This is a genomic window from Niabella aquatica (assembly GCF_054779315.1).
The window spans coordinates 222,566-280,236 of the sequence record NZ_BAAGYM010000028.1; the positions used below are offsets into that span (position 1 = coordinate 222,566).

General features: G+C 43.0%; 34 protein-coding genes (2 of these 34 running past the window's edge). 2 read left to right on the forward strand and 32 right to left on the reverse strand.

Annotation, left to right across the window (positions count from 1 at the left end):
• From ACYVBM_RS18790 to ACYVBM_RS18830, 9 genes are all read right to left on the reverse strand, one after another.
• A protein-coding gene (locus ACYVBM_RS18790) for a S41 family peptidase (protein ID WP_460687238.1) crosses the window boundary here: on the reverse strand, positions 1-206 show its beginning. 1,288 nt of this gene lie to the left of the window's left edge; only the first 206 of its 1,494 coding nucleotides appear in the window; the start codon lies at positions 204-206; its stop codon lies beyond the left edge, outside the window.
• 23 nt (positions 207-229) lie between these two features.
• Positions 230-1,102, reverse strand: a complete 873-nt coding sequence (locus ACYVBM_RS18795) for a ChaN family lipoprotein (RefSeq protein ID WP_460687239.1) — start codon at positions 1,100-1,102, stop codon at positions 230-232.
• 16 nt (positions 1,103-1,118) lie between these two features.
• Positions 1,119-1,448: a hypothetical protein gene (locus ACYVBM_RS18800; RefSeq protein WP_460687240.1), complete on the reverse strand. Its 330-nt coding sequence runs from the start codon at positions 1,446-1,448 to the stop codon at positions 1,119-1,121.
• Positions 1,449-1,512: 64 nt separating this feature from the next.
• Complete coding sequence (locus tag ACYVBM_RS18805) at positions 1,513-3,594, reverse strand: TonB-dependent receptor plug domain-containing protein (RefSeq protein ID WP_460687241.1); 2,082 nt, start codon at positions 3,592-3,594, stop codon at positions 1,513-1,515.
• Between the two features lie 100 nt (positions 3,595-3,694).
• Positions 3,695-4,984, reverse strand: a complete 1,290-nt coding sequence (locus ACYVBM_RS18810; protein WP_460687242.1) for a hypothetical protein — start codon at positions 4,982-4,984, stop codon at positions 3,695-3,697.
• A 62-nt stretch (positions 4,985-5,046) separates the two neighbouring features.
• Positions 5,047-6,759: a hypothetical protein gene (locus ACYVBM_RS18815; RefSeq protein WP_460687243.1), complete on the reverse strand. Its 1,713-nt coding sequence runs from the start codon at positions 6,757-6,759 to the stop codon at positions 5,047-5,049.
• A gap of 327 nt (positions 6,760-7,086) precedes the next feature.
• On the reverse strand, positions 7,087-9,816 hold the full coding sequence (locus ACYVBM_RS18820; RefSeq protein ID WP_460687244.1) for a TonB-dependent receptor domain-containing protein: 2,730 nt from the start codon (positions 9,814-9,816) through the stop codon (positions 7,087-7,089).
• A 131-nt stretch (positions 9,817-9,947) separates the two neighbouring features.
• On the reverse strand, positions 9,948-10,925 hold the full coding sequence (locus ACYVBM_RS18825) for a FecR family protein (protein WP_460687245.1): 978 nt from the start codon (positions 10,923-10,925) through the stop codon (positions 9,948-9,950).
• Positions 10,926-11,029: 104 nt separating this feature from the next.
• Positions 11,030-11,548, reverse strand: coding sequence for an RNA polymerase sigma factor (locus ACYVBM_RS18830; protein ID WP_460687246.1), 519 nt, complete (start codon positions 11,546-11,548; stop codon positions 11,030-11,032).
• 441 nt (positions 11,549-11,989) lie between these two features.
• On the opposite strand from ACYVBM_RS18830, the gene ACYVBM_RS18835 reads away from it, so the two are divergent.
• Together ACYVBM_RS18835 and ACYVBM_RS18840 are read left to right on the forward strand one after the other, a co-directional pair.
• Complete coding sequence (locus ACYVBM_RS18835) at positions 11,990-12,658, forward strand: methyltransferase (RefSeq protein WP_460687247.1); 669 nt, start codon at positions 11,990-11,992, stop codon at positions 12,656-12,658.
• Between the two features lie 480 nt (positions 12,659-13,138).
• Positions 13,139-13,612 carry a 23S rRNA (pseudouridine(1915)-N(3))-methyltransferase RlmH gene (locus ACYVBM_RS18840; protein WP_460687248.1) on the forward strand — a complete coding sequence of 158 codons (474 nt, stop codon included), beginning with the start codon at positions 13,139-13,141 and terminating at the stop codon, positions 13,610-13,612.
• Between the two features lie 257 nt (positions 13,613-13,869).
• Here ACYVBM_RS18840 and ACYVBM_RS18845 read toward each other — a convergent pair whose 3' ends face one another.
• The 23 genes from ACYVBM_RS18845 to ACYVBM_RS18955 form a co-directional block, all read right to left on the reverse strand.
• Complete coding sequence (locus ACYVBM_RS18845) at positions 13,870-16,356, reverse strand: glycoside hydrolase family 95 protein (protein WP_460687249.1); 2,487 nt, start codon at positions 16,354-16,356, stop codon at positions 13,870-13,872.
• 36 nt (positions 16,357-16,392) lie between these two features.
• Complete coding sequence (locus ACYVBM_RS18850; protein WP_460687250.1) at positions 16,393-17,367, reverse strand: transketolase family protein; 975 nt, start codon at positions 17,365-17,367, stop codon at positions 16,393-16,395.
• Positions 17,368-17,377: 10 nt separating this feature from the next.
• Positions 17,378-18,229: a transketolase gene (locus ACYVBM_RS18855; RefSeq protein WP_460687251.1), complete on the reverse strand. Its 852-nt coding sequence runs from the start codon at positions 18,227-18,229 to the stop codon at positions 17,378-17,380.
• Positions 18,230-18,266: 37 nt separating this feature from the next.
• Positions 18,267-19,880, reverse strand: coding sequence for a glycoside hydrolase family 43 protein (locus tag ACYVBM_RS18860; RefSeq protein ID WP_460687252.1), 1,614 nt, complete (start codon positions 19,878-19,880; stop codon positions 18,267-18,269).
• A 30-nt stretch (positions 19,881-19,910) separates the two neighbouring features.
• The gene (locus ACYVBM_RS18865) at positions 19,911-21,692 is read right to left on the reverse strand and encodes a glycoside hydrolase family 43 protein (RefSeq protein WP_460687253.1); all 1,782 of its coding nucleotides are present in this window, start codon (positions 21,690-21,692) and stop codon (positions 19,911-19,913) included.
• Positions 21,693-21,722: 30 nt separating this feature from the next.
• Positions 21,723-22,973, reverse strand: coding sequence for a glycosyl hydrolase family 8 (locus tag ACYVBM_RS18870; RefSeq protein ID WP_460687254.1), 1,251 nt, complete (start codon positions 22,971-22,973; stop codon positions 21,723-21,725).
• Between the two features lie 34 nt (positions 22,974-23,007).
• Entirely contained in the window at positions 23,008-24,243 is a 1,236-nt protein-coding gene (locus ACYVBM_RS18875; RefSeq protein WP_460687255.1) for an SGNH/GDSL hydrolase family protein, read from the reverse strand.
• Positions 24,244-24,246: 3 nt separating this feature from the next.
• Entirely contained in the window at positions 24,247-25,101 is an 855-nt protein-coding gene (locus ACYVBM_RS18880; RefSeq protein ID WP_460687256.1) for a sialate O-acetylesterase, read from the reverse strand.
• A 140-nt stretch (positions 25,102-25,241) separates the two neighbouring features.
• On the reverse strand, positions 25,242-27,224 hold the full coding sequence (locus ACYVBM_RS18885; RefSeq protein WP_460687257.1) for an alpha/beta hydrolase-fold protein: 1,983 nt from the start codon (positions 27,222-27,224) through the stop codon (positions 25,242-25,244).
• Between the two features lie 75 nt (positions 27,225-27,299).
• Positions 27,300-29,666: a hypothetical protein gene (locus tag ACYVBM_RS18890; RefSeq protein ID WP_460687258.1), complete on the reverse strand. Its 2,367-nt coding sequence runs from the start codon at positions 29,664-29,666 to the stop codon at positions 27,300-27,302.
• A gap of 19 nt (positions 29,667-29,685) precedes the next feature.
• The gene (locus ACYVBM_RS18895) at positions 29,686-30,855 is read right to left on the reverse strand and encodes a DUF4249 domain-containing protein (RefSeq protein ID WP_460687259.1); all 1,170 of its coding nucleotides are present in this window, start codon (positions 30,853-30,855) and stop codon (positions 29,686-29,688) included.
• Positions 30,856-30,874: 19 nt separating this feature from the next.
• Positions 30,875-32,020 carry a DUF4249 domain-containing protein gene (locus tag ACYVBM_RS18900; protein ID WP_460687260.1) on the reverse strand — a complete coding sequence of 382 codons (1,146 nt, stop codon included), beginning with the start codon at positions 32,018-32,020 and terminating at the stop codon, positions 30,875-30,877.
• Between the two features lie 61 nt (positions 32,021-32,081).
• Positions 32,082-34,838: a TonB-dependent receptor gene (locus tag ACYVBM_RS18905; RefSeq protein ID WP_460687261.1), complete on the reverse strand. Its 2,757-nt coding sequence runs from the start codon at positions 34,836-34,838 to the stop codon at positions 32,082-32,084.
• A gap of 25 nt (positions 34,839-34,863) precedes the next feature.
• The gene (locus tag ACYVBM_RS18910) at positions 34,864-35,562 is read right to left on the reverse strand and encodes a hypothetical protein (RefSeq protein WP_460687262.1); all 699 of its coding nucleotides are present in this window, start codon (positions 35,560-35,562) and stop codon (positions 34,864-34,866) included.
• Positions 35,563-35,760: 198 nt separating this feature from the next.
• Positions 35,761-37,914, reverse strand: coding sequence for an endo-1,4-beta-xylanase (locus ACYVBM_RS18915; RefSeq protein ID WP_460687263.1), 2,154 nt, complete (start codon positions 37,912-37,914; stop codon positions 35,761-35,763).
• A gap of 25 nt (positions 37,915-37,939) precedes the next feature.
• Positions 37,940-38,926 (reverse strand): DUF5627 domain-containing protein, encoded by a 987-nt coding sequence (locus ACYVBM_RS18920; RefSeq protein ID WP_460687264.1) that lies wholly within the window; start codon positions 38,924-38,926, stop codon positions 37,940-37,942.
• A gap of 29 nt (positions 38,927-38,955) precedes the next feature.
• Positions 38,956-40,734 carry a RagB/SusD family nutrient uptake outer membrane protein gene (locus tag ACYVBM_RS18925; protein ID WP_460687265.1) on the reverse strand — a complete coding sequence of 593 codons (1,779 nt, stop codon included), beginning with the start codon at positions 40,732-40,734 and terminating at the stop codon, positions 38,956-38,958.
• Between the two features lie 34 nt (positions 40,735-40,768).
• Positions 40,769-43,792 (reverse strand): SusC/RagA family TonB-linked outer membrane protein, encoded by a 3,024-nt coding sequence (locus ACYVBM_RS18930; protein ID WP_460687266.1) that lies wholly within the window; start codon positions 43,790-43,792, stop codon positions 40,769-40,771.
• Between the two features lie 47 nt (positions 43,793-43,839).
• Positions 43,840-45,771 carry a RagB/SusD family nutrient uptake outer membrane protein gene (locus tag ACYVBM_RS18935; protein WP_460687267.1) on the reverse strand — a complete coding sequence of 644 codons (1,932 nt, stop codon included), beginning with the start codon at positions 45,769-45,771 and terminating at the stop codon, positions 43,840-43,842.
• A gap of 11 nt (positions 45,772-45,782) precedes the next feature.
• Positions 45,783-48,953 carry a SusC/RagA family TonB-linked outer membrane protein gene (locus ACYVBM_RS18940; protein WP_460687268.1) on the reverse strand — a complete coding sequence of 1,057 codons (3,171 nt, stop codon included), beginning with the start codon at positions 48,951-48,953 and terminating at the stop codon, positions 45,783-45,785.
• A gap of 820 nt (positions 48,954-49,773) precedes the next feature.
• Positions 49,774-52,452: a hypothetical protein gene (locus ACYVBM_RS18945; RefSeq protein ID WP_460687269.1), complete on the reverse strand. Its 2,679-nt coding sequence runs from the start codon at positions 52,450-52,452 to the stop codon at positions 49,774-49,776.
• Between the two features lie 125 nt (positions 52,453-52,577).
• Complete coding sequence (locus ACYVBM_RS18950; protein ID WP_460687270.1) at positions 52,578-53,384, reverse strand: BRCT domain-containing protein; 807 nt, start codon at positions 53,382-53,384, stop codon at positions 52,578-52,580.
• A 585-nt stretch (positions 53,385-53,969) separates the two neighbouring features.
• Positions 53,970-57,671: the 3' portion of a hybrid sensor histidine kinase/response regulator transcription factor gene (locus ACYVBM_RS18955; protein WP_460687271.1), read on the reverse strand. It continues 186 nt past the right edge of the window; only the last 3,702 of its 3,888 coding nucleotides appear in the window; its start codon lies beyond the right edge, outside the window; the stop codon is at positions 53,970-53,972.

Below are 57,671 nucleotides of genomic sequence, written 5' to 3' on the forward strand. Positions count from 1 at the left end.
GCATACCCTTGCGGATGGAAGCTGTTATAATCCGGTAAGGCCTGGTACCAAAGGTAGGTTTCCCGCGCATACAGGTACAAGGAGTCCAGGCTCTGCTCCAGCCGGGTACCGGAAGCAGATATATCAGGAGTATCGACAGTATCATTTTTTTCACAGGAAATAAAAATGACACTCAGCATGGTTACCCAAAAAAATCTTACGTTCATTTGTTTTTATCCATTATCAATTATTAAAATGATTTTGGCACTGCCGGATCCGTAATAATAATATAGTCGCCTAAATGTGCCCACTGATCCCAGTCCGGGTTATTAAAATTCTCAGGACTGAAACAGGAGATGTTCATCAGCTTCAATTTTGGAGCGTACCGTTGCAGCTGCGCATAAGTGCCCAGCTTTTCATCGCTGTGGAAGCGGCCGTTCAGATGTAATACCCGGCTTTTTTTATGCTTTTTTAATATACGGGCAATCTTCCAGGCCATAGTAGCATCCCAAACATTTTGAGATTGATAAATCTTCATATTGCCCATACCTTCATGCCCACCCATTAAACCTGCAAATTTTTCGTAATACCTGCCGGTTAGTGTGTCGATAGGTAGCGGAGCCAGTAATTGTTTGGCTTCCCTGGAAAGCTCCTTCAGGCTTCCAATACCGTTTTTGGTAACACGGTTGGTATAGCGGTAAGGTGCGTTGGCAGCCAGCACGGGGATGTTGTTTTCTTTTGCATACTCCACCAGGGGACGATAATCTTTGTAATTGTTCCATAGCCGCCCGTCCTTTTGTAAGTTGGTTTCCCGTACCAGCCCGGCCAGGTACTCGTCCAGTACGAGTTGTACGTCGGTCTGGAACATTTCCAGGGACAGAGACAGTTTTTCTTTCTGCTGCTGGTGCAATGCTTTGAATATTTCCAGTTCTAACATATGCCCTACGGAGTCATTATGCTCTTCGCCGAAAAATATTACATCTGCATTATAAAGCCCGCTTACCATCTGCGTCAGCGAAACTTCTTTATTGTCCGCAACGCTGTAAATTTTGTAAGAAGCATTTTCCTGTGCTGTTGCTGCTACCGCTGGTAGCAGGAAAAAAAATAAGATCCAATGTTTCATTTTCTATCGTTGTTTTTTATTTATACTGTTTTTCCCGGCAGTGCTGATAATCTTTTCCATGAATACCGGAACAGATCGTGAAGAATAACTCCCCGTATGCATTACAGATCAGTTGCACCTGCCAGCCTTCGCTACACAAACAATCCATAACAGGGTTAAAAACAGGATCGTATTCTATCACGTATTCAAGCCCCGGCTCATTATACCTAAAATACCGGTACAGGCTTGTCCGGAAAGCCCTTTCGGCTTCACGCGGTATATGAAGTATATCCGGTTCTTTATCAGAGCGCTCCCGGAACAATTGCCCGCACCTAAGCATTTTAAAAAAAGAGATTAACTGTTTCATCTGTTTGTTTTTAACTTTTTGCAGATCTGTGAGGTTTTTGAAACCTCACAGATCTGGACGCTTCCTACATCTGGTACCCCAGCCGCAATACCCATCCCCGGCCATACCCTATATTCAATGTTCTTAAATCACCGGTATAATGCTCCTGCCCGTCCGTAGCGCTGAAATTTATTTCTTTTACATTCAGTAAGTTTTGTCCGCCGATACTCAATTCCAGCCGGTTTTTGAAAAAGGATCTGCCGGCATTCAGATTCAGCAAATGGAAGGCCGGCGCCCGGTTGTGCACCCTTACCAGCTCCGAAGAAACCGTTGGCCTTTCCAGCGTATATATGGGGCGGCTGCCTACATAATGATAATTGGCCCGCAACCATATACCGGCACAGAAATTATAATCAGCTACTGCATTGGCTTCTGTATGAAAAAGAAATTGATCGTACTGGCCGGCATCCACATTATCCGTGCCTTTTAACCCGGTTACGGAAAAAGCCGCCTGCACATTCAGCTTTTCCTCATGCCAATGCAAACCCGCGGTATTCTGCCAGGAAGCATATTTATTTACATTAGCGTATCGATACAGTTCCTGTATGCCCACAATTTTATCCGCGGCTATAACGATCCTGTCTTTTAGTTCCCGGTAAGCTGTTTGCAAAGTTAGTTGCAGGCGGGCATCCGGTATTTGCAGCAAATCATTCTGCCAGTAAAGCAATACCGCTGTTCCCGTTTCCGGTTTCAGCTTTTCATTGCCGCGCAGCATATTAAATTCATTCTCTAAATAAGTGAACAGCTCACGATGGCTGGGAAAGCGCTGTACCTGTTCCAGCACCAGTTTCAGATCGTTGCGATCATTGGGCCGGTAATTAGTAGCCAGAGAAAACGAAGGCCGCGCTTTGGACAATCCGTTGCCCGCCATTCGTATGCCGGGCTGAAATGCCCATTTATTATTGACGCGCCATTGCAGCCAGCTAAAACCAGCTATGGAAAATACGGCTTTGTCCAGGTCGGTGGTTTGGTAGGTACCATCCGCAGCCGCGATAAAGCCGGCAGTACGGTCGGCCTCCATTCCTGCACCCCATTGTAAACGGTGTGAAAAGGGCTTTACAAGGGTAGCCCGGCCATATCCTGTTTTTGTTTGGTATAAGGTTTGCAACGGCACATTTTCGATCAGCTCATTGTTTTGGGTATTTACCGGCGCTATCCGTCTTTTGGTAACGGCCTGTTGCCAGGAAAGATCCGCGGTGAATTCCGCGTTTTTCCAGAAACGGTATTGAAGGTTTCCGTGGTGCCGCGCCCGGGTATTCACATAGCGAAAATCGATAGCATAAAAAGCGGCGCCGGCTCCGTCCCACTCCTTTACCAATGGATTGTAATAAGTAAGATCAGCATGGTAATAGCTGCCCGTATAAAACGCGGACAGTTTTTTTGTTTTGTAAGCCAGATACCCGTCACCATTGTAAGCAGTATAAGGCGACCACTTAAACCCGCGGCCATAGCTGTACGTGCTTACCGGTTCAGTTCCGTTAAACGAGCCGCGGCAACCTTCAAAAGCGTTCCGCATGCCGCTGAGGCCTACAGTAAATTTGGGCGACAGGCGATGGGAAAACGAAAGGCTTTGTATATGCAGGCCTTTGGCGGCATCGCCGCCACGCAGGCTGTACTCCTTACCGGCGGATGTTTCCTGCACAAAAGCATGCAGGCTGGTGTTGCCGTTTTCCGGAGCTTTGGCGGTGATAATATTGACCACGCCGGCCAACGTGCCGCTGCCGTATATAACGCCCTGCGGGGTGTTGGATAAAACAATACTGTCCACATTGTTGAGCGCGATGCCGCTGATGTCTACATTGCCGCCAAACATATCGCTGCCGCCCACGGGAATACCATTTATTAATATTTTATAATAGCGGCTGCTGAGGTCAAGCATCCTCAGCCTTGCCCCGCCATCGGCCGGGTAGCGCTCTATATCCATGTTCAGTTCATATTGCAGCAGCTCGGAAAGATTAACAAAGTTTGTCTTAGCAATGTCATTTTTATCGATTATTTTTAGCAGTTGAAAAATGGTATCGGTACCGGTTACAGTTTGCCCCTTAACAAAAAAGGGGCAGAGAATAGCAGCAACCAGTATAAGTGAGAGGGTATAATAAAATCGCATGATTGCGGAGGGTTTATTTTTACTTTTTTAGTAAGGATAAATCCCGGGCCGCGTGCTGGCGGCCCGGAATAATTATCCACTCAAAGGAACATGGAAACGATTAAGGAATGGTAGCTATTTTTTTGAACCGGTACCTGATACCATAATCTACGCCATTTTTATTATCTGCGCTATTATAATAGGGAGCATCAAGGTTATCAAATTTCAGCTTATATACAGCATTGCCTGTTTTAATAAGGAAGAACCGATCCAGGAATATCTGGTATTTACCCATATCTAAATAACGCCAGTACTGGCCTATTTCTTCCTGCGTTGCGCCGCTGAAAGGAGGATTATTAGTTGTCAGACTATCCACATTATAATTGATAAAACGGCTTTCGTTGGAAGTGCTGATAGCAGGATCGGTACTGGGGCCTGCCGGATGAATAGGATCGTAAGGCCCGGGGGCACCGCCGCTGGTATTTTTAACGGTGTACACTTCTACGCCGGAATTATTGTTGAGCACCACACCTTTGATGGAATAGGCATAAGAGTCGTAGCCAATTGACGGAACAAAAGCAGGGTTGAAATAACGCTTCAGCGTTACCGCGCTTAAACCTAAGTTCCATAAAGAATTGACAGGCTGGAAGTCTAGCGACCCCGCAGTTCCAAATTTTAAGCCGCTGTACTGGTAGCTGCTGCTTTTCGAAATGCTTTCTGAAATAGCGGAGCCTGTAAAAACCCAACTACTGCCGCTTTTTACAACAGGACGATATTCAATATCGTAGGTAGAACCACCGGTATTCCATTTTACAGCCACCAGCCAGAGGTCTACATTCACCGGCGGTGTACCCAGCGTATCAGGGTGCACCTGTATAACAGGAGTTTTTACCAGGTACACGCTATCGGTAACATCGGGCGTGCCTATTACAAACTCGCCTTCGTGGTGATAATCGTAAGTGCTTACCGCGCCGGTGCCTATGGCGCCGCCGGTAAGGGAATCATACGCGATGTCCATCTCTGTAGTATTAAGTCTCGCATCATTCAGGTCTGTTTCCCCGGGTATGCTTTTAGCATTAACAGCGGCGGAGTAGTTCAGGATAACCCGGTTAAACCCGGCCCCGTTCCAGAAACCTAAATGCCAGCTATCTCTGTCTGATTTAAACCCCTTAGCACTGCTGTCTATGGTATGAAAATTGAACCAGGCCTGGTGGCTATTGGGATCGAAGCTAGTAATGGTACCGTTGTTTACATAGCCGGTATGCCAGGTGTCATTAATATGGGTGTAAGCTGTGGTGCGCTGGTTAAGCGACAGCTTTTCGTTTTGCAGGTCGTTGTTTTTATTACAACCCGCGCCCAGCACCAGGGCCGCGAGCCCCAGTATGGGTATTTGTTTAAAATTTAATCTCATGATGTAAATTTTTAAATGGTTTAGAAAAAATTGTGTATATGATAGGTTGTTCCTGTGAGCCATTAATCTTTAAATTCGACCGTAATACCAGTTGTTACCCTGCCGGTTATCTCGCCATTCTCTCCTAAGTTATACAGGCGCCAGTTAGACTGTACTGCCTTATTCAATATCAGCTTATCCAATATCTGCCCCGAGGAAGTGGTAACAGGAATATACACCCTGTTCAGTTTTTTAAACCGGCTGAAATCCGCGGTTTTATTGGGATAAGAGCCAATGGGTAAAGTCAGATCTGTCAAAGCCTCCGGGTTCAGCTTCTGCCACAAACTATTATAATCTTCAAAGCTGCCCGGGCTGGCAACCTTGCTTTGTATACTGATTGCCTTTATATTTCTCAACTGGTCGACTGTAAGGTTATCAAAATTGGGCTTCTCTGTTATGTCGCTATATCCAAAAGAAATGTTGGTTGTCACTTCACTTACCAGGCTGCTGATGTCCGGAATTTTGTCCAGCTTCAAACCGCCTAAGCCAACACTGGTAAAGCCCTTTCCATTACCCGACAGGTTCAGTTTATTTATTTTTACCTTTTCTGTCGTTCCCGGAGTTACTCCTACACCACAACTACCCGGTGTTCCTGACAAGCTCCCCAAACCGGATACGGATATTTCATCCAGCTCGAGGTTAGAGGCGGAACCTACATTTAAACTCAGCGCATTTATTCCATTACCCTCTATTACTATTTTTTTGATGTTTGGCAGTTGGTTAAAATCCTGACCATTGGGACCCTGAAAAGTAATATTAGTTAAATGCTGCTTACCGGGCAGCAACAGTGTAACCAGGTTCTGGCATATAGTGGCCGGCAGACTCAGGGTTTCCAGCAGGGGGAATTTGTCCGTAAAGTCCCATGTTTTGCCGTTATTTGATAGAAACGTAGCCGCGCCAATAGTGGCATAATTGCCACCGGAAAGGGCCTCTTTATTACTAACCGGCGCAAGATGCATTGTTTTCAGCCGCTGGCAGGAGTCTATATTCAACGTAGCTTTATTGTTTAAAGATTGAATCTTCAAATGCTCCAGTGTGTTTTTCATGAAATTCAGGTTCAGCGTATCATCGCTGGAAAGGAGCATCTCCAGCGATCGCAGGCCCTTAAAGGTTTTAAGGGAGGCATAAGGAAGATTCTTGTCCTGAGAGGTCCAAAACAGGCTGTCCACGCTTTCAATATCCCGGCGCAGGTAGCGGGTGGGCTTACCTTCTATGGGGCGCACATTAAAATTATCCGCCAGGAAAGAGGCAAGAGAGAATCTGATAAAATTCTTAGTGTCTTGTAGATGGGTTAATACATCCTGAGGATATTCATATTCTTCCGTATTATAATTGCTCAGAGCTGTTGCCAGGCCGCTTTTCAGCACTGCTTTGCGGGGCAGGGCATCCGTAACCTGGTTCAGGCTGGCTTCCAGCGTGGCATATAGCTGCTGAAAATTAGCATCAGGGTCGGTAGTCATTATTTCAAACCGCGGTATAAAATCTTTAATAATTTTTACCCCGTTCAGCAGGGTGGTGAGCCGCTGTTTAGTAGTATCTGCGGTTACTTTACCCAGCAGGGTTTCTAGGTCGGTGATGTCGTTATCGCTGATGGTCTTTTGCTCAGACACCTGCATTATACGCTGCTCGGTAAGCGCGCTGTAATCAATGCTTTCGCCTTCCGGCTTGTCTTTACTGCAGGAAAAGAATACGGTTGCCGCGAGAAAAAAGAATAAGTAAAATTTAATTGTGTTCATATTTATTGATTTGTGTATGTGATTTAGAAATAAAAAAGCTTTTACTTGAAATGACGGAAAGTTCTTTTTCCACTTTTTTGCCTGCCCAAAAAAGTGGAGCAAAAAAGGGCAGCCGGAAATTGTTGCGGGCTATTTCCGGCAGGAATTGCTATGAGCGATGTGCGTGGCAAATCATCTGTGAGCATTTGCTTACGCCCGATTTTATAAAGAACTTATCATTATATTTATTTGCGCGACGTTCCAACGCCGCGCACGCTACCGGGAGAGGATACCTTGCAGTGAAAAATGCATATTTCATTGTTTTCATATTATGATTTGTTTATGTGATTAATTAAAAAGATTAAAAGTGAGCTTGGCAAACCAGCTCCTCCCGTAAAAGAGGCGCAGGAATGCAGGGGCCGCGCCATAGTCGCCCAATTGCAATCCGGGGGTAAGCTGTAAGTATTTAATATCCCGTACATCAAAAATGTTTCTTACACCTACCCGCAGGTCAACTCTTTTTTTGAGAAAAGAGCGGGCTATATTGGCGTCCATATTATGATAGGCCTCGGTTTTAAAAAGCATTCTCTCCTCTCCCATCATCACATACTTTGGTTCCCGGCCCACATAGCGGTAAAAAGCAGACAGGCGGATATCTAACGGTAAAACATAAGCGGCCTGTACGCTTCCCTGCAATACAGTAAGAAAGCCTTTGTACTCTGTAACGGTAGCATCGTCATCGCCCCGGTAGCCCAGCGCGGAGCCCGCGATAGCAAAGTTGAATTTATCGGATACCAGGTTTACATTGAGCTGGTTGAGCAGGCCGTTATATTTATTCTCGTTAGTCCATGTATTACGGCCGGTAATGGAAGGTTCTTCAGGTACCCGGTAGGTAATGGGCACTATGCGGTCTTTAATATGCTGGAACATGGTACTGAGGCTGGTTTCAAGATGCAGCTTATCATTAAGCTCCTGCTTTCTTGCCCATTGCAGCTCTATAGACTTACCGTATTCCGGCCGCAGATCGGGGTTGCCCCGGTAGTCATGTACCGGCAGGTTTACAAACCAGGTGTACATTTCTTCGTAATTGGGAAAGCGGGTGGACGTGCCGGCTATTAAACGCATATCGTTACGCTCGTTTATGCGGAAACGGGTGGTAACGGATTCATTGGTGCGCATATTGACCTTGTTGCTGTAATTGAGGCGAAAGCCGGGGCGGATCATGATTCTTTTAGATACTTTCCATTCCGCAGAGGTATAGGCAGCCCCGGTAAAAAGGGTGCGCTCTACAGGATTATTTAAGGATACATCGCCAAACCAACTGGTATTACCTTCGTTACCGGTGGTATTGTCCATTTCAAAGCCGAGGTTGTATTCCAGTTTTTCTTTTACAATGGGTTTTACCAGGGAACCTTTGGCGTAAAAACCCTGCGACTGGTAGTATTTTTCCCAGTCAATAGCGGGCTTGCCATCGGGGGTACCGTTTATAGGATCCAGTACCGAATTATCCTGCAGGTTCACAGCATACCTGCGATGCTCCAGCCCATTCTTCTGGAAAGAAGCATCTAACGTGTAATAAGCATTTTTCCAAAAGCTGCCCCTGGCGCTGAGGTGATGATTGAATCTCGTGGTTTTATAGTCATCGTTGGTGGAAGCGTTGATCCCAATCCTTTCTAACTTCAGGTAATAATAGGCCGCATCCCGGGCATAATTGGTTAGCACAGAGTTGAAGTAATTGAACTTGTAAAACAGGTTGAGCCGGCTGCGCGTATAGGAAATATATACATTACCGTTCCAGGATTCTTTGGGGCTCCATTCGTAGCCGCGCGTGTGAATAGGTGTATATTCTGTACGCGGTCCCGATTCATCTACATAGGTGTACCACAGCGGCTTGGTAATAATACCGTGCCCGTCGTACTCGCCCCGGTAACCATTGAATTTATCGCGTGACACGGAGCCGCCAACAGAAAGCCCGCTGGCGATACGCTGGCTAAGGCTAAGCTTTTGTATATGCCGCCCTTTGGCCTCGTAGGTTTTATCGCTGTTAAGATTGTATTCTTCTCTTACGGTTTCTTCCTGCAGCTCCAGGGAAACGTCTGTTTTTTTCCCGGATGTTTTTTTGGTAATGATGTTTACCAGGCCTCCAATGCTATTGGCGCCGTATTCTACGCCCATAGCGCCTTTTACGATCTCTACCCGCTCTACATCATCGAGGCTGATAGTGGTAAGGTCTACATCGCTGCCCATGTTCTGATCTCCGGCAATGGGTATATTGTCCATCAGTATTTTTACGTACTGGCTGTTAAGCCCCAGCAACCGTATCTTAGAGCGCCCCATGCCGGACTCGTTTACAATATCTATATTGATCTGCTGCTTGAGCAGCTCACCAATATTGCTGACCGCCATATTTTGTATCTGTTCTTTGGTAATGACCTCTACCCTGTAAATAGATTTATCTAATGACTGCGGACGATACTGGCCGGTTACTATTACGGGGTTTAAGTTTTGTTTTTTTTCACCACCGGCATGGAGCGTAAACCGCAGATGAGCCGTTTTGCCACCCGTAACGGTTATGGACTGGCGCTGAGCTTCATAGCTTACATGTGTTATTTCTAAAGTGTACCGGCCTGCTTTTACATCTTTAAAGGAAAAGCGGCCCTGCTCATCTGTGAGAGCTGCCCTGCCGTTTTCTTTTAATAATATTGTGGCACCCAGTACAGGTGCACGGCCGGCATCTGTAATACTGCCGGTAATGGCGCCGTTCACCTTCTTTGCAAGCCGGATAGCTACCGTATTGCCCGACATGCTGAACTCCAGATCCGCCTGGGCATTTATTTGTTTCAGAATATCGCTTACAGGCGCCGTGGACGGAGAAAGCGATACCCGCTGCGACAGTTCTTTGCGGAGACCGCTGTATATAAAATTCAGCCCGGCTTTTTCCTGCAGCTGCTTTAATACCTGCGCCACTTCAAGTGTTTGTGGTGTAATATGCACAACGGGTTGCTGTGCGTTAATACTACATAAAAACAACAGGCTGCATAAAATTAGCGTGCCTGTAACCCTCGTTATTAGTTTCATTCCTCTGATCTTTTACGGTTTTGTTTATGCAAGGCCGTGTATTACGCGCATTGCAGATCCCCAAAGCATTTCCCCGAAGGGAACTTTGCACTTTTGGAAGTGTGCAATAGCTATAATACCTACTCTATTATTTATTTGCTGCTTACCTGTATAATGCTGTCCACGGCGCCAAACCGGAGGTGGGTACTAAACGCCATCATAGTCAGTACCTGCTTTAGCGGCAAATTGTCGATAGTTGCCGTAAGCGGAACGTTGAGGTTTACTTTATCTTTTATTATGAAATGCACACCATAATAATCTTCCAGCCTGCTCAGGGCATTGTGCAGGGGCTCCTCTTTAAAATGCAGCTTTCCTTCTGTCCAACCGGCTACCCGGTCTTTTTCCCTGATGGTTTTTACGCCTGTTATTAATTGCTTCAGCTTATCATATTGCAGCTGCTCGCCGGGCTTTAATAACTGTGAGCTGGCGGCGGATGTGAACCGTATGCTGCCTTCGGTAAGTGTTACGGTTACTACAGGGTCTTTATCCCTGTTACGCACATTGAACTTTGTGCCTAATACTTTTATTTCTGAGCCGGCACTGCGCAAAACAAAGGGCCATTGGGGGTTGTGGGCTACTTCAAGGAAAACCTCGCCTTTTTCAAGAACAACCTCGCGCTTTGCTGAAGCAAATGTTTCGGGGTAGGCAATCACGCTTCCTCCCATCAGGTGAATAACCGTACTGTCGGGCAGTACCAGGCGGGAACGCGCTCCTTTTGGAACGATATATCTTTTGAAAGGGATGGATGCGGACTGCTCCGTTATATCGCCGGGCCTTGTTTTAAACAGGAACCAACCGGCAGCTATAAAGCCAATAAGGCACGCAGCCGCGACCAGCCTGGGCCACAACGTTCTTACCGGTGCCGGCCGTGCCTGGTGTTTAACCGCAATCTGCTGCTGCACTTTTTCCCAGATCTCCTGTTCGAGCTGCTTATCGTTAACAGCCTGTATAGTGTCATCTGAGAAAAAATTGGTTTCTTCCTTCAGCCAGCTTGCTACTGCTTTTTTCTCCTCAGGGGTACAATTACCTTCCGTATAACGCCTCAGCAATTCGGGGTCTATATGTTCCATACAACTATATATACCCTTTAGCGGGTAATACCCTTGCGGGGAAATAAATTTTTCCCGATATCGTAAATCAATGCCCGGAATATTTTCCCGATCTCGAAAGTAGCCTACCCGATATTTGCCCTGATGATTTTTTTCGCCCTGGTAAGATGGTACTCTACTGTTTTTACAGCTATGCCCATGCGGGCGGCAATTTCTTTATAGCTGAGCGCATCATAATGGCTTAACATAAATATGGTTTTGGCAGGCTCGTTCAAAAGGGCTATTTGCTGATCCAGCTTTACAGCCAGCTCACGGTAAATATAACGCTGATGCGGATCATTATCCTCTAAGCCGCTTACCTCGTCGTATCTGCCATCCAGCGCATCCACAAGGTCGCTTCTGCTATCACGGTTCTTTTTAAAAACCTGGTACTTGGCTGCGCGTGAAAGATATTTCTCAAGGCTCTCTTCATCCTGCAAGACCTGTCCGCGCTCCCACAACGTAATAAAAATATTCTGCACCATATCTTTTGCCACATCCGCATCTCGGGTATACTGATAACAGATGGCATATACCTTACCCCAGTATTTCTTAAAAATACCGGCAAACGCTTCTGCACTATATGTCTGGGCCCTCTTGTTCAAAATAGTAATAAAAAACAATCGCCTGCTATGCACCGCTTAAATCTATGTACCGGGTTAGCCCTCCCGCAGCCCTCCCTATTCCTCTACCTGGAAGGAGTATAAGCCAGAGAAAAGTAAAGCCCGGACAGGAAGAAGTGTATTGCACTTTTTATCCGGCGAAATGTATAACGATCCATGCAAAAGTAATTACACAAAAATTAGTCAACCTAAAATTGACGTTAGTATGACTAAACTATTGTCTAACCAGATAACCACATGGAAATTCGCGGTCCCCTCTTCAGAAAAGCCTGCAAAGAGCAAAATCAAAAAGCATTCATTAGCCAAGAACGGCTTACATGCAGTTTACAACGAAGCTCTATCTTTGAGCGGGTGTATGAGGATGAGCATAACCCCTACCGTAAAGACTTCAATAAGAGCAATGGCATAAAAAATTCAATTTAAATGAGCAAGGTAGAAATATTTGAAAATGAAAGAGCCACAGGCTACAACCAGTTCGTAGAAACGTGGATTGCAAACTATCACTATTTTTTAGAGTGTTTGCCCAAGCTATTAATAAAAACGCATAACAAAGACCTGTTGGTTGTAGGTTGCGGAACAGGTAACGAAATAGAGCCGTTTATACAATCCCCTGAACATTGGAAGATAACCGGAATAGACCCCTCGCCGGAAATGATTCTTCAGGCACGGGAAAAGCTAAAAAGCCATGAGCATGTAACGCTGATAGAAGGTTTGATAACAGATCTTCCCATTGAGAAAAAATATAGTGCGGCTACGCTCCTGCTTGTCCTGCATTTTCTCGAAGATAACGGCAGCAAACTCAACCTCCTCAAAGATATAGCCGGAAGATTGGTACCGGGAGCAGCGTTTGTAATGCTTGACATAACCGTGGCTAAAAGCCAAATCAGGCAAAGCCTTGACATATACAGATTACTTTTGCCAAACAACCTGGATGCAGCAGAAATTGGCAAACGCATGCACAGGATGGAAAATGAGCTTTACCTCGTTTCTGAAGAAAGAATAACGGAATTATGTATAGAAGCCGGATTTGAAAAACCACATCGATTTTTTCAATCTTCGATATACATGGGATGGCTGACGAAGAAGAAATAAAAGGTGAACGATATACCAACAGCCTTTAACGTATGATTGAAGCAGCTTTTAGTTAAGCCAGCAAAAGTTAAAACAGGGTTTCGGGAGATCTTAGATACTCCTGTTTTCGGCAATCTTAGCGAGGTGGGATTCAGGAAGTTAAACGAATGTTTATTGTAGAAAAAATGTGTGGCTGAAGCAGCATCTGAAAGCAGCTATGAATATGTGCAGCATTTTATTACTGCTTTCAAAAAATCAGGGTATAATACCAGACTATTCTGCAGCCTGAGGAAAGGAGGAAGGGAATTGTATTTAAAGTTTTTTGAGCTGATGCTGAAATAATCATTTTGATTTAAGGGAACAGATGTATTTCAGTTTTATTCATAACTTCAACCCGTTAAAAAATAACCTGGGAATCTGTAACTTTGAAGTCCCACAAAAAAGTTGTATCTGCCCGATGCAGCTCTTTTAATGAGCCAATAAAATTTCTTACAAAGAAAGATGAAAATTGCATTCTGGTCTATTGGTAAAGCACACGAAGCCTATGTAAAAATCGGTGTGGAAGATTTTTCGAGGCGCATTAACAATTACTTTAAACTGGAGTGGGAAATTATTCCGCCGCTTAAAAATGCAGCTAAAATGACCATCCAGGATATTAAAAAAAATGAGGCAGATGTTATACTTGCCAAAACACAAAAGGATGATTTTTTGATTGCGCTTGATGAAAGAGGTACTTCACTAAGTTCAGAAGCGCTTGCACAGCAAATACAACACTGTGCCAACAGTTCCACAAAAAGGATTGTCTTTCTTATAGGAGGCGCTTTTGGTATGCATGAAACCCTTTTAAAAAGAGCCGACTTTCAATGGAGCCTTTCAAAACTGGTATTTCCACATCAGCTGGTGAGGCTAATACTGGCAGAACAGGTGTACAGGGCCTGTACCATCCTGAAAAATGAAAAATATCACCACCAGTAATACAGTACCTTTATCGCGGCTATCTGATCTTCTTCCATTTCATCTGCCCTGGTGTTGGGACTAAATCCTATAGGAATTATCATTATTTTTAAAATAAGGCGGAGAATGGGAACATTCTCCACCTGAACAATAGACCTGTTCTTTTTTGATTGCCATACATCAATGAGTTCGGGATATACTATCTTTTTATTTTCATGTTACGCACTCCATTTCTTTTCACTTTATTTTTTAGAACAAGTGATCGCATAAAAATTATGCTAATACTTTTCACCTCCAATAAACTCATACACACCGTTCTTTACAGTAGGTATATCGTACAAGTATGTCTTTTTCAGGTTCAATAACTGAACATTCGCTCTGGACGATATAACGGGTGTCTTTGTTTCTTCCACATAAAAAAACGGATTGGAATTTTCACCTCCGGCCGGTTTTAAGGCAACACCTTTTGCCACGCTGATTGCGTTGGGAACGCGTAACCGCAGATTGCCGCCCAGATCAGATCTTATGATCAGCTTAACCAACTTATGATTTTTCCATTGCATATCTACAATTTCAAAACCTCCACGGGCCCGGATACCGCTGATGCTGCCCGACTTCCACTCTGCGGGTAATGCAGGCAAAATATGTACAGAACCGTCTGCTGTTTGCATCAGCATTTCAGTAATACCGGATGTACAGCCAAAGTTCCCATCTATCTGGAACGGGGGATGCGCGTCAAACAAATTACTATACGTACCGCCGCCTCCTTTGTTAATACCCAATGGTGTCAACTGGTTTTTGATCAGCATGTAGGCATGATCCCCATCCTGCATCCTCGCCCACCAGTTTATTTTCCACCCCATACTCCAACCCGTTGACACATCACCACGATGCAGTAAGGTAGTCTTTGAAGCGCTGAATAGTTCCGGTGTGCGATAGGCCGATATCTGGCCCGAGGGAAATAACCCGTATAAATGCGAAATATGCCGGTGTTTATCACCAGGGCTGTCAATGTCATCCAGCCACTCCTGTAACTGGCCATATTGACCTATATGCATCGGTGGCAACTGTTTTCGCTTTTGCAGCAGTGTGTCAACAAAGGCAGCATCTTTTTTTAGAATCCTTGCTGCCCGAATGGCGGTAGAAAGCACATCAAAAACGATCTGGTTATCCATTGTAGTTCCCGCATCCAGAGAAGATCCTTCATGCGCCGGTGGTGCATTTTCCGGAGATGTGCCCGGGTTCACCACCAGCCATTTATACCTGGGGTGTTCTACTAAAAAGTCGACATAAAAACTGGCAACGCCTTTCAAAATATTATATGAGTCTTCTAAGAATTTTTTATCGCCACTGTACAAATAATGTTCCCAGAGATGCTGGCTTAACCAGGCGCCACCAGCATTCCATATCCCCCATGTGGCCCCATCTACCGGGCCTGTAGCACGCCAGATATCTGTATTATGATGGGCCATCCAGCCTCTTGCACCATACATGGTTCTGGCAGTAACAGCCCCGGTCTCAGACATCTCCCTGATCATCTGAAATAAAGGCTGATGCATTTCTGCCAGGTTAGTACGCTCTGCCGGCCAGTAATTCATTTCTGTATTGATGTTGATCGTGTACTTACTGTCCCATGCCGGGTATAAACTTCCATTCCAAAGGCCCTGCAGCGTTGCTGGCTGTCCGCCGGGTTGAGAGGAAGATATCAGCAGGTAGCGGCCAAACTGGTAATATAATGTAATAAACTGAGGATCGTATGTATCTCTGAAATTGCGCAAACGCTCGTCAGTAGGCAGTTTTACCGCATCCGTTGTACCAAGGTCAAATTTCACCCTGTTAAAGTATCGCTGATAAGCCGATATATGTGCTGCCTTAATAGCAGCAAATGATTGCTCATAAGCCCTGTTTAAATAATCATAAGCTTTCCGGTTCTCATTACCGCTGATGTCTTTATAATTGATATAATTAGTAGCAATAGAAATATAAATAGTTACCGCGTTTGCCCCTTTAACAGTTAAAGTTGAGTCCGTGGCTGACATCTTGCCTCCCTCTAATTTAAATCTGCTGATGTTTTTATACTTTACCATACCGGTTACCCCTTCATGATCGCTGGTAATACCTGCTATTGAAATCTCCCCTGTGGGTGAGGCCACTATTTTTGCAGTTTTATGTGGTGTGGTATAAAATGCCGTAAAGAAAAGACTGCCAGGTTTGCTTGCAGTCAGCCGCACTGCTATTACCTTATCGGGAAATGAAGCTAATGCCTCTCGGGTATAAGTTATATTACCCACTTTATAAGATGTTTTAGCAATGGCTTTTTCGATATCCAGCTCGCGATAATAATCGGTAAAATTTTCGTGACCAACAAAATCAAGATTCAAAGTTCCAGCAGGCTGGAACATTTGCCCTGATGACTTTTTATGGAACATCACCTTATTGGCCAGCCTTTCGGCTTCTTTATGCTTTCCATTAAAGATCAGCCTGCGGATCTCACCTAGCGAATCCAGTGCCTGCGGGTAATTATTATTATAAGGGCTTCCGCTCCAGACAGTACCCTCATTCAACTGTACCTGTTCTCTTTCCACATTACCATAAACCATTGCTGCCAAAAAACCGTTACCTATCGGCAGTGCATTTTCCCAGGTGGTACCGGAGGGCTGGTTATACCAGAGTTTAAGACTTTTGTCATACTGAGCCTGTAAAGAAGCGGCGGATATCAACAGTATGATTAGTGAGGCGCATCCCGCAAAAATTGTTCTATTCATGATAAGCATATTTAAAACCAGTTCTCTTAGTATATTTTATATCTTTTCATTTATAAAGGGCTTTCTGCTCATCACTTTCTTCGCTTTTATAATGATATTATCAGCGTCAAGTCCATACTTGGTCATTAACGCTGCAGGCTTACCACTTTCTCCAAAAGAATCATTTACGGCCACAAATTCCTGGGGCACCAATTCCGTAGTGGTAAGCAACCGGGCAACACTTTCACCTAAGCCGCCGATTTTGTTATGCTCTTCCGCAGTTACAATACAACCTGTTTTTCGCACAGACCTCAATATAGCATCCTCATCCAGGGGTTTAATGGTATGTATATTAATAATTTCGGCATTAATACCTTCTGCTTCTAATTTTTCAGCAGCCTGTATGGCTTCCCATACCAAATGGCCCGTAGCTACTATAGTTACATCCTTTCCCTGCTTTACCAGCCATGCCTTACCTATCTCGAACTTTTGATCGGGATCGGTAAATACGGGCACTACAGGGCGCCCAAATCTCAAATAGACCGGTCCTTCATATTCTGCTATCGCAATGGTTGCCGCCCTGGTTTGGTTATAATCGCAGGGATTGATTACCGTCATACCAGGCAGCATTTTCATGAGCCCGATATCTTCGAGGATCTGGTGGGTAGCACCGTCTTCGCCCAGGGTAAGACCGGCATGGGAGGCACAGATCTTTACATTTTTGTTACTGTAGGCGATACTTTGCCGTATCTGGTCATAAACACGGCCAGTTGAAAAATTGGCAAATGTTCCAGTGAAAGGAATAGCTCCGCCAATGGTCATACCTGCTGCGATACCCATCATATTTGCTTCAGCAATACCAGTCTGGATAAATCTTTCAGGAAACTCTTTAATAAAAGCTTCCATCTTTAAAGAGCCTACCAGGTCTGCACACAAAGCCACTACGTTTTCATTTTTTTTCCCTGCTTCAAGTAAACCGGCGCCAAAACCAGACCGGGTATCTTTCTTTTCTGTATAAGTATATTTAGTCATCTTTCTGTATTTAATAGTCGTTCATATTGGTTTGTAATTCAGATAAAGCAACATTTAATTGCTCATCGTTCGGCGCGATACCATGCCATTTATGTGAGCCTGTCATGAAGCTTACTCCATGCCCCATATTTGTCTGCATCAATATGCAGATAGGTTTCTTTTTAAAGGCTTTTCTTTTAGCTAACTGCAGCGTTGCTATTACGTCCTCCATATCATTCCCATTCATATATAACACATTCCATCCAAAGGCTTTCCATTTGGCATCCAAATCTCCCAGAGAAAGCACCTGCTCTGTCGGTCCGTCTATTTGCTGGCCATTTACATCTATAACCATAATCAAATTGTTTACTTTCTTTGCAGGCGCAAATAAAGCAGCTTCCCAAATCTGGCCTTCCTGAAGCTCCCCGTCACCATGTAAAGAAAAAACAAGGCTATTATCTTTCTTTAGCCGTTTGGTTAATGCGGCACCAATGGCTACAGAGAGTCCCTGGCCTAAGGAGCCGGACGACATACGAACACCTGGCAGTCCTTCATGCGTGGTAGGGTGCCCCTGTAACCTGGAATTTAATTGCCGGAAAGTCTTCAGCTCTTTAATATCAAAATAACCGCTGCGGGCCAGTACCGAATAAAATATGGGTGATATATGTCCATTAGATAAAAAGAAAAGATCTTCTCCTATCCCATCCATATTAAACTTAGGATTGTGGTTCATTATTTTAAAATACAAAGCCGTCATAAGGTCCGCACACCCCAGTGAACCGCCTGGATGACCTGACTGGCAGCCATGCACCATTCTTACCACATCACGCCTGCACTGGGTAGCTATATACTTTAGTTGCTCGATTGAATACTCTTTCTTCATTCTTAGATTTTTATTTTTAGTTGAGGGTACATTTTATTTATTTTTCGCTTACAGTAAATTTGAAATAATCCACATCCACATACCCGCCTAAAGATTTTGTAGCATAGTTGAATATGGCGAACCTGGTGCCCATGAACAGCTTACGATAGTCAAAGATCATCTTATACTCCGGACCTACTTTTGTCCAGGTGCTACCATCCAGGCTATAATAAAAGGCGGCTAAATCCTTATTCAGGTTAAAGTCTCCATCTATACGGAGATACACCGTATCCTGATTCAATACGATACGCTCTTTCTCTTCCGCCTGCACATTGATGACCGCTTTTTCTTTTTCTGTCAGCTCCACAACATTTGTACTCATGGTAAGCACCTTGCCGTTGCCCTCTTTTGTGATAGCGAGTATGCCCGAGTGCCCATTAAAAGCACTGAAGCCGGCTACATCCCCGTCTTTCATTTCAGAGACATCTATTGCTATAATGCCACTGCATGTTGGCCCCATCATGCGCTGGGTAATAGTATTAGGAGCAAGATACAGGTTGGGCACCACGCGGCTTGTCTTTAACCTTAAGAAACCAGGGCGCTCTGTAAGCGACCAGGCACTATTAACCGGATTATGATTCCACTGCCAGTTTGTTTTTAAGCTTTTACCGGAGAAGTCATCGCTTTCAACGATCTGCTTTCCCGTATCAAAAGGCTTAAAGCGCGTGGTACCGGTAAGCGGTACTTTTCCATTTTCATCACCCAACATCGGCCAGCCGCTTATCCAACGTACGGGCATCAGTAAGGGAACACGACCTACACCATTCCTGTCCTGGAACATCAGGCCATACCAGTTTCCTTTTTCATCATCAATAATAGTTCCCTGCGCTGCATAAGGAAAGCCCGCAAAGCTATCTTCCAGTATCACTTTCTTTTCGTAGGGTCCGGTGATATTATCAGCACGATAGCAAAGCTGCCGGCGGGGTTTATCTCTGGGCCAGGAGATCATTAACAGGTAATATTTTCCATCTTTTTTTACTACCTGGCTTCCTTCTAATAATCCATTTTCATCTTTATCTCTTTGAAAAATTTTCATTTTCACGCCATCTGGTTTTATACCCGATAAATCGGGCTTCAGCTCCTGCAAATCGCCGGTGCCATAAAACACATACACCCTGCCATCGTCATCAAAAAACAGCGAAGCATCGTGAAAGTGCGGTGTTCTTGAAATTAATTTCCATCTGTCCGTTGAAGGATCTTTGCTTGTATAGATATAAGCCCGATATGGTTCATCATTAGGCGAAAACAGTACATAATAGTTTCCTTTATGATAACGGATTGAGGAGGCCCATTGCCCCCGTCCATATACGGTGCCGTTGATAAGATTGTATTTGGAATTATCTGAAAGACTATCAAAAACATAGCTCACCGTTTCCCAGTGTACTAAATCCCGCGATCTCATCACAGGTGCGCCGGGCATCAGGTGCATCGTAGTGCTTATTAAATAATAGTCCCCGCCATTCCTGGTAACCGACATGTCCGGCACATCGGCCCATATCACCGGATTTTTATAAAAAGTGACATTTTCTGTTGTATTTGAAACCGTTTTTGAAGGAGCATTACAGCCTGCCATCAATGCTGCAACGAATAACCAACCAAGTATTTTATACATCCTATATATTTTATTACAGTATTACAGAAATCAGGGTTGAATATCGTTGCCGGAAGTAGCATACAGGCCGATCAATGCACCGGTAAAACCACCTGCTACATTGGTTGATAAAATATCGCCCGATACGGGCCCTCCCAGATTTTGAAAGCTGCTGCCATTAGTAGAATAGTTGAACGAATATTCATCTTGCTGCGATGCCACCACCTGCAGTTGTATGGGTTTCGTTACATCAATTTTTGTGCTGCCTATAATGGTTGTTATTGCAGCAGCACCCGGACGCGGAGGGCCGGCCTGCCGCTCCCTTTCTGTTCTTGCCAATACCAGGTAACAGTCATTACCTTTTCTGGTAACGCCAAATACATAATTAAACGCTTCGCTCTGGTAGCAGGTAATTCCTGCAAAATCTTTTTCAGTGGCCGGCATGTACTTCATAGTAACAGCAGCTTCAAAACTGGCATGCTGCTGCCTGTGGAATAATGCCGAAACCGGGGATTGCGCTTTAATATTCTCTGCAAATGGTTTTATACTTACACCGCCTTTCGCAGCGCTGGAAATAAATGCTTCCCTGGGCCCGCGCATGGCGATCCACCTGTAATCTAAAACAGGTGCTGCAAAATTATCGGTAAAAGTAAAATTGCCGTTGGGAAAGAAGCCGTTCTGACCTGTTTGGTTAGTAACCCCTTCCGGCAATTTCAGTTGAGGTTTCATAGGCACTAATCCATTTTCAAAAACAGGGTAAGTACCGCTCCAGTCCACAGGAAGGATAAAAGTTTCACGCCCTGTGTTTACACGGTCTTTTGCATTAGGACGAATACCCAGGAACACTGCGTAATACTTACCATCTTTTCCTTCCACCATATCAGCATGGCCGGTCCAGTCTATTTTATTTTTCCTGTCTTTGGGAAAATACCTTTGAGTAAGTATGGGATTGCTGGGCGCCGGAACAAAAGGGCCTTTGGGACTATCGCTCATAAAAATAACTTCGCTATGCATGTCGCCGGTTCCTCCCTCTGCGCACATTAAATAATATTTCCCATTTTTCTTATAGATATGCGGGCCTTCGATCCAGATAGGTTTTTGTGCAATATCCACACCACCGTCAACCAGTATTTTATCCGTTCCCGGGATCACTTCATCTTTCTCTACATCATATTCCCATAGCTTAATAACTCTATGACCGTTGTATAATTCTTTTCCTTTATCAGGTGCATCGTTGTGCACCACGTAAGCTTTACCATCGTCATCAAAAAATAACGACGGATCGATACCATCAAATTTTAATTTGATCACTTCGCCCCAGCCTTTAAAAGGATCTTTTGTTTTCACTACCATATTACCGATACCACTGGCAATTTGCGTGGTGATCATATAAAAGGTTTCGTTGTTCTTATTATACTTTATAGAGGGCGCATAAATACCTGCCGAAACACCTGCCTTTTCTACTTTTAGCTGCGATGGCCTGTCCAGCACATGACCAATCTGCTTCCAGTTTACCAGGTCTGTAGAATGAAATACAGGCACACCCGGGAACATAGAGAAAGAAGAGTTTACCAAAAAGTAATCCTCACCCCGGCGCACAATACTGGGATCGGGGTAACACCCCTGAAGAATGGGATTGTAAAACTCATTTTTCTTCAGAGGATGGTTATTATACACCGCATCATTTCCCTTATAGGAGAACTGCGTAAATACAGGAACATTATTTTCTGTTTTTGTATTTTTTTTCTTTTGTGCCAGTGCTGCATCGGGGAACATCAGTAATAATGCCAACGCTGCATTTGCTAATTGTTTTACATTAAATTTCATCATCATACAATTTTTACATTTTAATATATAATATATTTATAACCCCGGATGAATAACCTGATACTTACCGCTGAGGTGCATTAAAGCGAACAAGTATAGTAATCCGTCATAATAGGGATCGATATAGCCATCTTCGTAAGGCTGCAGCTTTGCATTCCATAGCTTGTGCACAAAATCGAAGCTTTGCTTTCCGGGGTTCATTAAAGATGTCGTAGCAGCGGTGGCTATTAGCCCCAGAGAATGCCTTAATTTCTTTACCGCACCTGCTTTCAGAATAAAATCCGGCTTACTGCCATCTATTTCAAACTGATCATCAAAACTGTTGATGCCTTTCGATCTTAAAAAATTCTGAAAGCGCCGGCCATAATCTTTTTGCCATACTTTGTCTTTACCACACCATACATAATCCATAGCAATATTCATAGGCACACGCCATGAGTCATACCTGAAAGCAGCAGGCATCCACCTGGTTGAATGAGGCGCACCGCTAAACTCCGCGTAATCGGGATTGAGCGCTGTAACAGGATGTGTAGTTCTTTTTAAAAATGCTCTTGAGGTATCGGCGCAGGCTTTGTAAAAATCTTCGTGCCCGTCTTTGGCATATAAAGCCCACACTTCGTAAAACGCAGGCAAATGGTAAGAAGGGTCTGTCCAGGTAGCACCGTCACCTTCCGGCACAAATGTTATTTGTTTGTGCGTGGTGTCGATGAGGTTTACAATACCACCGGTTCCATCCTTCTTCCACATTTCATCCAAAATAAAGCGGGCATCTTTATAATAATCAATCCCCGTATTATTTCCCCATTTATTGGAGGCAAATAATAATGCTGTAACAAAATATAATTCACCATCGGATGCTGAACCACTGGAGTTAGGCTTATTAGTTACCGGGTTAATGCTCCATGAAAAATAACCTTTTCGCGGCCCTTCCTGGTGTTGTGCATACTTTTTAGACCAACGCCAGATACGGTCAAAAACATCTTTCTTATCCAATTGTACTGCTACCATCATACCATAAGAAAGCCCCTCTGTTCGTACATCTTTATTTTTAATATCGGAAACATAGGCCATCGAGTCGCCCACTTCAAAATAAATACCGGCGGCACTTTCAAACAGGTATTTATAGGCGCTTTCTATTTTAGCATTAATATCTTTTTGCTTGTAACCCGCTTCCCTAAACAAATTCTGATACTTACCCGTAATAATGGCCGCATCTTTTTCAGGCGCACTGCCTGATTGAGCCAGTAAAACTGCCGGCATCACTACCGCGACTATTATAAGTGACATTAAGACCTTCTTTATACGCATCTTTGTATCTGCTTTATTTTACGAACAGGTTCAGGTCAATTTCTTCTCCCATTTTCCGATAACCGGCTTCATTAGGATGCAGCCAGTCGTTATCGTGCAGATCGGGCAATATTTTCTTTACGTTGCCAGGATCACGCATCCATTTATCAAAATCGATTACGGCATCAAACTTGTCGGTAGTGCGGATCCATGTATTTACTACATCCCGCGCCTGCTGCCTGAAAGGCTTGTCATAAAAAGATGTTTCAAAAGGAAGTATAGTACAACCATACACTTTTATACCTTTTGCATGCGCTTTATCAGCCATTAAAGAATAAGCCGCTATCAGCTCCTGCGTTATTTCAGGGACATCTTCTGCATTTTTAATACCGCCAATATCATTGATTCCTTCCAATATAATCAGCCATTTCACATTGCTTTGAGAAAGTATATCCCTGTCGAAGCGTGCTACGGCTGTGGGCCCCAAACCACCACGCAATACACAATTGCCTCCTATTCCCAAATTCAAAACAGCCGTATTTTTTGTTGCCGGATTTTTTAATAACCGCTCAGATAAGATGTCAGTCCACCGATTTTGCTTATTGGTTCCAGAGCCCCTGCCGTCAGTAATAGAATTACCGAGGGCAGCTATGGCAAAGGCATTGGAAGGTGCCATCACATCAATACCATTGATCACATACCAGTGGTCGGTTTTAACCGCACCTTTAAAACCGGTTGAAGCAATTTGATTCCCTTCCAAAATATAAGATGTAGTGCGAGAGCCGGGATGACCTGTGATAGTGGCGGATGTTTCGCCAAAATAAATGGTAACAGCCAGCAACGAACCAGGCGCAAGTTTATAACTAACAGGATCTGAAGACACTTGTCCTTCCGGCGGTATGGTTACCGATTCACTTCCTTGAAACTGTAACAATTTTTGTGTAGAGGGCTCTATACTACCTCCTTCTGTGGCTACTGCAACAGATACACGCTTCATGGTAACCGGCTGCGTGCTGAATATGTTGGAGAAATGTAAACGCAACTGTTCACCTCCTATGGATACACGCACTACCTGGCGGATCGTATTATTACTCAGGCCGGGCGGTGGCGGCATATTACCCGGCTCTACCAATTGCGGCGCCGTAGCCCAGGTACCTACCCAGTTTACAGGCTTGCCGGCACCTGTTGTTTTACTGCTGTTGCAGGAAAATAACATAGCCAGCACCCATATACTGCCTGTTTTAATTATATTGCTAAAGGAGTTGATCATTCTTTATTCTGCTGTAATATTTTTACCCATTAATTCCAGCATCACAGCCGCATATCGTTTACCTAATTTTCTGTACCCCGCAGCGCTAAAATGTAACCGGTCCTTAACACCTTCACATCCTGCCGAAGGCACTACATACGCGTTAGGAATTGTTTGAGGAAGTGTGCGAATAATCGGATTCATACCCGCGCAAGCGCCGTTCTGATCCTCAGGCACCAGTTCACCCGCCAGTAAAGGAACAGCCTTTGCATCGAGGTTCAGGTCTTTTAACAGGTTTTCATATACTTTCTTTACCTTTTGGGGCCATAAGGTATCGCCGGTATTCGATTCACCCTGGTGTAATAAAACCCCTTTGATCACACCATCTTTCTGTGCCAATCTTGCCATTTCCACTAATCGCCGGTAAGGATTACCACCATATTCTTTAATCATATTTTTCATCCAGTCTGGCTGTCTTTCTGTGTACGATGCGCAGCTATCCTCGTCGAATAACTCAATTTTGCATCCACCCACAGAAACATTGATAATGCCTACTTTTATTTTTTCGGGAAGATTTTCCACCATGGTCCGTCCAAAATAATCTGCAGGACCGAGCCCCGTATAGCACCTGGTAAGCGGCGGCACAGCCTTGTACCAGTGACCCATTTTTCGCCCACGGTTATCACAGTCCACAGCAGCCAACATCTGGAACCGCTCACTGATGCCTGCACTATCCTGTGCCTCCGGCTTTGCAGCGCCCTCCATATTAGACTGGCCGAGGCATAAGTAGATATGGAAATTTTTGTTCTGGGCTTTGCTATAACCGGCAAAAGCAATGGTTATTCCCATCATCAGAAAAAAAGAAAACAGCCTTCTCATATTTATTATTTTTATTGACAATTTATTACTTTATATACCTGTACCAACCCACAAGATTTTTTTCATTTTCTGCTGAAAAGATCTACCAGCGAAATGGCCTGTTGCTGAATAATGATAATAATGGTGGATGCATATTATCGTTATCGAAAAAGTAATGGCGCCAGCTCTTTGAGGCTCCTTCTCCAGGTTAAAAACTCATGCCCTGTATTGGGCGACACATAAGATACCGCGTTGAAGCCGGCGGCTTTCAGATCTTCTACAGATTTCCTTACACCATCGGGATTTTCTTTACTGCCACAACTTATAAACACCAGCCCTGGCTTTTGCTTATCTGTTTTTAAATCGGAAGGTGCAAAAGTACCTCCGCTTAAAAGCGCGTAGTGAGAAAACACATCAGGATTGGCTGTTGTAATCATTTTTGTTTCCATGCCACCCATTGAAAGCCCCGCCATTGCCCGGTTTGGTTGGTCGGGCAATGTGCGGAAATGGCTATCTATATAAGGGATCAGTTCTTTCACCAGCACTGTCTGAAAAGAGTCGATTTTAAAATCGCGTATCCTGCCCCATCTGATTTCATTGGTCATACCATAAGTCATTACAATAATAAACGGCTTTGCCTTCCCTGCTGCAATAAGGTTATCCATGATAAGATTGGCCAAGCCCTGGTTACTCCAGGCGGTTTCGTCTTCGCCCCAACCATGCTGCAGGTACAACACAGGATAACGTTTTTTTATATCCTTTTCATAACCCGGTGGAGTGTAAACGAATGCCCTTCTAGAAGTACCAGTGCTTTTTGAGGGGAACAGTATTTGCGATATGTGACCGTGCGGCACATCCTTCAACGCATAAAAATCCTGATCCGCGGCGGGTATTTCTATACCGCTTTCCCAACGGGTGGAACCATAAAAATTAAGCGCCCCCGGATCGTTGAACTTTCCCCCATCTACTATCACATGGTAATAATGAAACCCTTCATCCATTGGGCCCGCCGTGGTGCCGGTAAAAAAGCCATCAGCTCCTTTGACAAGGAGAGTACCATCACTGCCACCCAACCCCAAACTTACCTTTACGCTATCGGCCTGTGGAGCGTATATTTTGAACCGTGCATATCCCTGGGAGTTTACCTGCGGGTACAATTGCCCCGGCTGGTTTAACACCGACGGTTTAAAATCTTCTTTTACATTGGACAGATTTTCTTTTTCCCCGCCAGGGCCGCCAAAACCAATGCCTGTATTTACTTTCGGCTCAACTGACATTTTGCGATATTCAGAAAATGTAGCCGGATCTACAGGTTTGAACAATAGCTGGGCATACATGTACAAAGCATTTTTCCAATGCTTAAAATCGTGGTTACCGGGTTCCACATAATAAATATGGGGAACCTTATGCTCTTCCAGGTAATTGTGCGTACGCTGGCTGAAGCTTATCAGCCGATCGCTGGCACCACAGGATATAAATAAAAGTTTCAGTTTATTTTTAGTTGCTTCGGGATCGGGAACCAACTCCTGCGGCAACCTGGTGTTGGGAGCGGAAGAAAAACCGCCTACCCATGCGAACAGGTCTAAATTGCCTAAACCAAAGTTTAATGCCTGACCGCCTCCCATCGAAAGACCGGCAATAGCTCTGCTTTCGCGATTAGCTTTAACCGGGTAAGTTTTTTCTATAAAAGGGATAAGGTCATCTATTAAGTCCCGTTCAAAAGTTGCAAATGCCTGCACTTTTTCCGGCGCCATTATATTGCCGCCAGCGCCATCTTCCTTCATAGCACGACCATTGGGCATTACAATGATCATGGGTACTGCTTTTTTATCAGCATACAAATTATTCATAATATTCTGGGGCGTGCCGCCATTGAGCCATTCTTTTTCGTCGCCACCAATACCATGCAAGAGGTATAAAACAGGATAGCTTTTATCTTTTGAAAATCCCGGAGGTGTATAAATCGTCACCCTCCTGTCGTTACCAACAGTTTTAGACGGATAGGAAATGGTTTCTATTTTTCCTTTTGAAACTTCAGAACGAACAACATCAAAGTCCTGAGGTGCGGGTTGCACAGCTTTTTGAGAAAAAGAGGGGACTATTACAGCAGACTGTAACAAAAGTGAAAGTATAATCTTCTTCATTGTTTATATTTTAATGATTTAATTCTCAAACATCTTTATTCATCCAATCATGATTTCATTTAAAACAGTTTCCTATTATTCAACTTTAAATAATAACTGAGCACTACCGGTAGCACCGTTTGAAGCTATCCCTTGCACAATAACTACGTACTGTCCGGGAATATCTCCAGTATAAAAACCCAGATTTTTTGTTTCATTTTTCAAAACAATATCCGGCTCCCAAAGCAACACATTCCTGTAATCGGGCATGTGGCTTTGTCTTTTATCTTCTGTATCGTAAGCAGGACTGTAAAATTCACGCACCAATAAAAGCCCTTCATAATTTATTATAACAGCTCCGGAGTCTAACTGATAATTACTAACAGACGGTTTATAGCTTTTCCAGTTAAGAATTCCATCAAATATGCCGGTACCCGAAACGTATTGTTGTGTTACAACATCAAGGCTGCGAAGCTTTAAGGGATCCAGCTCAAAAAACTTTGTAAAATTGAAAACCGGAACGCCATCCAGCAGGTTGAGGGGCGGGTTGGGGAAATATTCCTTTTTTAATACATTGGTCATAAAAAGGTTGACTTCTTTATTCCGCAAACGTACATCTACCAGTACCACATACTCACGGATTATTTCTTCTATTGATGTAAAGCGTGTATAATTCTCCAAATTATAATAGTTATCGGGCTTACTATAAAAAGCACTTGTATCAGCAAAGGCAGGTAATGAAAAATTGTATAGTTTTTCACTATTGTAAAGGTTTTGAATTAACATACTTTGCTGCTGCTGCAATAGCGTATTAGGAAATGCCGTATACCTGAAAAGCGGAGGCATTTTAACCTTTTTATATATTTCCGAAAAAGGATTGTCTATCGATATCCTATATCCGCTTTTTTTCGTTTGCCCTATCAGCTCGTTGCCTCCAAAAAAATTATTGAAGTTGGCTTTTATTTTTCCTTCCGCATTGCTTACCGTGGCCTTAAAAAGAGTGATCACAGAAGGAGCGGAAAGATACGCTTCTACATTAGGGGCTGGCTCCCCCGTAACATTACTTGTTATTTTTCCTGTTACCAAATGGCCCTGCAATTCAGGCTGATAACGAATAGTATCTGTTACACCCGATAATATTTCATCCCAATTGAACCGGCGCCAGCCTTTGGTCATCAGCAATAGATCCCGTGCCAGGCTATTATTTTTTTCAAGATAGTAAGCAGCATTTTCGACATAGCTGCCCAGTTCGGAAGTAAGCAGCAGGTAGCTTGTTATATCGGTTGCAGGCACCTGCTGTAAAGAATCTGACCGGTACACCGAAACCGATAACCTGGCGCTGTCTGTGCTACCCATACCTACCAGGGCTGTCAGATCCATTTTTACCTCTGCACGGGGTTTGTAAGCAGTAAGATCAGTTTTGACCTGTAAATCTATTTTATGATCAGGATATACGAAAACCAGGCGCTCGCATACGGGTTTACCGGCCTCGTTAAAAATAGTAATGATAGATACCCCCGCTTCCAGATCGGATTTCTTCACAAAAAAAGAGGCTGTCCCGTTCTGCAAACGGGCAGTTGCTGCTGCTTTTACAATGCCTTTGGAGTGAGCGATCATGTGCAAGGCCTTATCAGATGTATTTGCATTGGTTTTGATAGCAAAATTTTCAGCATCATCCGTAACATGCATTACAATACCACGGCTGTGCACTTGCGGCAGGCTTACAGCAATCGTTTTCCCGCTTTCCGAAACGATAAGCACTTCATAATTTTTCCCATCGGCAGGTATAAACTTCAAAGAACCCATTCCAGCGAACTGTGGCGCAAACCGGAGCACCGTGTCTCTTCCTGTAATTAAATAACCTTTGAATAAATTTTTACCGCTATTGCCAGCAATTGAAAAGGCAACAATATTTTCCATCCCGCTAACCAGGTTTCCACCTTCGGGAAAAAACTTAACAGATAATGAATCGCCGTTGACTTTCTGTGTATTGGTATAGCCGGGCAGTTTATTAAGGTTCATAATCGTAATGCGTTTTTCAAAAAAAGCATCAACCCCGGCATTGCGCATCCAGCGCGTATAAGCTCTTAATGTATAAACGCCCGAATTAAACGATTGAGGAATGGTCACAGATCCATTACCCGTTGTTTTGTTTAAGGCTATTTTTAATTGCAGCACCGGAGTATTGGCAGTATCTATTATTTCTACATAAGCTACTTTGCTAAAGTCAATGGGGTTATTTGTAACAGCATCTACATCGTACACTTTCAGCCAAATAATTTCTCCCGCCAGGTAGTAGTCTTTATCTGTATGTACATACAGCTTTTCCATTACCGTTTGCTGTATATGGTTATTTAATTTTTTCGATACAGCAGCTATATCTATATCCTGACCCATGCAATGGGTTATTATGCCCAATACATATACGATGGTGAAAATTGATATGCGTTTAAAATAATTCATTGTACAATACATCATTTTACTAGGGCCAAAACGAAGGTTTTACATTAGAGGCACCACTCAGTCTGCAATCTATACAGGATGGAGTTGTAGCTGTAAAAGCTGTTATCACACCGGTTATTTCATTCTGTTGAAATACTGTGGAAGGCATCAGACTATTGCTATATTTCACAATACTGTCAGGATGGTTGGCTATTATGGCTATTTCGCATCCATTCCTGTAACTCCAGATATCCAAATCCTTTCGCTTTATAAATATTCTTTTTGCTTTTTCCTCTGACACTTCTATAAAACCAATTGCCATTTCCTGAGGATCAGTTATACAGCTAATATTACCGGCAAGTTGCGAGGGTTGTGGATCGAACACCGAACCCAACTGCTCTGAATTTTTTTTCATCATTACCATAAAATTGTAAGCCTGCTCGCTAAGGCTGTACTGTTTCAGCAAAATGCTGTATTCAACAGCCATCTTTACAGAACCGGCACCTACAAAATAAAATGGCTGAAAAATGACACTTTGGGATAGTTTTTCAGTAGAGCCGATCATAAGCGTTTTTGAGTCGGCAGTAGTCCAGCACCGCTGGATAGTAGTATCGGCCCGGCCATCGGGATACCGGTATTTTACGCCTGTTAGGGTATTATCTGGCCCCCTATCGTATTGAAGAGTGGTAACAAATGGAGCATTCGTTTCCCAGGTTTCTTCAAATTTCCACCGAAAGTAGCGGCTGCTGTTAGTATCATCGTGCGCATGAACATAAAAATGAACCCCATCATTCTCCTGCTCCCAGCTAATACTGTCAATGTCGGGGGTAGCACGGGATGCAGTATACTCCGACACATACTCTTTTCCTTTAGCAGTAATGTGTACGCGATATCTGGAAGAAGCGGATATAGGAAAGGATGCGGATGTGTACACCCCTGGAGATGTTTCAAAAACAGGAAACTTTTCGTTATCTGAACTTTCTATAAACACAGATGCACCCTGTTCCATAATTTCGGCAGGGCTCTCGAATAACTTATTACTGCGCGAAAGCCTTATAACAGAAGGATTGCCCCTGGCATTGATAAAACCATTCACTATCAAAAATCCAGATTCAGGCATTATATAATCGTGATAGTACCTTTCCCTGCAACCCCAAAGGAGAGCGATCAACACAACATATATTATAATTTGACATATTGTCTTCATCATTCTTATTTACATTTTTAGCTTATGGCCAAAAAGAAGGCTTATTATCAGTCCCCCCGTTCAGCCGGCAATCTACGCACGAAGGCTGCGTAGCCACGAATGTTACTATTTCGGCGTAAACCGGTGGTGGTAACAGAATAACCTCCTGCGGAATCGCAGGTACCAGTCCCGCTGCCATGCTTGCAATACTATCAGGATTATTACGTACAATTACGGTTTGGCATCCCGAAGACGGGGTGTAGGGCCACCCTCCAACATCGAAATTGTTTAAGAAAAAACGTTTGCTTTTCTCCTGCGTTACCTCTACATAACCAATCACCTTTTCATCAGTATTGGTAAGGCAGGTAATATTGCCCAACAACTGCGCCGGTTGCGGATCAAACACAGATCCTAACTGCTCCGTATTTTTTTTCATCTGCAACAGAAAATTATACGCTGCTTTACTAATACTATATTGCTTTAGCAATATGCTGTAAACGGCATTTAACTTTTGCGACCCGGCTGGTATAAAGCAAACCGGCTGGTATACGATATTTTGAGAAAGCTTTTCTGTGGTGCCAATTAAAATATTTCGAGAGCGATCGTTCTGCCAGCAGGTAACACCGGGCTTATCAACTGCGTCGTCAAAAGCCACCCCGGTTATTTTTCCGGTTGAGTTATAGACATATCTGATAGTAGGAGGAATTGCCGCCCGGTACTCCCAGGTTTCGTTATATTTCCATTGAAAATACTGCTCTTCGCCAGCTTCAGCACCAGCCTGTACATACAGTTGTACGCCACCATTACTTTTTTCCCAACTAATGCTATCGATCGCAGGGGTTTTATGTGCGACGGAGTATACAGATACGTATTCTTTTCCCTGTATATTAATGTAGAGGCGATACTTGTTTTCCTGTTTTAAAAGACCATTTTCCAATTTATACACGCCTGACTCAACTTCCTGTAAAGCAATACGGTCTCCTACATCGCTTTCAATTTGCACCGTGGCGCCGGCAACAGGTTTTTGCGCGGGGTCATCATTTAGTTTTATACTCCTTGAAAGCTCAATAACCGTAGGTGTTTCGCCGGTATTGATAAAACCATTCACCACCAGATATGAAGTACCCTGTTCTTCAAAAGCTGAATAATATCTTTCGCGGCAACCTGTAAAAGCAGTTAACGAAGCCATCCAAATGAATAGGAGAGCCTGCCCGCAATACAAATATTTTTTCTCGTTAACCATTGCTTTGCTAAAACCGGATATTGAAATTGATAAATGGAATAGCACTTCCAAAAATGGATAGTTTATAACCGTTGATCACCCCATTTTGAGAAACATAATATACCGAATAGGGGTTTCTGCGCCCGGTGAGATTATATACACCAATAGTCCATGAATTATGAAACTTTTGATTAATCTTATGATTGCCGTCTATGTTCATAGAAAAATCCGTACGAAAATAATCGGGAATACGGTGGCCATTCCGGTCGTCGTATAAGGTACGCATGCCTCCATCGTAATAAAAACGCCCGATTGGAAGCGTAATAGGGCGGCCGGTACTGTAGGTACTGTTTAATGAAATACTGAAACGGTGCGATATGCGGTAATTACCAATAAGCGTTACATCATGCGGCTTATCATAATTGGCAGGATACCAGTTGCCCTTGTTAATGATTTCACCGGCAGAAGGGTTATCGGCTTTTAGCAGGATGCGGCTATATGTATAACTTAGCCACCCGTTAAGCTTGCCGGTTGATTTTTTGATAAGAAGCTCCACGCCATAGGCTTTCCCTTTTGTGGGCAATACATCCGTTTCTATATGTGTATTAAGCACCAGCACTGCCCCGCTCTTAAAATCGAGGTAATCTTTAATTCGTTTGTAATATCCCTCTAACGAAATTTCGATGGTATTTGATTTTAAATTTTTATATAGCCCCAGTGAAAACTGGTCACCAAATTGCGGCCTGATGTTAGGATCGCTCAACTTCCATATATCGGTAGGTGCCATAGCCGCCGTATTGGAAAGCATGTGAATATATTGGCGCAAACTGTTATACCCGGCTTTAACAGAAAAAGTATTAGACAGCATCTGCCTGAGCCCAACCCTGATTTCCGGTCCCTGGTAAGTATTTATGATCTTGTTGGCAGTATACAAAACAGTGCCTGTAATATTATCCTCGCGCAATGGGACACCTGCCGGATACTGGTTCACAGTACCCGGGCCCAGATAACCATAGAGCGTATACCGCAAACCGCCATCAATAGTGAGGCCCGGCGTAATTTTATAGATATCGCTAACATAAAGGGCTGTTTCCGCAGCCTGCTCTGCGGGCATGGCAACAGGCTCCACAAGCGACTGGTTTCCCAACGGATAATAATTGCCTGAATGAAGTTTGTGGTAAGTAGCGTTAAGACCAAACTCCAGCGTATGCTTATTATTGATCATATAGCTGTAATGATTCCTAAAGTACGCCTGGGCTATATCAAACCCGAGTTCGTAAGCATTAACCGGGTTTTTATCACTGTTAATATTATATTCATACCTGTCGTAACCCACCGAAAAACCAGTATTAAACCTTGGATTAAAATTATGCTTCCATTTTAGCGCAATATTTTGATTTCTATAATGAAAAAAGGTATCGGTATTAAGGTTGAACCTGTCTCGGCTCATATAGGCAGTAAAGTGGATACTGTTTTTTTCGCTGAATTCATAATTAACAACAGCATTTACATCATAAAAAGAAGCCTTGCTGTTTTTATATTCTGCCGGTAACTGCTTCAAAAGCCAATCAGTATAGGTAGTACGCCCTGCCAGTATGAACGAAGATTTATCCTTCACAATGGGCCCTTCGATTTGCAGGCGACTGGTGAGCAGGCCAATACCAGCCGAACCGGCAAATTCTTTTTTGTTCCCTTCACGGCTGTTGATATTTACAACTGACGACAGCCTGCCTCCATAACGTGCAGGAATGCTACCCTTGAACAGTTCAACATCTTTCACCACTTCGGGATTGAATGCTGAAAACATACCAAAGAAATGGGAAGGATTGTACACATTTGCTTCGTTAAATAAAATGAGATTTTGATCAGCTGCCCCACCTCTTACGTTAAGTCCTGTACTGGCTTCGCCTACCGTTTTTACGCCGGGCGTAGTAAGCAGTACCCGCATAATATCCGCTTCTCCAAAAACAACCGGCACCTGCTTTATAGTTTTTATATCCAGCTTTTGCACGCCCAGCTGCGCTGTACGAATATTATTCATTTTTTGAGCAGATATTACTACGTTTTTCAATGACATAATACGGGTTTGCATATTCACCTGCATATTACCTGCACCCTGCACCAGCAATTCGAGCCGCTCGTCTTCCATACCAATGCTTTGCACACTTAATATATTTTTGCCCTTTGGGACCAGTAATGTAAAAAACCCATACCTGTCAGTAACCGTACCTATCCCTGTATTTTCAATTTGAAGAGAGGCTCCTGCAACCGGTTCGCCGTTTTTTATTTCCCTTACGTAGCCCGAAACGATAACACTTCCCGCGCCCTCTTCTTTTTTACCTATGAGCAGCAAGGGTTGTGTAGTGGCTTTAAATTCCCCCGAAACATTACTTGGAGCCGGCTGGCCGGCCGGTGTTTTAACGGACGGGGTATTGCTATAAAACCAATCAGGGAGCTGCGCAGGCAATACCTGTCCGTGGGTAATAAAAACGTTCTTTTCGCCCACCAGGGAAAAATAAATGCTTTTGCCGTTTGTAAGTGTTTGCAATACATGATCGAATGGCTGTGCATCGAACGAAATACTTATATCAGCAGTATCGAGCTTACTGATATCATAGAAAAAACGATAACCGGTTTTCTTTTCAAGTGTATTAAAAACATCCCAAAGTTTCTGATTTCGAAACTGTGCCGACACAATCGGATATTGGTGGTTTTGTCCAGCCACCCAAGAACCTGCTACCAGAAGCAGCATTAACCCGATCGTGTTTTTAAAATTAAACTTCAAATCAAAATTGATTTTATACAACTGCTTAAATAACCTCGTAAAAGGCTGCCAGTTCTTTTAGCATATGATACATATTTTTTTTAGCATTCAGACCGTGATCCTTTATATACTTTTTCATCTCGTCTTGTTTATCGTTGTACTGTTTTAATATTGCCCTTGCAGAATTCACTCTGTTAAACATGCCTTGTTTTTCTATAAAATACTGAACCCTATCGGTTAAAATTCTCCTGGTGGAAGTGCTGCCAAGATCTTCGCTATATTCTTTGCCGTACTTAACCCAAACATTCGACTTCCCGCCCTTAAAAAGAACTTCATAAAAACCAGGAGCAGCATTTGGATAAGAGGCAGTATTTAAATGAACAAACTCACGTTCTCCAAGATGAAACAGAGATATCCTGCTTTTTTCAATCTCGTAAAGCAGGTTATCACCATACTTAAATCCTAGCAGAACATCTTTGTACACATCATACATTAAGGGCAGGTTCCTGTACCAAATCCCATTATACACCACATCTCCTAGCGTATTCTGGGCAACAGATAATAAGGGTGAACCGCTAAATAAGGAGCTCCGATAATCGTTGTATACGCGCCCGTTAAAAATTTCTGCATCGACGCCCAAATAATTGATGTAAGTATCCCACGCATGGGCAACAGATGGTGATTTTTGTTGCTCATAAGCAGCAAGACTCTGACCCTGGGAAACGGCAGTAATATGCAAAGTCATTATTAGCGTACAGATCTTTATTCCCATGTTAAATTCTTTCAATCACCGTAGCAGCTATAACCGCTATGATATTTATAAACTAATCGTTTGAAAGCCATTCCCTGCATCTCATTAAAACAAAGTATTTAAAAAATCCCCGGCGCTCTATTCAACCGGGGATTTTACAGAAACGCAATTATGAGTTTATACTAACAACTATTACTTACCGGCCTTATTTGCTAATGCTTCTGCAACGGCTTTGTAAGCAAGTTTCCTGACGTAAGTTTCGGTCCAAAGCCCAATAGGCTCGCCTGCTCTCCAGCTTGAGCTGGCCGGACTATCTGTCGGGCTCCAGATGGTAATACCATAGCGTTGTGCAGCAGGAATCAAACTGAAATATTGCTCTATAACATATTTATACATATCTGCCTGGGCCTGGTACTGGGCTTGCGTAGCATTACCTGTTTTGGTGCCGCCGCCTAAACCAATGTCCAGTTCTGACACTTTTATGAGTTTTCCTGTAGCCGCCAGCAGCCTGAAGTGCTCGGAAATATTTTCCTTACTGGCATTAATATCTATGTGCATTTGTGTTCCAATACCATCAACCTTCACTCCTTTTCCTTCAACATATTTCACATACTCGATAATGCCTCTGCACTTGTCTAAATTAAATTCCAGGTTGTAATCATTAATAAATAAAGTGTCGCCCGGATTTCCATATTTTCTTGCATACTGGATGGCTTTTACAGCATAATCTTTTCCAAGATAATCCTGCCAGTAAAATTCATCTGTTGCCATGTTGGTTCTGCCTACACTGGTTTTAAGTTCATAAGGCTTCCCATCATCCATTGGTTCATTTACCGCGTCCCATGCAGTAACATAGTCTTTGGAAACCTCCATCATTCCTTTAATCCAGTTTTCCAGGGCCGCGCTTATTATTGAATCTTTCTGGGCCGGTGTTTTCTCTATAATCTGGTCTTTAGCTCCTCCAAACCCTTCTCCGTTAGCTGAAAGGCTGCGGGTTGAGTTGTTTCCCCAACCGGTCCAGTTTCCTATACCGTTCTCAAAATCGCCACCCGGAATGACACTTACTGTGCTTCCCGAAGGCGTTAGTGTAACATTATCAATATATACCTTACCGGCAAAATCACCGAAGCTAATCACCAGCCTGTTACGGTCGGCCTTGCTTGTAGTAGCCTTTAGCTCATACTCCTGCCAGGCAGGGCTTATTGCAAAAGTTCCAAAACTGTTAGAAGAATAATCCGATGATGACTGCAATTCGGCCCTGATGGTTCCTGTAGTATTAGCTTTAACTGCAAATTTCAATATATACTGCTGGTTGTTTTGTAAAGCAGGAACATCGTATGCTACCTGGGCCTCCCAAAAGTTCACTGCCGACGGATTGGAGAAAGTATACGAATACCCTGCATTACCGCTTCCTTTTTCGTTATATTTTTTGAGTGTTATATTATCAAAATAATAATTGGTAGCTGTCTTTCCGAGGTTAAACGCAATGGCACCAGCAGTGGCCATATCAGAGGTAACGGTAATCTGTTTAGTATACTTGGTCCAGGTAGGTGTTGATGATATCGTTCCAAAAAAATCCCAATGTTTGTAGCTATAAGGTACCACATGGGCCTGAGTACCGAACGAAGCAGCTGCATCTGAGCGAACATCTATACTCAATTCATATTTCTCGCCCACCTGGACAGCCGGAGAAAATTTGACAAAAAACTGTGCATCCCAGTCATTTGTGCGCACCTCGCTATTTGATATTTTCAAAGCCCTGCCGGTACCACCGGCACCCTGACCGGCAGCTGTAAATGAGATAACAGCATTGCTGTTAGATTCGTAATTGGAAGCATTGTCTGTTTCAAAATCTGCACCGGTTACCAGATCCCAGGTAGGTACACTTGTTCCCGGGATAATTACAGGTTCTATCAGCTTTTTAAGATACGTTGCATTTTGGTTGCTATGCCAGCAAAGCGTATGTCCATACACCCTGATTCCGGCGTCCCTGGCAGTTTCTATTAACGCTCGCACATTCTCAAGAGCCAGGCTGCCATCTGCCTGTACTACTGCACCATGCTTCATTTCGTACCCCAAAACTATTTCATCAAAGTTGCGGTTTGCCAACCTGTATATAACATTTTTATTAACATAAGGCGATAAGGAAAGGGCAACGCCGAATTTAAAATTGGGGTTCACTGACCGGTTAATAAAACTTTTTAAGGATTGATAGGAGTCTATATCCTCCTGAACTAATATACTTTCTGGTTTATCAGTAGTAAACTTAAGTGCTTCGTATTTGGTACAAGATGCTATAGAAGCCATGGCAAATAAACCCAGTACCATTTTATTAAAATTTCTCATATTTTGCATTTCTAAGAAGTTATCACTATTTGTTTACCGGCGTAAATGTTTCCATCACTACGGTACGGTCGCGCATCACAAGCGTGTCTGTTGTTTTTGAGCTAAGCTGGGATGCATTAATTTCATAATTCAGGTATAAGGCATCGCGGTCTTTGCTTCCCCAGCTGTTCTTCTCGCCTCTTTTTACAAAACTGCCCGTACCTGTTGCTGTAATACCACTGGTGCCCGAAGTAACCGTACAGCTTCCGTTAGCGCCAAACTTCAGCAACAATAATACATTAACATTATTACCATCTTTATCTTTTAAAACAATGGGAAATCTCAAATCTGTCAACGACACGGTGGTGAGCAGGTTCACTTCATCTTTCTCAACATATGGGGCACGACGGGTGATAGTCGTTTCATTGGGCGTGGTTGTATTTTTCATTGTAATCACATCTTTCCCTCTGCGCAGGTAATTGCCATGCCAGGGGTTGATATACTTTATGGCATACAACACATAATCTTTTTGAGAAAGTATGGTATCCGCATTTTGTACACCGGTCATCCTTAATGGTATCACATAAGTATTTTTGATCGAGTTGGGATCGGCAAAAAATGCATCGGTAAGCTGCACGTCCACACCACCCGATATGGTTCCCGCAGGTATTTTTATTTTGTCAGACGCCAACGAATAATAACTGGCAGGCATAGGTAATATTTCGTCTTTGCCGGCGCCAAACAGTTTACCGGCAGCTAAAGAGTTGTCTACCACTACCGATATTAATACGTCTTTTGGACTGGAATACACACCGCCGGTAGCTGCATATATCTGGCACTTATGCGCATTGTCGAGATCGGTATTAACATTCTGATCTTCTCCCAAAGTAATAGTACGTACCGGTCCCTGGTAGGCAAAATAAACCGTCTGATATTCGAAATTCGGGAAATCCCTGTCTTTATTAGTGCAGGATGTGAATACACAACCCAGCATTAAAAAATAAACGAGTACTTTCATTTTGATTGTTTTCATTTTACTTAATTAATTCGCGTACTTTACTTTTACCAGCCTTTATTTTGCTGTAGTGCCGAAAATTTCAGTATCTCGGAATAAGGTATTGGCCCATAGATCATGTAACTTTGGTACAACCTGTCTTCCACCTGGATTCCATTATAAGTGTTATTACGAATATCAACACCTTTGGCAGGTTCATTAAGGGTTGCATTCCAACGGCGCAGATCCCAGAAACGATGTCCTTCAAAACATAATTCCAATCGCCGTTCATTTCTTATTAACGTCCGCATGGCTTCCTGGTTACTTTTTATCGACTCCAGGTAAGCATCGCTGTTACTTACACCAATACCGGCTCTCTTACGTATGGCTTTAATTACATCATAGGCAGAATAGGCGTTATTGCCCGTTCCTAAAGGCCCCCAGGCTTCATTTGCAGCTTCGGCATACGCCAGGTATATCTCCGTGTAGCGGATATGCGGCTTATAGTGTCTTTGCCCGCTGGGAGATGTGGGATTAAGGTTTACATCCTGCCTGAGCAGCTTACGTAAATAGTAGCCGGTTCTTGTTGAAGTTTCCACCTTATTGAGACCGTCATTGGTTGAAGCATCGGAAGCTGTATTGATAGCTGTGTTATTCACCCCGGCAGTACTGCCATTTACCAATACAAACAACTTTAAACGGGGATCACGGTTCGCGTAAGGGTCAGCCGGATTATAGCCGCTTGAACCATTTGCAATGGGAAAACCGTTAAGCATTGGAAATGCATCCACAAGATTTTGTGTAGGATTGATTCTGCCATTGCCAAACAGTGTTGGCGGAAAATTAGAAGATTCCAGGTCCCTGTTATTATCTGAGTAATTATTTCTCCATAAGATTTCGGGGGGATTGGTACCATCTTTCAGATTGGCAATTTCAGAACTATTCGAGTACCAGGTAAGCCCGTTGGCTGCAATACCTCCAATTCCTCCTTTCATATTAATCACTTCGGCTGCATAATTTGCTGCATCGGCCCAGGTAACACCACTTCCCGAACTGAATGCGGGACTGGCAACCATAAGTGCAGCCCTGGCCCTTATTCCCCTGGCAATACGCTCGGTCATTAACCCTCCAAAAGCCGCTCCAAACACCCTGTTGTATTGCACGGTTGTAATATTGCCAAACTTTGATGGTACAGGGCTGCCATCGGCCAGATCTGCATAATCGAGCGGCAGTAAAATAATAGCTGAGTCCAGGTCTTTATACATTTGATCCACACACTGTTTAAAAGTAGCCCTTGGATTATTAAAGTCTGATTGCGGTGTTTGCGATGATAACATAATAGGAACCCCCAACAGCTCGCCACTGCCAGATACCCCGCCATGTGCCTGCAAAAGATGATACATAAAAAGTCCGCGCAAAGCATAGGCTTCGCCACGTATGCGCTGTGCAAACAAATGGCTGGCTTTTTCATCGCTAACCCATCTCACTTTATTCACTTCTTCCAACATAATATTGATGTACTGAATAGCCGCAAAACTGTTTTGCCACTGGTTGATCATATTATTATTGGCTGCTGTCCACTGGCCGGTAGCCATTTTTAAATATCCATTGTTCCTGTCGTTTGTAACAGCATCATCAGTAGCCACGTCGTTAAATGACCATCCATTAGTTGGAATGCGGTTGTATCCGTTCAACAAAATACCAAAAGGGAACCTTGCATCGCCCGGTATGTAGGCATTGGGATCTAACTGGCGGTTGTTTTCTATTTCGGGATCCAGCAAATCTTTACCGCAGGAGCTGGCTGCCACAACCACGATGGTTAAAAGTATTAATATATTTTTCTTCATAATCTTATAATTTTTTAAGGCTTATCCGCTACTTTTAAAATGAGGCTTTAACGCCTATATTATAGAACCGGGTTTGCGGAGCGCTGCCAATGTTTAACTCCATAATATCCCTGTTAGGGGCAATAGTAAGCAGGTTAGAACCATTTACATATATACCCAGCTCATGGAGAAAGCTTCTCTTTTTAAGAACGCCATTCAGGTCGTAAGACAACTGAACTCTTCCCAGATCGAATCTCCTGGTAGTATACATCCAAAAATCTGAAGAGCGGAAATTATTGTCGGCACTTGCTGTAGTAAGCCTTGGATAAGTAGCCGTGCTTTTTGTTTGTTCTGTCCAGCGATCCCTCACTATTTCCGAGTACTTATCTTCTCCGTCGACCCAGAAATAGCTATTATTTTTCATACCATACGCTCCTGACCTTAGTATTCCCATTGCAAATACGGTGAGGTTTTTCCATTTTGCAGTAAGGTGTACACCGGTTGTGAACGGCGCACCAAACCAGCCTCCCTTGCCCAGGTAGATCTCATCACGCTGATCGATCACACCATCACCATTTTGATCCTTATATTTGATATCACCAGGCTTAACCTGTCCAAAAGTCTGCCTGGGGGAGTTTTGTATATCTGCCTGGTCTGTAAAGAACCCGAGGTTTTCAAGCCCCCATATTCCATCCAGCACTTTTCCCTGCCGGTACTGGTAATCGTCTTCGTACACTTCGGCTCTCTGAATAGCTTCGGTGTTATAATAAGTTCCGTTAACACCCAGAGTCCATTCTACCTGACCCAAACGCCGATTCAGCTCCACTCCAAACTCCACCCCGGTTCTCTTATCCGCATTGTAGTTGACATATGGGATGAAAGATGATTCGGGCCACCCTGTTGTAAAGTAAGAAGGATATAATACTGCGGACTGTACAATATTGCCGGTAATTTTATTGGTAAAAAAGGTCGTACTCAGCTTTAAAAGTTTCTGAAAAAAGGAGCCTTCAAAGCCCACACTTATTTCTTCCCTTTTGGGGAATTTCATTTCGGGATTATCTCCCCTCCGCGATTCTGTAGCCTGGATACCGGTGCCGTCTTTCCAGCCGTACCAGGCGCCTGTTGTGGTATAATATCCCTGGTACATATAGTAGTCGGGAATATCCAAATCAGTATGAAGGATACCGGCAGCAGCGAATATTTTAAGATCGTCTATAAAAGAAGCGCCCTTCATAAAATCTTCCTTACTTATCCTCCATCCGATTGATGCTGTCGGAGAAAACGCATTCCGGTTTTTCTCGGGCAACCTGGCCGAACGAACCATAGCACCGGTAAAATCAAAATAATATTTCTGCAAATAATTATACCCCAGCTGCAACCCTAAATTAGCATTACCCACTTTGTGATAAACCTGTGATTCTGACCTGAGAAATCCATTGGCCAATAACATCCCGGTAAGATTGTGTTTTTCATTTAAAGTGTTGGCATAGCTAAAATACCCCGAAAGCGCAATTGTTTGCCTGTACCAGTTACCACTTATGTTTTGTGTACCTGATGTAGCATCCTGCCCATATTGGGTTAAACTGCTGATGAGATCTGTACCCGAATAATTGTTCCATACAGGGGCATAGGTAGCAAACGTATTATTATACGAAAGATTGTAAGCCGTAGCGTAATCTACCGCAAAGTTTGTCTGGAACTTTAAGCCTTTTAAAACATTCCTTAAGTCGGCGCCCATACCGGTATTAAATTGAAACTGCCTGCTTACGTATTGATTGAATCCGCCTGCATAAACTGCTGCTATTGCGTTTGTAGGGTCTAACTGGGTACCTCCCAGAAGATATTTTCCATCAATGATGTGGTTACTATTCTTAACCAGGAGCTGAGAGGCTGCATCGTCTTCTTCGATCATACTTAAAGGTAACAGTGGAGTAAACCTGTTCGGGCGCATAGTGGCTGCGGCACTCCAGTAATTCGTATTCACTCCTTTACCTGTATAGAAGGTGGCAGAAGCATCTACGCTACTGGTAATATACCGGCTTAAATTTATATCAATATTACCCCTTACGCTAAACCTACCGTTTCTATCGTTGTTCTTTGCCTGGCCAAAATTAAGCAAAGACCCGCCTGTATAGTAGTTAATGTTTGTATAGTAACGCGCCTTTTCATTACCGCCAAATATTTCTGCCGTAGCGTCATAACGGCTATATGCCTGTTTCAAATATTCATCGGAATAGTAATCTACATTAGGATAGCGGTAGGGATTATCGCCCGCGGCATAGTGGTATATTGTTTCATCTGTATACAAATTAGTAAGGCCATCGTTACGGCGGGCTTCGTTATACAGTGTCATATATTCTGCGGAGCCTAAATACTTAGGATAGGCTTTTGGTGTATAGATACCCGAGTTTACCCGGATATCTACCTGGTGGTTACCGGCTACCCCCCTTTTTGTAATAATATTTATAACGCCCTTTGCGGCACGGCTGCCATAAAGAGCCACGGCTGCGGCACTTTTCAAAAATGATATCTCTTCAATTTCAGTGGGCATCACATTATTGGCGTCCCGCGGTACTCCGTCTACCATTACAAGGGCGCCTCCCATAGCCCAGTTATTCCCGTTATATCCCGGAATAAAAACCTCCATATTATCAAGGCTGTAATCTGAATAGTTTTTGCGGATGAGGCGGGCTATATTTACAGACGATATACCGCCCAGCAAATCCTTTTTATCCACAGTTCTGAAGGCCGCCTGCACCTGACCCTCATCGCTTTGATTTTGCAAAATAATCTCGGCAAGCGATCCTGTTGCTACAACAGATTTTGTTTTAAAACCGCGGGCGTTTACAACCAGTTCAGCATTCGCTTCTACTTCTATTTCAAATATGCCGTTCTCGTCTGTAATAGCATTGCCACCATCTTCGTCCTGCAGGCTTTTTACAAAAGCGCCTGCAACCGGATTTTTATTGGCATCGTTCACCTGTGCTTTAATATTTATCCTGGTATTTTGCGCTAAAAGCAAAGTCGGAAACAGGGCCACAACTGCGCAAAGTATCCATTCTATTTTAATATACTTCATTAGTTTCACGTTTATTGTTACACGATCGTTTTATACTTGCGATATTGTTACCAGCCGGGGTTTTGCTTAAACTCTGGATACATATTCGTCTCATTTGTTTTAAGCGGCAGCCAATAGTGTTTTTCGCTGAACTTCCTTTCTACCAACACCTGCTCACGTATGTTTAAAACGCGGTTGTTTTTAGGATCCGTTGCAGTGTTTATAGGTGTTGCCCTGTCAAAAAATAATCCTGTTTTTAGCGTATAAGGTGATTCTGTCAGCAACAGCCAACGGCGCAGATCGTTAAACCGGTGTCCTTCAAAAGCCAGCTCTACCGCTCTCTCGCGCCGTAGTTCACTTCTAAAGCCCGCAGCATTCAGGTATGCAGCATCCACATGCCCTACACCTGCCCTGTCTCTGACAAAGTTTACTGCATCTACTGCGGTCTTGCTGTAAGATGCCGCTTTTCCTGAAGGAGAACCATACCCCTCCGATGCCGCTTCTGCGTACATAAGATACACATCGGCAAGGCGCATATACGGCAGGTGAATATTGAGGGCCCGATCGTAGCTATAACCCTGATCGTATTTATTGGCCGTTCTGGGTATGAATTTGTATAGCAGATAACCGGTACGGCTTCCCGTAGCAATGTTTCGATAACTACCTATGCCCGGCTTATCGGGGCCCGGACTTCCGTTGCTTCCATCGTGAAATAAGTTAGCATACCGGTTGCTTTCTTCCTCGGCAGGCATGGTACCTGCAATACACTTAATGCCATCGAAAACAATATCATTATAAAAGCGCGGATCACGACCCTTCCAGGGATATTGCGGATCATAACCCGATTTGGCATCGGCTACAGATGCGCTGTTAGCGGCATTGATGGGTAAACCATTCGCCATTCCATACAGATCAACATAATTAGCCGTAGGAATAAACTTCACATCTCCACCTTCTATAATTGCCGGCTGGTATTGTTTGCTGGTTCCCCAGTTGGAGCCGTTAGCACCATAGTACGGGCCGCGAAAAATAGCTTCTGTACCACCCGGTATAGCCCAGTTTTGCCCCATTGTATAAAAATTAGTATAGTATTGAGCAAACGGTACAAGGCTATACGGCGCGTCACCATCCTCGCAATATTTTAGTAATTCGGCAAATGCAGCCGCCGCTTTCTGGCAGTATTCTGTATTATAAGTCTTACTGCCCTGAGATTCATAGTTCATCAGCGGACTGCCTGCCCACAGGTAATTTTTACCCAGGTAGCCTAAAGCCATTATTTTATTAATACGCAACTGGTTCTTGCCCAATGTTCGTTTGCCGGCAGTAGTATTATCCCAGTTAACAGGCAGCAGATCTGCGGCCTGTCTGAAATCACTTGCAGCCTTATCGGCGCACTCCTGGTATTTTAAGCGGGGCAATGTCAGCTTCTCATCGCTTGGCAACACATAATCGATGTAGGGCAACCCGCCAAAATACTGGATGAACATAAAATGAAACCAGCCTCTGAAAAAAAGCAGCTGACCTTTTATGAGATCTTTTTCCTCCTGGGTAGCATCCTGCATCTTTTCAAGGTTTTCCAGGCCCATATTGCACTTCCGTATTCCATACCAGCCCAGTCCCCATAAAGACTTTGTGAAGCGATCATCATTCGTACTGTTATTATTCCTATCCATCCAACCTGCCTGCCAGCCATCAAATTGCCGTTGCCAGCCCCAAAAATTTCCATTATCAATTTTAACCACAAAGTGAAAATCAAGGGCTGTAGATTGAATTTCATCTTCTCCCCAGTTCCATGAGTTCGTCCAGTAACCGTTGGAAAAATCGGGTATACAATGATAAAGCTCTTCGGTAAAGCCCTGAAAGTTTACAAAATTCTTGAATGCCTCCTCCTGGGATACAATAGAATCGGGTTCTCTGTCTAAATACTTTGTACAGCCTCCTGTACCGATTAATACTGCTACCATTACAGCTGGCAGCATCATCCTTATATATCTGTTCATAAAAATATTGTTTAGAAAGTAATGTTAGCGCCTAAATTAAATCTGCGGAAAGTAGGATATGCCCCTTGTGTAGGAACTCCCGAACCGCCAAAGTTCGACTCCCTGTCATCCGCCATTTTGGTCCACACCAAAAGGTTATTACCATTCAGATAAATCCTTAAACTTTGAAGCCCCAGCCTTTTTACAAAACCAAATGTGTTTCCGAACTGATAAGAAACCTCAGCGTTTTTTAACCTGGCAAAAGAAGCATCATTTTGATACAGGTTACCTTTGTACTCTCCATAAGGTGTAGACAGCCAGCGTGGGCTTGGAATAGCGTTAACGCCCTGGTTTTCTTTGGTCCAGTAAGCCCCTTCGTCGTACACGACGTGGTTTTGCATTCCCAGGCTTCCGAATGGTGTCCAGCGGGTAACATTATTGGCACCGTAAAATTGTAAAAACATGCTAAAGCCTTTCCAATCTAACCCGATGGTGGCATTATAAGTATTATGTGGCCAGGTTGAGTAACCATAGGGGATGTTATCAAGGTTATCTATTATACCATCTCCGTTAAAATCAACCAGGTAATAATTACCGGGCAGTTTGTAATCATCCTGCTGCTGTTGTATGGCACTGCCATACAGCTGGTCCCAGTTATTGTAATACCCGGCACTTACATAAGTATATGTCTGACCGATTTCTTTACCTACCAGTTTTTGATAGTCGGGAAGCAAAGCAGCGTCATCGCGCTCCTTAATGATATTCACCGCATGGGTCATGTTTAAATCGGTCCACAGGTTTACATTGCCCACCATCTTTTTCACATGCAGTTCTATCTCGTATCCTTTGGCATCTACTTTACCCAGGTTGGCAGTAGCCGGTGTGGTGCCATAATAAGACGGTATGGCCCTGCTCGATCCGGATAGTAATATTTTTGACCTCTGATCGCGGAAGAAATCGACCTTTCCTGAAATAAAACCTTTGAATATTTCAAAATCAGCACCTATATTCACTTTTACCGCTTCTTCCCACTGAATATTGGGGTTGCCGACAAATGATTCCTGGTACCAGGTATAAGGGCTTTGCTCCGCACCTTCTCCTGTTGTACCGAGACGCGCTTTGCCTCCATATGCCCACTGGGTAAGATATAAGAACCTTGAGCCTCCGTCAAAGCCGGTTTCTCCGTAAGAAGCACGGATCTTAAACATATCCAGGAACTTCAGCGACTGCATGAATTTTTCTCTTGACAATACCCAGTTAACACCTCCTGATGAAAAGAATGCAAAGCGGTTTTCTTTACTGAACTGCTCCGATCCATTATAAGCTCCGTTATACTCCAGGTTGTATTTGCCATCGTATCCATAAGTGGTACGAAATACCCAATCTTCCCGATAAGAAGGTATCATGCTGCCTGAAGCCGACTGGTTGCGGTTTACCAGTCCCATCAATGTTACATTGTGCTTCTGGGCGATGGTTTTTGCATAATTGAGCTGCAGGTTATAAAAGAGCCGCCTGAATGCGCCATCAACCACCCCACCGGCCGGAGACCAGTTGATGCCCTGCTGAAAATCGAAACCGGTGATTCCATCATTTCCTTCCTTATAGTAAACCGCTCCTGTTTCGGGGCTTATCCATTTACGCTGAACGCCGTTCCGGTATAAGTTATTTACACCTCTTTCCCTTTCCTCAAATGTATTGTCAAATGAAACCGTTCCTAAAAATTTCAACCCTTTAATAATCATCCCCAGATCCTGGTCAAGCGTAAAATCTGTAGTCATCCTTGCAGTAGTGCGGTACTGCACACCACTGGTAGAAAGGCTTCTGGGAGAGTTTTCGGCGCGTCCTTCATTAGGTGCATAATATCCCCAGGAACCATCCGAATATATAGGCAGGAAAACATCAGGTGCTGCCGAATAAGCATCTACCCAGTAAGGATAGTCTCCGCCTGAAAACACCCAGGGACTCTTTCTGACCCCATAAGAACCCGAAAGGTTGACCTTGAATATGGTAGACTTGGTTAATTGAAAATCAAGGTTACTACGTACATTCAGCCTGTTAAATCCAAAGCCGGGTACATAGCCGCTATTATTTTCATATACTTTAAAAATATCGCCTTCCCGTAAAAAATCGGCACCGGCAAAGTACTTAACAAAACGGGTACCCCCACTTATGTTCAGGTTAGCGTTTTGAGAAGTGGTGTAGTTTTTAAACATCACATCTGTCCAGTCAACATTCGGATAACGTTCTGCCTCTTCCAAATTAGCAGGATACCGATATTTCCTTAATATTTCCTCTGGTAAATAGTCGTTCCAGCTGGAAGGGCTTTTAGAAAGTTCATACTCTATTACATCATTGCGTACGCGCAGCGCATCATAAGCATCGTATTTCCCGGGAAGTTTCGAAGGAACTTTCACTACAGCATTAAGCATACCCCTTATAACGGCTTTGCCCATACTGCCTCGTTTGGTGGTTATAAGGATTACCCCATTAGCACCCCGGGAACCGAACACCGCAGTTGCTGAAGCGTCTTTTAATACAGATATGGTTTCTACCGATCCGATTTCTACACTTTTCATGGGGCGCTCTACCCCATCTACCAGTATAAGCGGGTCTGAATTATTCCATGAACTCCTGGTACGTATAATAATCTGCGGGTCCTCATCCCCCGGTAAACCGGTACCCTGGGAGGTGATCAGGCCGGGAACATTGCCCGTAAGCGCCATCCCGATACTGGATACACCACCGGCACGTTCCAACACCTTACCGGTAGTTTGCGTTATTGCAGCTACCACGCTTTCGCGTTTCTGCTTGCCATAGCCTACCACCACTACATTATCCAGTGATTGCTGGTTTTGGTCGAGCTGTATAGTGATATTTACATATCCATTTGCAAGCGATATACTTTTGGTATTATAACCTATTGAGGTTACAGCAAGATTTGCCTTAGTATCAGTTACCTGGATAGTAAAGGCGCCATCATCGCCTGAAGTAGTATAAGTATTTGTACCTTCCTGGCTGATACTGGCTCCGATAACAGGCTCGTTCCTTTCATTAATAATTTTACCAGTTACAGTTATCGTGGTTTGAGATAATGCCGAAAAGCTTAAAAGCATCACATAAGCCATTATAAAAAGCCCGGCTGGAAATTTAATAGCGTTTAAAACCGCACTCGTTTTAAAGCATCTGAAATTGTATCTTTTCATATCTTATTTTGTAATTGAAACTTGTCATGGTTTATATTCGTAAATAAAAAGTTCAGTTTAAGCAGGTACAAGCAAATCCAGCCGAAGCATACTTATATGCACAGTTTTAACAGCAATCATTTTTTCCTTTTTTTAAGCTGAAAGCATTCCTATTTCTGCTTTTATAATTTAGTTAAATTGTCCCGCCTTATATAATAGGTGTACAGCACAATCATTACAGGCAATTCAATACAGCCGTCATTTTTAATTTGTCCTGTTTTTTGAAATCTTCAGTCTTTTTTGCAATCGGTTACAATAAATCTGCAAAAAAAGACAAAATGACAGTAATCGTTTTTTGAGTTAAAAATTAAACCAGCTGTAAGAGCTTTCCCAAAAATAACAGGTAATAGAGGCAGAAAGGTGAATTTTAAGATATTTGTATTTCAATTTTAGATATTCCTCGAAAGAAAAGCGCAAAATTATTCCTGATTTAGAAAAATAAATTTCATTTTTATATCAAAGCATATCTAAAAATGAAAGTCAAAAAAGAAAAGAATTATATTTAACATCTTGTATACCTATTTTAATATCCTTTCTGTCTCCAGTACATTAAAAAAGCCGGTATTTATCCCAATCGTTTTCAGGACAAAATGGCAACAAAAAATGTTATACACTTACAGGAAAAAGTAACCGACAGTTAAAGAAACTACCATACAGCTCAGGATAATTTGCCAATATAATTTCTCAAACGTCTATTAATCGTGGGTAAATAATGATTCTAAAGAGGAGATGATGTTACCATTGGGAAATAGCAGGCAACGGCTAAGCTTAACTTTTTTCGTTAAAATTTCCAATTTATTGATACAAAAGCGTTTCTAGATATTAGGGGTATATGAAAAAATGATTGCCCGCTGGCGGAGTTGGAAAAAAACATATACCCTTTAGCATTTAGAATATTCATAACAGCCAAGCCTGCGCCCCACCTTTCGCCGATATTCCAGTTGCCTTTACACTCCATATAAAAAAACGACTGCCTGCGGGGCGTAAAAAGGTTGTTAAGATACCAGTCCGCGCTTAATTGCACATCGGCAGTTTTGGTTAATACCACCCTTTGCCAGAAAGTAAGCTGATTATTTACAGATCGTGTGTTAATACCCTCAACCTGCCCCACCCCCGGGCGTTTAAAAATATTCATTATAGCCCTGTCGTATAAACGAACATAATATTTCTTATTCCAGTTTCTCTTTATTGATAGCTCCGTATGTATGCCATAATTCAGGGTAGCCCCTATTGACTGGTTGTACAATACATATCGCTTACCTGCCGATGCCGCCACCTGTATATTGATCAATGAAGAGGTAGCCATTGATATAAGCTGCTGACTGAAGTTTACACTGCCATTATATGATGTCTTATTGACCATTGTAGTATTAGTTAGCTGCAAAAGCGAAATATAATCCAGTTCTGTAACCTGGCTTTTTTGGTGGTGCTGGTAGAAGATAAAAAACGACCCCGTATTCCCTGCCTTTTTTGTCTTAAAATTTAAAACAGATGCATTTGCTGTCCATTGAAGCGAAGGCTGTAATGCAGCACCACCGGCACTAAAACTACGGATACTGACCGGAAAATAAAAAGGATGCAACTGGTACATATACGGTGAGTTGTTCTCAATTTTTATACTGGCTGTGGGTATCAGCAGTTTCGATTGTGCAGCCGTATTACCATAGTTGATTGTACTTTCCAGATAGGGAAAATATTTTTCACTATCGGTTGCCCTGTCGTACAGCAGCTGTGCCGCACCAGCGGCCACCTCAACAGAAAGGTTGCGGGTACTTTTGCCCAATAACCAGTACTGCTTCCCTTTTGCATATAAGTAAGATATGCCGCTGTGCCCTTCGTTAGATAGCATTGGAACAGGGTAAATAGCTGCTGTTGTGCCGCTGTTATAAAGTACTGTGCGGTTACCAAGGCGGGCATAGCTGGCCTCATAAACCAGTTCAGGCGAAAAGGTGCGCCGGTTCCCGCTTACGGTCATAAACTTTACACCAGCCAAAAATTTGTAAAGTGTAAGCCGGGGTTTTGTAGAAAGGCCATTTCCCGTAACAGGGAGCGCTGCAGGGAACGTATATTTATTGCCCTGGCTTTGCATCATACGATTCATGTCGCTTAAAGAAAAACCGGCTGAAAAAACCAATGCCTTATTATTATTAAGACGATTAGTAAAGCTGGCGTCCATGATAATGCTATGTGCATGGCCACCGGTGGTATCCGTCACCGTGCTACGCAGATTATTAAGTACAATATGCTGCAGGCCGCTATTTGATACTTTTTCATAAGTGTATTCAGTATTTACCAGTAATTCTCTGTTTGCCGATGGCTGGTAAACAAAATTGTTTTTAACCATATACAAACGGTTTACCTGAAAAATATTGCTGGTATCTGACCGTTCTATCAAACCATTGCCGGTAAGGGTAGCAGACATGCTGTTGATTTGCTGTCGCTGCCTGTTTTCAAACAGCGCTATTTCTGTTTTCAGGACAACCTTTTTTGATAAATCAATTTGCTGCTGGTATTGTGCAATATGTTCAGTGTTCCGTATATACCGCCCTTCGTCAAAAAGAAAGATAGTGGCAAAAGAAGGTTCGTTGCGCAGCCAGGTATTGCGGTAATTGTGCCAGGCATTGCGCACCGTATAATCTTTAGAAAAATACCCAGAAAACCTGCCCATATTATTAAAATTGCCTATAAATCCCGCATTGTAGCCAGGAAGTAAAGAAAAGGCTACAGGAGTAAAAGCGTAGCGTTTTAACAAACCGCCTTCGGCTGTAACCTGGCCAAACAAATGCTGCTTTGTATCTTTTTTCAGTGCCAGGTTTATTTCTGTTTCAGTGCCTGATTGCAGCCCTGCGGTGAGTTTGTTGTCGGGCTGGTTCTCTCTTGCCTCCACGGTTTGCAGCACATGCAGCGGCATGTTTTGTAAAAGGGTTTGTATTCGGTCTGCAAAGACTTCAGCGCCATTTAGTTTTATTTTTTTTACTTCCTTTCCTTTGTAAGTAAGCCTCCCGTCTTTATCAATATCAAAGCCAGGCATTTTTTGCAGCAGGTCCGACAGGTTTCTTTCTTCCCCTTCCTTAAAGCTGTTTACATTATAATATGTTGTATCATCCCTTCGCCACATGGGAGGCTGTACTTCTACGGTGGGCAGCATCTGTGCATTTTTCACTAAGTATATGTGCAGCGGGGCAAGCTGCTGCAAACTTTTTGTTGCAAGCGTTTTACGGTAAGTGATATAACCAATGTGGCTGGCTTCTATCAGCAGACTGTCGTCTTTTGCATTATTTATGGAGGCTATAAAACAATTGCCGTTTTCATTATTAATACCACGGTACAGCATAGCGCCACTGGATACACCGGTAATGGCAATATTTACATTGCTCATGCCCGATCGGGTAGAATCGTTATATACGCAGCCCTGCACGTGCCATACAGGTTGCCCAAACAACTGAGGCTGCCCAAACACAAACAGTAATACCTTTATTGCAATATAGATTGAACTTTGCCTGGTCAATTATATTTTAAGGTTTGTAAATGAAATATTAATAAGCAGATCGCACGTTCTGCTACCTTTTTACAGCATCAATAATTTTACTGATTCAGGATATCCGCCCGCTTCTTCTCTTTTTCTTTGTCAGGCGATGCGCTGTCTAAAGGGGGAGAGCTATATTCCATCGATGATTTGCATGGCCTATCCAGCTGGGGAAGCCAAAGCTGGTTATCGGTAAGGTTGGGATTGGTATTATACTCTTTCAATACCCATTTCCGACCCGTTCCCTTGACATCTGCCTCCACCACAAACCCCGGCAGGTTCCGTATGCCTTCTATGCCAGCGCCATTATTGTCCCATTCAATATCGTTGGTGTACCAAATCTCCGCATATACCCATTTTTTACCCGTGCTCCCGGTAAAGTACCTAACTGCCCTTTTACAGTGCAGCCCCAGTACTTCTTTGGTTTCAGGCAGTAGCTCCAGGGTAACTGCGCTGCCATCGGTGCTTGCGGTAAATACGCAAAAACAATTGCCTGTTCTAGGGTTGTATCTTTTTAAAAAATTAGAATCGAGATTATAGAACACTGCCCCTTCTATAGTATCGGTTATGGCGTTGTAGCCATAGCTGCGATTATCAGAAATCTTTTGAGACACCCGTCCTTTTTTACCAGTAGATGCTATGCCGCCAGATGCAAGATTGATGTAGCTTAGATAGCTGTTGCTTTTTCTTAACACATAGGCTTCATATTTGTTACCATAGCCGGGCGGCTTAACACCCTCTTGTGAAACAGGGCTGTTGTTTGTTACTTCATACACCGCCATCAGTTGCTGGGCGTGTACAGGCTGGAAACCATGCAGCAACAGACTGTATATACCTATTACCAGTCTGTGAGATGATACGAGCATATTCTAAGTATTTATGAGAAATGCGCTCTGTAGCTTAAAATATTAATAATGTTTAATATACCAGAAACAAGGGCATCTCTGTTATAAACAGCATTCAACCACAATTTTAAAAGGGTAACCTGACATTTTTACTGCAAATTATAAAGTAATGGTGTCTGGCCGGCTATTAAAAAAGACCTGCCCCGTTAAAGGCAGGGATAATAATTAAAATACTGGCTCATTACATTTATATAGGCATTATTCTGGGCTGCATACTCGGCCTGGGCTCTCCCGGCATGGTCCTGATTACAGTCAGGAGATTCTGTGTAATTTGTTGTAACTATGCCATAGCCCCAATCGCTGAATATTACTGGCTCATATGCAATTGCCGCACAGCCCGGAAAATAACAGCACGATAAAGGCTAATAGTTGTTTTTTCATATTTCAATCATTTTTAAGTTGTTTCCCAAAAATAGGTTCGCAGAAAGGCTAAAAGGCGGATTTTAAGATATTTGTATTTCAATTTTAGATATTTCTTACAACGAAAGCACCTGTAATTATCCCTGAATCTGGAAATTCAGTTGCAAAGAGCCGTTTACGAATAAGTCAAATATCACTGGGTGATACTCCGAAATTCTTTTTAAAAGAGGAACTGAAATAGGCTACGGTTGAAAAACCGCATTTCTCACTAATTTCAAGAACAGTGTGCCTCCTGCCCTTCAGAAGTTCGAGCGCATGGTTGAGCCTGGCAGCTTTTATAAATTCGGACGGGGACTGATCTGTGAGGGCTTTGATCTTTTTGTATAATAACGACGGACTCACCAACATCGCCTTGGCAAACTCATCTTTCCCGAAATCTAAGTTATCCAGGTTATTATACACCATCTCAAGCGCTTTTTTTACGAACAGGTCATTGTGCTCATTTTCAAGGATTTTACTTTCATCAGTTCTGTTTATCATACGCAGGGCTTTGTCCCGTACTATTTTTCTATTGATAATGATAGTTTTAATTCTTTGAATAAGCAGGCTGATATCGAATGGTTTACTCAGATAATCATCAGCACCTAACCCCAGTCCGTATAATTCATCCTGTTTTTCCGAAAGAGCGGTTAATAGTATAATAGGGATATGAGAGGTTTCATAAGTCGCTTTCATGGTTTTGCATAACTCATGGCCATCCATGTTTTCCATCATGATGTCGGATATTACAAGATCGGGGAGTTGCTTTTTTATGATTTTCCACGCCTCCTCGCCGTTTTCGGCTTCAATTATCTCAAACTCATTCTCCAAAGACATCTTAATAAACCTTCTTAAATGCTCATTGTCTTCTACTACCAGCACACGCAATGCTTTCTCCGTGTCAGTTTTACCTGCACGCACTTTACCGGTAACCTGTTTATCTTTCACTTTTTCCAGTAAATATTCTTGCTTCACTTCCTTATAAACATTACCAACTGTCTTGAAAGGAATTTCTATTGTGAATGTGGAACCCGCTCCTTCTTCACTTACAAAAGAGATTTTGCCGTCGTGCATGCCAACATAGCTTTTAGCTAACAACAAGCCAATACCTGAACCCACGATCCGGGAATTAATAGCATTCTCGCTCCGGTAAAACTCTTTGAACAATTTTTTTTGAGCAAGCTTATTAATACCAATGCCTACATCTGAAACGCTCAGGCTCCATTGTTGGGACGTTGCATTAAAAATAACGTCTATAGAAGTATTATTTGTTGAATATTTTATCGCATTGGAGAGCAGATTGTCTATCACTTTCTCTATCATGCTCTCATCCACCGCGGTACAATATTCCGCTATGTTATTTTTGAAAATAATCTTATTGCTTTTAGCGTCTGCCAATGATTGAAACATGTAAACACGCTGCGAGATCAGTTTCACAATATCTGTCATTTTTAAGGCAATTACTTCTCTGCCTATATCAACCTTTTGAAAATCAAGAAGTTGAGTTGCAACCATTGAAAGCCTGTTCACCTGCTCTTTAGCCATGCTTAAATATTCAATCCCATTGGAAGAAAGTTCATTTTCCCTGCTCAGCTCATCAATCGGACCTTTTACCAAAGTCAATGAGTTCCTGATATCATGTGCTGTGTTGGTAAAAAATTTCAATTTATCCTCTGCATGTTGATGTTTTAACCGGTTTATATAAGTACTCAAACTAAAATAAATACCAGAAAGAACACACAAAACTACCAGCAACAAGAACCACCAGGTTCTCCAGAAAGGGGGCGTAATAGTAAAAAGAATACTGTGCTCTGCTATAATTTCAGACAACGAACTATTATATAAGCGTAGTTTTAATTCAAAAAAACCCGATGGAAGATTTGTGTATGTTAATAAATTATTGCCGGTAGGTTGGCTCCAGTCTTTGTCAAACCCTTCCAGTTTCCAGCTAAATTTCGACCCCGATATGGCACTGCCTAAAGGAATCAGATCTACAGTAAAATTGTTCTGATCAAAATTCAACTTTATGTTCCGGATATCCTGAATGGGCACTTTCAAAAAGCTGTCTTTAAAATTCCTGATCGAAATTCCTGATACTGTAATATCATTTACAAAAATCCTGGCTTTGGATTTTACAGGAAAAATGCTATCAGGACTAAATATAAAAGCACCTTTATTGGATCCGAAAACAATATTACCGTCTTTAAGAACCGTTATTGCTTTCCTGTTAAAAGCAATATTTGACAGCGCAGGTATACCGGAAAGTGTAGTAACCGATTTATTCGCAGGATTAAATTTACAGATCCCGTTTTCTGTGCCCAGCCAAATATAACCCTCTGATAAACATCCGCTGTTTATGTAGTCAGATGGCAGGCCATTCGCAACCGTAAACTGATCTGTCTTTTTGCTTTTTAGGTTATAGCTCAAAAGACCATCACCAATGGTCATTAAGTATATCTTATCGCCTTTTACAACAATATCCTGGAATAAATGCCCTTCCAGGTGCTTTTGGTTGGTGCCTGTTTTCTTATTAAGAATTACTAAAGCATCAGATGTTGCGAGCAGCAATTCATTAGCATTTATTTGTGCAAAAGCAAACATGGCCTGGTACGAATATGTACGAAACTTCTGCTCTTTCTCAACATAACAAAATATCTCTCCAAGCCCGCCTATCCAAATATCACCTTCACTATCTTTAAAAATATCAAAAACAAAATTATTGGCAGGAGCATCACTGTTACTTTTTTTAAAATAATGATTAAGCTCTCTGCCGGAAGCGGCATCAATTACATAAACCCCCGAGGAGTAGGTACCTGCCCAAATATGCCCGTTATTGTCTTCGCATAAAGAAAGAAAAGCAACAGCGCGTCCTGTTTCATTGTTTTGAAGATAAGTTTTCCAACGGTTTGTTTGAGGTTCCCATGAACTAAGGCCGTTGTTAGTAGCAAACCATAATTTACCATTTTTATCTTCTAAAACCCTGTTTATACTGTTATTAACCAAAGAATTTTTATTTCCTGCCTGGTGCCGGATCTGCTCTATCCCCCGGTTTTGCACATCATAATAGGAAAGACCGCCTGTAAATGTGCATATCCATACCCGGTTTTCCGCATCTTTGTATATATCATACACTCCGTTTCCCTGCAGCGAATTCGGGTTATCGATATCTTCTTTGAGAACACTTAATACCTTATCGCCATTTTTTGATAATTCCCATACACCGCCTCCGTCAATGCCAACCAAACACGTAGAGTCAGTGTTGGGCGTTATGGCCAATATGGGCTGTTTAGGAAATGAAGGAACAGGTATGCTATAGAAAGATCTTGCCGAAAAATTGTAGAAATATAACCCGCTGGAAAAGGTACCCATCCATAACTTATTCGATGACGGATCAAAAAAAAGCTTAGAAGCTTCTACCTGAAAAGAAGCGGGGAAATGATGGAGAACGTTTACTTTATGAGACCGGATATCTAGTGTTCCCAGTATACGGGGCGTAACAAAAATAAGCTCATTGCTGTTTTTATAGGTGATGTTGAAAACACTGGCTGCTTCCGGATACACTTTACTAAGTTTTCCATTATACCTGAACAGACCTGTAAACGTAGCAATCCACAAACTATTGTTTTTTCCAACCAAAACATTCGTGATACCATAAAAGTCCTGGTTGATCGTTTTAGGAATATTTACTAAAAGATCAAACCGGTTCATAATAGTATTATACTTAAAAATCTGACCGTTATTCGTATAGGCATAGAGCCGGCTATCATCAAATACCAATTTGGTCCAAATAATATTGGGGCTCTCTAACGGAAGCCTGTAAATATCATAACTATTGTGTTTTAACCTGAC

Excerpts from the sequence above, each read along its gene's own strand:
- ACYVBM_RS18795 (WP_460687239.1), bottom strand. The coding sequence starts at position 1,102 with ATGAAACATTGGATCTTATTTTTTTTCCTGCTACCAGCGGTAGCAGCA.
- ACYVBM_RS18800 (WP_460687240.1), bottom strand. The coding sequence starts at position 1,448 with ATGAAACAGTTAATCTCTTTTTTTAAAATGCTTAGGTGCGGGCAATTG.
- ACYVBM_RS18805 (WP_460687241.1), bottom strand. The coding sequence starts at position 3,594 with ATGCGATTTTATTATACCCTCTCACTTATACTGGTTGCTGCTATTCTC.
- ACYVBM_RS18810 (WP_460687242.1), bottom strand. The coding sequence starts at position 4,984 with ATGAGATTAAATTTTAAACAAATACCCATACTGGGGCTCGCGGCCCTG.
- ACYVBM_RS18815 (WP_460687243.1), bottom strand. The coding sequence starts at position 6,759 with ATGAACACAATTAAATTTTACTTATTCTTTTTTCTCGCGGCAACCGTA.
- ACYVBM_RS18820 (WP_460687244.1), bottom strand. The coding sequence starts at position 9,816 with ATGAAACTAATAACGAGGGTTACAGGCACGCTAATTTTATGCAGCCTG.
- ACYVBM_RS18825 (WP_460687245.1), bottom strand. The coding sequence starts at position 10,925 with ATGGAACATATAGACCCCGAATTGCTGAGGCGTTATACGGAAGGTAAT.
- ACYVBM_RS18835 (WP_460687247.1), top strand. The coding sequence starts at position 11,990 with ATGAGCAAGGTAGAAATATTTGAAAATGAAAGAGCCACAGGCTACAAC.
- ACYVBM_RS18840 (WP_460687248.1), top strand. The coding sequence starts at position 13,139 with ATGAAAATTGCATTCTGGTCTATTGGTAAAGCACACGAAGCCTATGTA.
- ACYVBM_RS18845 (WP_460687249.1), bottom strand. The coding sequence starts at position 16,356 with ATGAATAGAACAATTTTTGCGGGATGCGCCTCACTAATCATACTGTTG.
- ACYVBM_RS18850 (WP_460687250.1), bottom strand. The coding sequence starts at position 17,367 with ATGACTAAATATACTTATACAGAAAAGAAAGATACCCGGTCTGGTTTT.
- ACYVBM_RS18855 (WP_460687251.1), bottom strand. The coding sequence starts at position 18,229 with ATGAAGAAAGAGTATTCAATCGAGCAACTAAAGTATATAGCTACCCAG.
- ACYVBM_RS18860 (WP_460687252.1), bottom strand. The coding sequence starts at position 19,880 with ATGTATAAAATACTTGGTTGGTTATTCGTTGCAGCATTGATGGCAGGC.
- ACYVBM_RS18865 (WP_460687253.1), bottom strand. The coding sequence starts at position 21,692 with ATGATGATGAAATTTAATGTAAAACAATTAGCAAATGCAGCGTTGGCA.
- ACYVBM_RS18870 (WP_460687254.1), bottom strand. The coding sequence starts at position 22,973 with ATGTCACTTATAATAGTCGCGGTAGTGATGCCGGCAGTTTTACTGGCT.
- ACYVBM_RS18875 (WP_460687255.1), bottom strand. The coding sequence starts at position 24,243 with ATGATCAACTCCTTTAGCAATATAATTAAAACAGGCAGTATATGGGTG.
- ACYVBM_RS18880 (WP_460687256.1), bottom strand. The coding sequence starts at position 25,101 with ATGAGAAGGCTGTTTTCTTTTTTTCTGATGATGGGAATAACCATTGCT.
- ACYVBM_RS18885 (WP_460687257.1), bottom strand. The coding sequence starts at position 27,224 with ATGAAGAAGATTATACTTTCACTTTTGTTACAGTCTGCTGTAATAGTC.
- ACYVBM_RS18890 (WP_460687258.1), bottom strand. The coding sequence starts at position 29,666 with ATGAATTATTTTAAACGCATATCAATTTTCACCATCGTATATGTATTG.
- ACYVBM_RS18895 (WP_460687259.1), bottom strand. The coding sequence starts at position 30,855 with ATGATGAAGACAATATGTCAAATTATAATATATGTTGTGTTGATCGCT.
- ACYVBM_RS18900 (WP_460687260.1), bottom strand. The coding sequence starts at position 32,020 with ATGGCTTCGTTAACTGCTTTTACAGGTTGCCGCGAAAGATATTATTCA.
- ACYVBM_RS18910 (WP_460687262.1), bottom strand. The coding sequence starts at position 35,562 with ATGACTTTGCATATTACTGCCGTTTCCCAGGGTCAGAGTCTTGCTGCT.
- ACYVBM_RS18915 (WP_460687263.1), bottom strand. The coding sequence starts at position 37,914 with ATGAGAAATTTTAATAAAATGGTACTGGGTTTATTTGCCATGGCTTCT.
- ACYVBM_RS18920 (WP_460687264.1), bottom strand. The coding sequence starts at position 38,926 with ATGAAAACAATCAAAATGAAAGTACTCGTTTATTTTTTAATGCTGGGT.
- ACYVBM_RS18925 (WP_460687265.1), bottom strand. The coding sequence starts at position 40,734 with ATGAAGAAAAATATATTAATACTTTTAACCATCGTGGTTGTGGCAGCC.
- ACYVBM_RS18930 (WP_460687266.1), bottom strand. The coding sequence starts at position 43,792 with ATGAAGTATATTAAAATAGAATGGATACTTTGCGCAGTTGTGGCCCTG.
- ACYVBM_RS18935 (WP_460687267.1), bottom strand. The coding sequence starts at position 45,771 with ATGAACAGATATATAAGGATGATGCTGCCAGCTGTAATGGTAGCAGTA.
- ACYVBM_RS18940 (WP_460687268.1), bottom strand. The coding sequence starts at position 48,953 with ATGAAAAGATACAATTTCAGATGCTTTAAAACGAGTGCGGTTTTAAAC.
- ACYVBM_RS18950 (WP_460687270.1), bottom strand. The coding sequence starts at position 53,384 with ATGCTCGTATCATCTCACAGACTGGTAATAGGTATATACAGTCTGTTG.